At 73.3% G+C, this 46,178-nt stretch carries 36 protein-coding genes and 1 pseudogene; 18 read left to right on the forward strand and 19 right to left on the reverse strand.

The features are described from left to right. Window positions 1-235 precede the first annotated feature (235 nt). Window positions 236-1,309, forward strand: coding sequence for a glycosyltransferase family 4 protein (locus AB0I91_RS38890; protein WP_499641323.1), 1,074 nt, complete (start codon window positions 236-238; stop codon window positions 1,307-1,309). Window positions 1,310-1,354: 45 nt separating this feature from the next. Here the strand turns inward: AB0I91_RS38890 and AB0I91_RS38895 are convergent, their stop codons facing one another. After that, window positions 1,355-2,842, reverse strand: a complete 1,488-nt coding sequence (locus AB0I91_RS38895; RefSeq protein ID WP_499641325.1) for a putative glycoside hydrolase family 15 protein — start codon at window positions 2,840-2,842, stop codon at window positions 1,355-1,357. Beyond that, entirely contained in the window at window positions 2,824-4,239 is a 1,416-nt protein-coding gene (locus tag AB0I91_RS38900; RefSeq protein ID WP_499615821.1) for a sugar transferase, read from the reverse strand. The genes AB0I91_RS38895 and AB0I91_RS38900 overlap by 19 nt, the downstream gene beginning before the upstream one ends. Window positions 4,240-4,595: 356 nt before the next feature. Between AB0I91_RS38900 and AB0I91_RS38905 the strand changes: the two genes are divergently transcribed. Together AB0I91_RS38905 and AB0I91_RS38910 are read left to right on the forward strand one after the other, a co-directional pair. Next, window positions 4,596-5,402: a glycosyltransferase gene (locus tag AB0I91_RS38905; protein WP_498773163.1), complete on the forward strand. Its 807-nt coding sequence runs from the start codon at window positions 4,596-4,598 to the stop codon at window positions 5,400-5,402. Continuing rightward, window positions 5,402-6,712: an FAD-dependent oxidoreductase gene (locus AB0I91_RS38910; protein ID WP_499615824.1), complete on the forward strand. Its 1,311-nt coding sequence runs from the start codon at window positions 5,402-5,404 to the stop codon at window positions 6,710-6,712. Before AB0I91_RS38905 ends, AB0I91_RS38910 begins: the two co-directional genes overlap by 1 nt. Here the strand turns inward: AB0I91_RS38910 and wecB are convergent. Then, a complete protein-coding gene (gene wecB / locus AB0I91_RS38915; RefSeq protein WP_498773460.1) occupies window positions 6,630-7,802 on the reverse strand; it encodes a non-hydrolyzing UDP-N-acetylglucosamine 2-epimerase in 1,173 nt (390 codons plus the stop codon). The genes AB0I91_RS38910 and wecB overlap by 83 nt on opposite strands. Window positions 7,803-8,016: 214 nt before the next feature. On the opposite strand from wecB, the gene AB0I91_RS38920 reads away from it, so the two are divergent. Together AB0I91_RS38920 and AB0I91_RS38925 are read left to right on the forward strand one after the other, a co-directional pair. Further along, window positions 8,017-8,967, forward strand: a complete 951-nt coding sequence (locus AB0I91_RS38920; protein ID WP_499641327.1) for a lysyl oxidase family protein — start codon at window positions 8,017-8,019, stop codon at window positions 8,965-8,967. 419 nt (window positions 8,968-9,386) lie between these two features. Next, on the forward strand, window positions 9,387-10,235 hold the full coding sequence (locus AB0I91_RS38925) for a serine/threonine-protein kinase (protein ID WP_499641329.1): 849 nt from the start codon (window positions 9,387-9,389) through the stop codon (window positions 10,233-10,235). Here AB0I91_RS38925 and AB0I91_RS38930 read toward each other — a convergent pair. Next, a complete protein-coding gene (locus tag AB0I91_RS38930) occupies window positions 10,232-11,014 on the reverse strand; it encodes an alpha/beta fold hydrolase (protein WP_498773171.1) in 783 nt (260 codons plus the stop codon). The genes AB0I91_RS38925 and AB0I91_RS38930 overlap by 4 nt on opposite strands. A 96-nt stretch (window positions 11,015-11,110) precedes the next feature. On the opposite strand from AB0I91_RS38930, the gene AB0I91_RS38935 reads away from it, so the two are divergent. Together AB0I91_RS38935 and AB0I91_RS38940 are read left to right on the forward strand one after the other, a co-directional pair. Next, on the forward strand, window positions 11,111-12,424 hold the full coding sequence (locus AB0I91_RS38935; protein ID WP_498773173.1) for an aminotransferase-like domain-containing protein: 1,314 nt from the start codon (window positions 11,111-11,113) through the stop codon (window positions 12,422-12,424). A gap of 9 nt (window positions 12,425-12,433) precedes the next feature. Continuing rightward, window positions 12,434-13,414 (forward strand): squalene cyclase, encoded by a 981-nt coding sequence (locus AB0I91_RS38940; RefSeq protein ID WP_499615831.1) that lies wholly within the window; start codon window positions 12,434-12,436, stop codon window positions 13,412-13,414. Here AB0I91_RS38940 and AB0I91_RS38945 read toward each other — a convergent pair. Then, entirely contained in the window at window positions 13,411-14,481 is a 1,071-nt protein-coding gene (locus tag AB0I91_RS38945; RefSeq protein ID WP_499641331.1) for a DUF2332 domain-containing protein, read from the reverse strand. The genes AB0I91_RS38940 and AB0I91_RS38945 overlap by 4 nt on opposite strands. 32 nt (window positions 14,482-14,513) lie before the next feature. Between AB0I91_RS38945 and AB0I91_RS38950 the strand changes: the two genes are divergently transcribed. After that, window positions 14,514-15,431: an aminoglycoside phosphotransferase family protein gene (locus AB0I91_RS38950; protein ID WP_499641333.1), complete on the forward strand. Its 918-nt coding sequence runs from the start codon at window positions 14,514-14,516 to the stop codon at window positions 15,429-15,431. Window positions 15,432-15,594: 163 nt separating this feature from the next. On the opposite strand, the gene AB0I91_RS38955 is transcribed toward AB0I91_RS38950, so the two are convergent. Then, complete coding sequence (locus AB0I91_RS38955) at window positions 15,595-15,825, reverse strand: hypothetical protein (RefSeq protein WP_499641335.1); 231 nt, start codon at window positions 15,823-15,825, stop codon at window positions 15,595-15,597. 142 nt (window positions 15,826-15,967) lie between these two features. Here AB0I91_RS38955 and AB0I91_RS38960 point away from each other — a divergent pair, with 142 nt between their 5' ends. Beyond that, a complete protein-coding gene (locus AB0I91_RS38960) occupies window positions 15,968-16,615 on the forward strand; it encodes a dienelactone hydrolase family protein (protein ID WP_499641337.1) in 648 nt (215 codons plus the stop codon). Between the two features lie 568 nt (window positions 16,616-17,183). Here AB0I91_RS38960 and AB0I91_RS38965 read toward each other — a convergent pair. After that, complete coding sequence (locus AB0I91_RS38965; protein WP_499641339.1) at window positions 17,184-18,776, reverse strand: glycoside hydrolase family 64 protein; 1,593 nt, start codon at window positions 18,774-18,776, stop codon at window positions 17,184-17,186. Between the two features lie 197 nt (window positions 18,777-18,973). Between AB0I91_RS38965 and AB0I91_RS38970 the strand changes: the two genes are divergently transcribed. Further along, window positions 18,974-20,179, forward strand: coding sequence for a cysteine desulfurase-like protein (locus AB0I91_RS38970; protein ID WP_499641341.1), 1,206 nt, complete (start codon window positions 18,974-18,976; stop codon window positions 20,177-20,179). Between the two features lie 78 nt (window positions 20,180-20,257). Here the strand turns inward: AB0I91_RS38970 and AB0I91_RS38975 are convergent, their stop codons facing one another. Next, window positions 20,258-20,917 (reverse strand): TetR/AcrR family transcriptional regulator, encoded by a 660-nt coding sequence (locus AB0I91_RS38975; RefSeq protein ID WP_499641343.1) that lies wholly within the window; start codon window positions 20,915-20,917, stop codon window positions 20,258-20,260. Window positions 20,918-20,973: 56 nt separating this feature from the next. Between AB0I91_RS38975 and AB0I91_RS38980 the strand changes: the two genes are divergently transcribed. Next, on the forward strand, window positions 20,974-22,548 hold the full coding sequence (locus AB0I91_RS38980; protein ID WP_499641344.1) for an ABC-F family ATP-binding cassette domain-containing protein: 1,575 nt from the start codon (window positions 20,974-20,976) through the stop codon (window positions 22,546-22,548). Here AB0I91_RS38980 and AB0I91_RS38985 read toward each other — a convergent pair. The 3 genes from AB0I91_RS38985 to AB0I91_RS38995 are packed head-to-tail and all read right to left on the reverse strand — an operon-like array spanning window position 22,545 to window position 26,196. Further along, on the reverse strand, window positions 22,545-23,144 hold the full coding sequence (locus AB0I91_RS38985) for an acetoacetate decarboxylase family protein (RefSeq protein ID WP_498773193.1): 600 nt from the start codon (window positions 23,142-23,144) through the stop codon (window positions 22,545-22,547). The genes AB0I91_RS38980 and AB0I91_RS38985 overlap by 4 nt on opposite strands. Further along, entirely contained in the window at window positions 23,141-24,787 is a 1,647-nt protein-coding gene (locus AB0I91_RS38990; protein WP_499615911.1) for an FAD-dependent oxidoreductase, read from the reverse strand. Before AB0I91_RS38990 ends, AB0I91_RS38985 begins: the two co-directional genes overlap by 4 nt. A 2-nt stretch (window positions 24,788-24,789) precedes the next feature. Continuing rightward, complete coding sequence (locus AB0I91_RS38995; RefSeq protein ID WP_499641346.1) at window positions 24,790-26,196, reverse strand: flavin-containing monooxygenase; 1,407 nt, start codon at window positions 26,194-26,196, stop codon at window positions 24,790-24,792. A gap of 72 nt (window positions 26,197-26,268) precedes the next feature. On the opposite strand from AB0I91_RS38995, the gene AB0I91_RS39000 reads away from it, so the two are divergent. Then, the gene (locus AB0I91_RS39000) at window positions 26,269-27,300 is read left to right on the forward strand and encodes an AraC family transcriptional regulator (RefSeq protein WP_499641348.1); all 1,032 of its coding nucleotides are present in this window, start codon (window positions 26,269-26,271) and stop codon (window positions 27,298-27,300) included. Here the strand turns inward: AB0I91_RS39000 and AB0I91_RS39005 are convergent. Next, window positions 27,273-27,578 carry a substrate-binding domain-containing protein gene (locus AB0I91_RS39005; RefSeq protein ID WP_498773199.1) on the reverse strand — a complete coding sequence of 102 codons (306 nt, stop codon included), beginning with the start codon at window positions 27,576-27,578 and terminating at the stop codon, window positions 27,273-27,275. The two genes, AB0I91_RS39000 and AB0I91_RS39005, sit on opposite strands and share 28 nt — an antisense overlap. Window positions 27,579-27,634: 56 nt before the next feature. Between AB0I91_RS39005 and AB0I91_RS39010 the strand changes: the two genes are divergently transcribed. Together AB0I91_RS39010 and AB0I91_RS39015 are read left to right on the forward strand one after the other, a co-directional pair. Then, entirely contained in the window at window positions 27,635-27,799 is a 165-nt protein-coding gene (locus AB0I91_RS39010; RefSeq protein WP_498773201.1) for a hypothetical protein, read from the forward strand. Between the two features lie 197 nt (window positions 27,800-27,996). Beyond that, entirely contained in the window at window positions 27,997-30,033 is a 2,037-nt protein-coding gene (locus tag AB0I91_RS39015) for an acyltransferase family protein (protein WP_499641350.1), read from the forward strand. On the opposite strand, the gene AB0I91_RS39020 is transcribed toward AB0I91_RS39015, so the two are convergent. Beyond that, the gene (locus AB0I91_RS39020; protein ID WP_499641352.1) at window positions 30,034-33,633 is read right to left on the reverse strand and encodes a DEAD/DEAH box helicase; all 3,600 of its coding nucleotides are present in this window, start codon (window positions 33,631-33,633) and stop codon (window positions 30,034-30,036) included. A gap of 161 nt (window positions 33,634-33,794) precedes the next feature. Continuing rightward, window positions 33,795-34,376 carry a TetR family transcriptional regulator gene (locus tag AB0I91_RS39025; RefSeq protein ID WP_498773206.1) on the reverse strand — a complete coding sequence of 194 codons (582 nt, stop codon included), beginning with the start codon at window positions 34,374-34,376 and terminating at the stop codon, window positions 33,795-33,797. 90 nt (window positions 34,377-34,466) lie between these two features. Here AB0I91_RS39025 and AB0I91_RS39030 point away from each other — a divergent pair, with 90 nt between their 5' ends. Beyond that, window positions 34,467-35,333 carry an SDR family NAD(P)-dependent oxidoreductase gene (locus AB0I91_RS39030; RefSeq protein ID WP_499641354.1) on the forward strand — a complete coding sequence of 289 codons (867 nt, stop codon included), beginning with the start codon at window positions 34,467-34,469 and terminating at the stop codon, window positions 35,331-35,333. Between the two features lie 126 nt (window positions 35,334-35,459). Here AB0I91_RS39030 and AB0I91_RS39035 read toward each other — a convergent pair whose 3' ends face one another. Beyond that, complete coding sequence (locus AB0I91_RS39035; RefSeq protein WP_499641360.1) at window positions 35,460-36,590, reverse strand: alkaline phosphatase family protein; 1,131 nt, start codon at window positions 36,588-36,590, stop codon at window positions 35,460-35,462. A gap of 36 nt (window positions 36,591-36,626) precedes the next feature. On the opposite strand from AB0I91_RS39035, the gene AB0I91_RS39040 reads away from it, so the two are divergent. Further along, window positions 36,627-37,133 carry a DinB family protein gene (locus AB0I91_RS39040; RefSeq protein ID WP_499641362.1) on the forward strand — a complete coding sequence of 169 codons (507 nt, stop codon included), beginning with the start codon at window positions 36,627-36,629 and terminating at the stop codon, window positions 37,131-37,133. Window positions 37,134-37,150: 17 nt separating this feature from the next. Here the strand turns inward: AB0I91_RS39040 and AB0I91_RS39045 are convergent, their stop codons facing one another. Continuing rightward, window positions 37,151-37,693 carry a hypothetical protein gene (locus AB0I91_RS39045; RefSeq protein ID WP_499641364.1) on the reverse strand — a complete coding sequence of 181 codons (543 nt, stop codon included), beginning with the start codon at window positions 37,691-37,693 and terminating at the stop codon, window positions 37,151-37,153. A 109-nt stretch (window positions 37,694-37,802) separates the two neighbouring features. Next, window positions 37,803-39,494, reverse strand: a pseudogene (locus tag AB0I91_RS39050) (HAD-IC family P-type ATPase); the annotation flags it as partial. A gap of 100 nt (window positions 39,495-39,594) precedes the next feature. Here AB0I91_RS39050 and AB0I91_RS39055 point away from each other — a divergent pair. Both AB0I91_RS39055 and AB0I91_RS39060 read left to right on the forward strand, forming a co-directional pair. Beyond that, entirely contained in the window at window positions 39,595-41,928 is a 2,334-nt protein-coding gene (locus AB0I91_RS39055) for a phosphoketolase family protein (protein WP_498773216.1), read from the forward strand. A 1-nt stretch (window position 41,929) separates the two neighbouring features. Beyond that, window positions 41,930-43,000, forward strand: coding sequence for an acetate/propionate family kinase (locus tag AB0I91_RS39060; protein WP_498773218.1), 1,071 nt, complete (start codon window positions 41,930-41,932; stop codon window positions 42,998-43,000). Here AB0I91_RS39060 and AB0I91_RS39065 read toward each other — a convergent pair. Continuing rightward, complete coding sequence (locus AB0I91_RS39065) at window positions 42,990-43,487, reverse strand: hypothetical protein (protein WP_499641357.1); 498 nt, start codon at window positions 43,485-43,487, stop codon at window positions 42,990-42,992. The two genes, AB0I91_RS39060 and AB0I91_RS39065, sit on opposite strands and share 11 nt — an antisense overlap. A 62-nt stretch (window positions 43,488-43,549) precedes the next feature. Then, window positions 43,550-45,832 (reverse strand): ATP-binding protein, encoded by a 2,283-nt coding sequence (locus AB0I91_RS39070; RefSeq protein WP_499641358.1) that lies wholly within the window; start codon window positions 45,830-45,832, stop codon window positions 43,550-43,552. Window positions 45,833-46,178 lie beyond the last annotated feature (346 nt).

Consider the following 46,178-nt stretch of genomic DNA (forward strand, 5'->3'; position numbering starts at 1 on the left):
CGATTTGACATGGGGCCCTTACGGGCACTCCAGGCAGGCCGAAGCCGGCAGGCCCGGCGGGGAAGAGCGTCCCGCCAGGCCTGCCGGCTTCGACCAGCCTAAAGCGCCCGAACCCATGTCAAATCGGGCCACGGTGGGTCGTGTTTCGGGTCCGTTGTGGTTGAGAGGATTGGTGGTGGGTGTGAGCGGTCGGTTGCGGGTTGCGTATCTGTTGACCCAGGACAGTGGGGGGCCGGTGGACGTCACTGTTCGGTTGGCGCGGGCGGTGATCGGGTCCGGGCAGGCGGAGGTGCGCGTGTTCGGGCCCTTGCCCCGGAGGGGTGCGGAGGTGTTGAGCGGGCACCACGAGGTTGTCGAGGTGGGCGACAAGGCTGATGTCCGGGCCGGGCGGCGGGCGCGGGCGGTGGTGCGGGAGTGGCGGCCGGACGTGGTGCACGCGCAGGATCGGCGTGCCGGGTTGGTGAGTGCCGGCTTGCGGTTGCGGCACAAGGTGATCCAGACCTATCACGGTGTGCCGGACGATGTGGGTGAGGAGTGGTTCCGGGGTGTGCCGGGGGCGGTGGGGCCTTCGGCTTACACGCGGGTGGTGTTGGCGGCGGATGCCGTGGTGGCGCGGGTGGTGCATCGGACGGTGGTGCCGGCGCGGGCGATGGGGCGGTTCCTGTCGGCGCGGTTGACGGTGCCCGCGTCGAGGTTGGCGCACATCGACAACTGCGTGGAGCCCGCGCACGTGCAGCCGCCGGCGGGACGGGTGCGGCGGTTGGTGTTCGTCGGGTTGTTGGTGGAGCGCAAGGGGTTGGCCACGCTGTTGGCGGCCTTGGCGTTGCCCGGGGTGATGCCGGCGGACGCCCGGTTGACGGTGGTGGGGGACGGGCCCGAGCGGGGGAAGGCGGAGGCGTTGGCGCGCGAGTTGGGCGGCAGGGTGGAGTTCTTGGGTTTCCGGAGCGATGTGCCCGACTTGCTGCGGCACCACGACGCGCTCGTGCTGCCGTCCACGATGGAGCAGCAGCCGTTGGTGGTGGCCGAGGCGATGGCGGCGGGCAAGCCGGTGGTGGCGACGGACACCGGTGGGGTGGCGGACATGCTGGGGGACCGGGCGGCGGCTGGGGCGTTGGCGGTGCCGGGTGATGTCGAGGGGTTGGCCGCTCGGTTGCGGGAGTTGTTCGCGGAGCCCGATCCCGGGCGGATCGGGTTGGAGCTCGCTGAGCGGGCGCGGGAGCGGTTTGCGCCGGACGTGTGCGCGCGTCGCCACCTCGCCCTCTACCGCGAGGTCATGGGCAGCTCGTGGGTTGAGCCGATGATGAAGTGAGTCGGTGAGGTCGGGTGAGGGGTGATGTCGGTTGTGAGGCGGTGGTTAGGAGGGAGGAGGTGATGGGTCGGGTGGTGAGGTGGTCGGGGCGGTGGTGACGACGGGGTTGGTGGTAGTTGGGTTGGTGGTGGTGGATGGGTTGGTGGTGGGTGGGTTGGTGGTCGACGGGTTGGTGGTGGATGGGGTGGTGGTGCTTGGGTTTGTGGTGGCGGGGTTGGTGGTGGTGGTTGAGCTGGTGGTGGCTGTTGCGGCGGTGGTGGTGATGTGGGTTGGGTTGACGAGGACGATGGCGTCGCCGGCGGCGATCTCGATCGTGGCCGGGGCGGCGGCGCCGCCGTCGATGTTGACCAGGCCCGGTGGGGGTGTGACCCTCGCGGGTTGTCCGGTCGGGTTCACGGCCACGTAGCCGCCGGTGAAGCGTCGGTCCCACACGCCGGAGGGGAGGCGGTTCGCGGTTTCCGTCGCCTCGCCCAAGGGGGCGTCCTGGTAGCGCGACCAGTCGGGGTTGCGGTAGTCCTTGGTGGTCGCGCCGGACCAGCACGTGTGCGGGCTCGCCAGCAGGGCCGCGGTGGCGTAGCCGACTCGTTCCTCCCTGGCGCCCTTGGTGTGGGTGATCAGCAGGAGCCACGTCTCGCCGAGGGCGGCTTGCGACCGCAGCTCCTTCCACTCGTTGCCCTTGAAGGTGAGCAGTTCACCCGTGCCGGTGTCGCGCAGGCCGAAGTTCTCCTCCATCGCGCCGTCGTAGCGCGAGTGCGCCGTCCACCTTCCCGCGGTCAGGTGGGATTCGGACACGTTCGGGATCAGCATCTTCCCGGCCTTGTGCAGGGCGTCACCGGCCGTGGTGAGGAACGTGTCCATGCCCTCGCGGATCATCCGGTCGGACTCGGCCGCGTCCTCCGCGCCCTTGAGCACGGCCGAGGAGTAGTACTTCAGGGAGCTGAAGTCGTTGTCGGCCAGCACGCCGTCCCAGCCCTCGCGCACCACCTCGGCGGTGACCGCCTCGCTCCACGCCTTCTGGTAGGCCGGGTCCCACACGGTCATCTGCCAGTGCTTCGGGTAGGAGTTCCACTCGATCCGGTTGTCCTTGGTGTCCACCGCGAACCAGTTCGGGTTCTCGCGGTGGGCCTTGAAGTAGCCGATGCCGGTCGGCAGGAACGGCGCGTCCACCTCGCCGTTGACCGCGCCGGGGTAGTTGCGCGCGCTGGAGAAGTCCTTGTAGACCAGCACCTTGATCTTCGGGTTGAGCTGCTTGAGCCGGCGCAGCGACGACGTCTCGGTCGCGTTGAGCACGACCAGGCTGTAGTGCTGCGCGGCGAACGTGATGTCCCGGCCGGTCGGCGGCTCGCCGATGCCGTACCACCAGCCGCACGGCGCGAGCGGCTTCGGCACGGGACCGAGCGGGGCGTGCGGTGGCGTCGGTCTGCCCGCGGCGGCGGTCGTCGTGCACGCCGCGCTCGGCACCAGGAGCGCGACCGCGCACACCAGGCCGAGGACGCGGCGGGATCGTCGCCGGTTCAGCGATTCCTTCGGCACAACAGCTCACCCACCGTCTGCAACAGGATTTTCACGTCCAGCCACAACGACCAGTTGGCTATGTAGTAGTTGTCGTATCGAGACCTGTCGACAATCGACGTGTCACCCCGCAGCCCGTGCACTTGCGCGAGCCCGGTCAGCCCCGTCGGAACTCGGTGCCGGGCCCAGTATAGCTCGTGGATGGCCGAGAATTCGCGGACGAAACCGGGTCGCTCCGGGCGTGGTCCGACGATGGACATGTCGCCCTTGATGATGTTCCACAACTGGGGGAGTTCGTCCAGCGAACTGCTACGCAGAAAACGTCCGACTGGCCCGACCCGGCGATCTCCGACCACCGACCAGGTGACTTGGGAATCGTCTTCGCCGTTCATTCTCACGCTGCGCAGCTTGTAGAGCACGAACGGCTGATCATCCATCCCGACCCGGACCTGGCGGAAGATCACCGGCCGGCCGCTCTCCAGCAGCACGGCCAGCGCGCACAGCGCGATCACCGGGGACAGCACGACCAGCGCCACGGCGGCCAGCAGCACGTCCATGGCGCGCTTGACCCACCAGCTCGGCCTGCTGGTCGGCGCGGTGCCCAGCCGCATCAGCGGGTAGCTGCGCAGCCGTTCGATGTCCGGCCCGTCCTGGTACAGCTCGAACATCCGGGGCACGACCAGGGTGGTGCAGCCGAGCCGGTGCGCGGTGATGGCCGAGTCGACCACCGACGACTCGCGGGCGTGCGAGAACGCCAGCACGACCGTGCCGACACCCAACCGGGTGATCGCGTCGGCCAGGGCCTCGTCCATCAGCGCGACCGGCAGGGCCGTGCGGTCCAGCGCCGGCTCCGGGTCGACGAACCCGACGGGGCGCAGGCCGAACTCCGGGTGCGCCAGCATCGCGCCGACCAGGTCGACGCCGACCTTCCCGGCGCCGACCACGATCGTGCGGTCGCAGCGGTCGTACTTCCGCCTGCACCAGCGGCCGAAGGCGAACACGAGCAGCCGCGCCGGTTCGCTCAGCGCGGCGAACGCCAGCACCGCCCACTGCGTGGCCAGGGTGGTGCCCGGCGGCGCGCCGCTGACCAGGCCGGCCAGCGTGACCAGGGCGAACGCCACGGCCGTCGCGCCGACCGAGCGCGGCAGGTCGTGGAACCAGGACAGCCACAGCCGCCGCCGGTACAGCCGGCACGCGGCCCGCACGCCGAGCAGCGCCGCCGCCACCACCGCGGTCCACCCCGCGCCCGGCGAGTACCGGGCCGCCACCGCGGCCACCGCGGTCGCGTCCACCGCGACCAGCAGCACCGCCACCGCGTTCACCCGCCGCAGCAGGTCCGACCCCGCGGCCTCGCGGGGCCTCTGCTGCCGCCACCGCGACACCAGGGTCGGGGTGGTCGCCGAGCCGACCCCGTTCACCTCGGACCGCCCTTGCCAGGGACCGAGCGCGTCCCGTCCACGCCACACCACATTCGGACGACGTCCTTCCCACCATGAACCCGATTATTTGGTCACCCGTTCGAGACCATCCGAACGGGCCTCTCTGCTCACTCGGTGTGTATCAAGCGTGATTTTGAGGACCTAATTCACTCTTTCGGTGATCACCGTTCTCCTTTCTGGTGACGGTCGGGCTCGGCTTCTGCGGTAATTCAGCCAGACGCGCGACGAGATGCCCCCGGGGTGGTCGAATCCCGTCGCGGTCCGGAGGCGAATAATTCTGGACCGTCATCCGCCATCCAGTGAAATGGGGCCCATTGAGCGTCGATGAAGGAGACGTGCGCGCCACGTCGGAACAGGGCGGACGGGCCCTTTCCGACGGCGCGCGCACCCACGCCCGCGCCCACGTCGTGCTGCCCGCCTACAACGAGGCGGCCTCGCTGCCGCCGCTGCTGACCCGGCTCGCCGACGCGACCCTCGCCGGCAAGATCACCGCCTGGGTCGTCGACGACGGCTCGTCCGACGGCACCGCCGAGGTCGTCGCCGAGGGGTGGCCCGGCCTGGACGTGCGGCTGGTCAGCCACCCGGTCAACCTCGGCCTCGGCCAGGCCGTCCGATCGGGGCTGCGCGCCGTGCTGTCCGAGGCGGGCGACGAGGACGTCGTCGTGGTGATGGACGCCGACGACACCCACGACCCGGCCCTCATCGACCGGATGGAGCGGGAGATCGCGGCCGGCGCGGACGTGGTGATCTGCTCCCGGTTCGTCGACGGCGGCGACGACGCGACCGCCCCACCGCTGCGCCGGCTGCTGTCGCGCGGCGCGGCCGTGCTGTTCCGCCGCGTGCTGCGCCTCGACGGCGTCCGCGACTGCACCAGCGGCTTCCGCGCCTACCGGGTCAGCCTGCTGGCCCGCGCCGAGCGGCACTGGGGCGAGCGGCTGATCGAGGAGCGCGGGTTCGCCTGCATGGTCGAGCTGCTGCTCAAGCTGCGGCACTGCCGGCCGGTCGTCACCGAGGTGCCGCTGGCCCTGCGCTACGACCGCAAGCACGGCCCCAGCAAGATCCGGATCGCCCGCACCGTCGGGCAGTACGCGAAGCTGCTGGTCCGCGACCGGCTCACGCCCGCGCCGTACCGGGCGCTGTGATGCGGCGGGCGGAGCGCGGGCACGTCGTGGTGGTCGGCGGCGGCATCTGCGGCCTGGCCACCGCGCACCGGCTGGTGCGCGCCGGCACGCGGGTGACGTTGCTGGAGGGCAGCGACCAGCTCGGCGGGCTCGGCACGTTCTTCGCGTGGCGCGACCGCTGGGTGGAGCGCTTCTACCACTGCGTGATGCCGACCGACGACCACCTGCTCGACCTGCTCGGCGAGCTCGGGCTGCGCGACTCGATCAGCTGGCGGCCGACCCGGATGGGCATGGTCGTGGACGGTCGCGCGTTCCCGTTCAACACGGCGCTGGACCTGCTCAAGTTCACCCCGTTGGGCGTTCCCGACCGGCTGAGGTTCGGCGCGGTCTCGGTGCTGCTGCGGCGGTTGGGCAAGGGCAAGGACCTCGACCGCACGCGCACCGAGGACTGGTTGCGCGGCCTGTACGGCGACCGGGTGTGGGAGCTGCTGCTCGCGCCGCTGTTCGGCGCGAAGTTCGGCGCGCGCTTCGGCGACGTGCCCGCGCTGTACCTGTGGCAGCGCCTGGGGCGTGAAGGCGCCGTGTCGGTGCGCGGGTACCCCGAAGGCGGCTACCGGGCCGTGATCGACGCGCTCAGGGCGTCGATCGAGGCCGGTGGCGGCGTGGTGCGGCTGGACGCGCCGGTGCGGCGGATGGGCGTGACCGGCGGGCGGATGCGGATCACCCTGGACGGCGGCGAGTCGGTGTCGGCGGACCACGTCGTGTCGACGCTGCCCCTGCCGCTGCTGCGGCGGCTCGCCGACGAGGACCTGGCCGCGCGGCTGCCCGACGTGCGGTTGCCGTACCAGGGCGTGGTGAACGCGCTGTTCTTCTTGCGGCGACCGTTGTCCGGGCACTACTGGACGCCGGTGGTGCGGTCCGGCACGGAGTTCGACGGCCTGATCCAGATGACGCCGCTCGCGGGCGTGGAGCGGTACGACGGGAGGCACCTCGTCTACGCGATGCGGTACACCGACCGGGAGTCCGCGCTGTTCCAGGAGGACGACGCGGCGATCGCGGCGCGGTGGACCTCGCAGCTGCTGGCCCTGCACCCCGCGTTGTGCCGCGAGGACGTGGACGACGTGCGGGTGTTCAAGGCGCCGTTCGTGGAACCGGTGTACCCGCTCGGGTACCTGGCGCGCCGGCCGCCCGTGGTGGTCGCCGGCACCCCGCTGCTGCTGGCGACCACCGCGCACGTCTACCCGGACGTCACGAGCTGGAACTCGAGTGCGGGACTCGCGCGACGGGTCGCCGCGAGGCTGGCGGAGGCACCACAACCTGTTCCGGGCTGAGCCGCCGGGCGTGCACCGGTTCGCCGCGGACCAGCTGCCGGAGCGCGTCGGCGATCCGGGCGGACGGCGAGCCGGTGCCGTAGGGCGACGGGATGTGCTCCAGGCGTTCCCGGTGGCCCGCCACGTCGTCCAGCCACCGCAGCACTTCCGCGCACACCCGCGGCCCCGGCGGCACCAGGGTGCCGAACGTGCCCTCGATCTCGGGGCGTTCCGTGCTGCGGCGCACCACGACCACCGGCCGCTTGAGGACGCTGACCTCCTCCTGGATGCCGCCGGAGTCGGACACGACCACGGCGGCGCACCGGGCCAGCGCCAGGAACGCCGGGTACGCCTGGGGCTCGACGACCTTGAGCCGGCGCAGCAGGGCGGTGAGGCCGAACGCCTCGACCCGCTTGGCCGTGCGCGGGTGCAGGGGCAGCACCACCGGCAGCGGCAGGCGGTTCAGCTCGCGCAGGATCGTCTCCAGGTTGGCCGGGTCGTCCACGTTCTCCGGCCGGTGGACCGTGGCCAGCACGTAGCCGTCGCGCTCGAGCTCGTGCGCGGCCAGGACGACGGCCTCCTCGTCATGCCCGGGCAAAGCGGTCTGGAGGGCCTCGACCACGGTGTTGCCGGTGATCGCGATGCGCTCCTCGGGGACGCTCTCGGCCAGCAGGTTGGCGTGGTTGAGCGAGGTCGGCGCGCAGCACAGGTCGGCGAGGTGGTCGATGGCGACCCGGTTGTGCTCCTCGGGCATCGCCCGGTCGTAGCTGCGCAGACCCGCCTCGACGTGCACCAGCGGCACGTCGTTGGCGTTGGCGGCCAACGCGCCCGCGAGCGCGGAGGTCGTGTCGCCCTGCACGATCACCGCCCTGGTCGGGTGCTGCGCCAGCAGCTCGTCCACCGCCGCGATGGCCGCGCCGAGCTGGCCGCCGCGGCTGCCGCCGCCGACGGCCAGCTCGTGGAACCGGCCCGGGCGGCCGATGTCCTGCCGGATCCGGTGGTACATCGCGGTGTCGTAGTGCTGTCCGGTGTAGACGACGGTGGCGTCGGCCCCCATCACGCGGATCAGCGGCGCGAGCTTGATCAGCTCCGGCCTGGTGCCGCACACCATCGTGACGGTGCCGGGAACTCCCTGGTCTATCGGACCCACCTCCAGTCGCGGATGACGCGCGCCCGGGGCGCGATCGCGGTGAAGGTTAGAGTCCCAGGGGCCGATTTCCGTTGTGGCTCAGTCGATCGAGTGAACCTGGCGGTGGTAGGGGCCGAGTTGTCGGTGTGGCTCAGTAGATTGGTGAGTGGATCATTCTGGAGTGGACGGATTTTCGATGTTGCGAAGACACGCGGCCTTGATCACCACGGCGTTGCTCGTCGCGGGGTTGGTGGGCCCTGCGCACGCTCAGGCGTCCCGGACCGTGCTGCTGCCCGACCTCCGGCAGGCGCCGGTGGGGTGCGCCGGCGGGTTCTCCGGCGACCCGTCGCGGTGCGTCGACTGGGACGTGTGCCCGGTGGCCGACCCGGCCGCGCCGAACGGCGAGTGCGTGCAGGTGGGCCCGATCGGGGCAGTCCGGTTGAGGTTCACCACATCGGCGGACAACATCGGCGACGGGCCGCTGCTGATCCACGGCAGCCGGGGTGGGGTCGGGCAGCGGGAGATGGCGGCGCGGCAGGCGTTCCAGTCCGCTGTGGACGGTTCGATCCCGATGGACTACGCGCGGGCGCAGCACCCGATCCCCGCCACCATGTACTACGAGCCGGCGGCGACGCACGAGCACTGGCACCTGCTCGGCTTCGAGCACTTCCAACTCCGCACGCTCTCGGGTGACACGGTGGTGACCGACCGGAAGAACGGCTTCTGCCTCGGCGACCGGTACGGGGTCGACGGCCGCGTGCCGAACCGGCCGGCCCTGGACGACACCCCGCAGGGGAAGTTGGCGGCGTTGTTGCGGAAGAACCGGTGCGGCCACCACGAGCCGGAGGCGTTGAGCGTGGTGCAGGGCATCTCGGTCGGCTCGGGCGACGACTACCCGCACACGGTCGACTTCCAGTGGCTGGACATCAGCAAGGTGCCGTCGGGGGTCTACGACGTGGTGAACATCGTCAACGGCGACCGCACCCTGGTCGAGAAGTCGTACGCGAACAACGCCTCGGCCATGACCGTCTCGATCCGCTGGCCGGGCAACGCCGTCGACCCGCCGGCCACGATCACCCTCCCGCCGCAGGTGCGGCTGCTGCGGAACTGCGTCGGAACGGAACAGTGCGCCACCCTGCGCGACTGAGGTGCCGAGCGGCCGGCTGACCGGTCGGTGGGGTGATCGGCTGAGGGACTTGCCGCGGGGGCTGTTCGGGGGTCGGCTGAGGGACTTGCCGAGAGGGCTGTCGGAGGGCCCGCTGAGGCACGTGCACGGCCGATGCGCCGAGCACCCCCGGGCCATCGAGTTGGTGGGTGGCGTGCGAGCGGCATGGGCGGCTGACCCGGCGAGCGGCTTGTGCGGCCGGCCGCTCCGCCGCCACCGGTCCAGCCGTCGCCCGCCCCGACCCCGCGGCCCGACGTGGCACAAGCCCTCGAACGGGCCGGCGCCGCGCCTCGCCTGGATGTCCTCTGAGGAGAAACCTCTGCCCGGTGACGCCGGCGTTTGGCGTCGTCGCCGTTCGGGAATTCGCCAGACGTCCGGATCGGCGACCGAAGGGTGGGGCCATGTCGTTGGCCACCGAGAACCGAGTGCTCGAAGGTCGCTACCGGTTGGCGGGCAGGCTCGGCGCGGGTGGCGCGGCCGAGGTGCACCGGGGGTGGGACCTGCTGCTCCGGCGGTTCGTGGCGGTCAAGGTGTTCGACGGCGACGACGTGGACGGGCGTCGGTTCGACAACGAGGTCCGCACGCTGGCCGGGCTGTCGCACCCCGGGCTGCTGTCCGTCTACGACGTCGGCACGTGCGAGGGGACGTCGTTCGTGGTCATGCAGCTGGTCGAAGGCATGACGTTGCGCGACCGGCTGCTGGACGGCACGTTCACGCCCGCGCAGGTGCGCGCCCTCGGCCACCAGCTCGCCGACACCCTCGCCCACGTGCACGAACAGCAGGTCGTGCACCGCGACGTGAAGCCGTCGAACGTCCTGCTCGACGGCTCCGACACCGCCTACCTCGCCGACTTCGGCCTGGCCCGCTCGCTCGGCTCGACCCGCATCACCAAGACCAGCGAGGTCGTCGGCACCGCCGCCTACCTGGCGCCGGAGCAGGTGCGCGGCGACGAGGTCGGCCCGCCCGCGGACGTCTACGCGCTCGGCCTGCTCCTGCTGGAGTGCCTGACCGGCTACCGCGAGTACCAGGGCGACCGGGTCGAGGCCGCCATCGCCCGCCTGCACCGCCCGCCCCACGTGCCGCACGACGTGCCCGCCGGCCTGGCCCGCCTGCTCGCGCAGATGACCTCGCTGTCCCCCCGTCGCCGCCCCACGGCCGCCCAGGTCGCCGACAAGCTGCGCCCCGCACCGGCCGCCCTGCCGCGCGACCGGCTCCTCTGCGGTGTCCGGACGCCCGCCCGCCCCGCCTAGAGCGCCGCCAGGAACCGCTCGACCGCGTCGGTGAACTCCGCCGGCCGTTCGAGGTTGGGCAGGTGGCCCGCCCCGGGGATCACCGCGAGCGCCGAACCGGGGATGGTCGCGTGCATCCGCTCGGCCACGGCGACCGGCGTGTACTCGTCCTCCTCGCCGACGACCACGAGCGCGGGCACGGCGACGCGGGCCAGCGACTCGAGGTAGTCGGGCCGTTCCGCACGCCCGCGCCACCCCGCCGCCGCGCCTTCCGGCGACGTGCCGCGCATCATCCCCAGCACGTGCTCGGCGACGGCCGGCAGGGCGACGACGTTGTGCGGCGAGATCATCTTGTCCAGCACCTCGTCGGCGTAGGGGCCCATGCCCTCGCGCAGCACGCGTGACGCCAGCTCGCGCTTCAAGTCAGCGCTCGCCGTCGTGTCCGCCTCGGGGAACGTGTCCGCCAGCACGAGCGCACGGACCCGTGACGGGTGCGATCGGTGCAATTCCATGGCGATCTGGCCGCCCATCGACAGCCCGCACACCACCACCCGGTCCAGGTCGAGGCGGTCGAGCAGGCCGATCAGGTCGTCGGCGAACACGCCCCACGGCGTCGTGCCCGGCACGACCGTCGTCTCGCCATATCCCCGCAGGTCGGGTGCGATGACCCGGTAACGGGAGCGGAGCCGTTCCACCTGCGGCCGCCACATCGTCCGGTTGAACGGGTGGCCGTGCACGAGCAGCACCGGGACGCCGTCGCCCTCGTCGTCGTAAGCGATGTCGATGTCGTTGACCCGCATGACCTCCCCTTGCGCCGGTTGACGGCAGCAGCCTAGGAAGGCCACCATGGCCGGTGCAATGAAAACAATGCTCTCGGTGCAATGTGGGGTGCCCGCGTGGCGGACTACCGCCTGATCGCCGACCGGCTCGCCGCCGAGGTGGCGGCCGGCCGGCTCAAGCCGGGTGACCGCCTGCCCCCGCAACGCGCGTTCGCCCGCAGGCACCGCATCGCGGGCTCCACGGCCGCCCGCGTGTACGGCGAGCTGATCCGACGCGGGCTCGCGGTCGGCGAGGTCGGCCGCGGCACGTTCGTGAGGGCCACCCGACCACCGGTCGAGCCCGCGCTGGCCGAGCCGGGCGGCGCGCGGGTCGACCTGGAGCTGAACTTCTGCGTGCTGCCCGACCAGCCGGCCCTGCTGGCTCCCGGCCTCGACCGGCTCGTCCGGCACGGCCTCGGCGACGCGCTCGGGCCGGTCGGTGTCCGCGGCACGCCCGAAGCACGCGCGGCCGTCGCACGCACGCTGGCACGGGGCGGGTGGGCGCCGGACGAGCGCCGCATCCTGTTCACCGGCAACGGCAGGCAGGCGATCGCGGCCGCGGTGTCGGCGCTGGTGCCGGTCGGCGGGCGGCTCGGGGTGGAGGCCGTCACCTACCCGGTGGTGAAGGCGATCGCGACCAGGCTGGGCGTCACGCTCGTGCCGCTGCCGGTGGACGACGCGGGCGTGCTGCCGAAGGCCGTGCGCGCGGCCGACGTGCGCGCGGTCTACCTCCAGCCGACCCTGCACAACCCGCTCGGCACCACGATGCCCGAACGACGCCGCGCCGAGCTCGCCGACACCGTGCGCGACCTGGACGTCCAGGTGATCGAGGACGCCATCTACGCCTTCCTGGGCCCCGACCTGCCGCCGCTCGCGCCCGAGCGCACCACCGTGGTGGACAGCCTGTCCAAGCGCCTCGCGCCCGGCCTGACGGTCGGGTTCGCCGTGCCGCCCGGACACCTGGTCGACCGGGTCGCCGCCGCCGCGCGCTCCGGCGGCTGGGCCGTCGGCCACTTCGCGCTCGCCGCCGCGACCGAGTGGCTCGTCGACGGCACCGTGGAGTCCGTAGTGGACCGCAAACGCGCCCTCGCGCACGAACGGCAGCAGCTCGTGCGCGCCCGCCTGGCGGGCTTCGACATCAGCGCCGACCCCGGCTCCTACCACTGCTGGTGGCGGCTGCCGGACCGGTGGCGGGCCGAGACGTTCGTCGCCGCCGCGGCACGGCGGGGCATCGCCATCACGCCCGCCGCGGCGTTCGCGGTCGGGCCCGGCCACGCGCCCAACGCCGTCCGCCTCGCCCTCGCCTCCGCGTCGACGCCGACCCTGGCCGCCGCGCTGGACGTGCTCGCCGCGCTCGCCGAAGGCAGCCCCGAGGACGAGCAGGTCGACTAGGGTCACGCCATGACCAGGGTGCCTTGGCTGCTCGACGCCGATCCGGCGCTGCGCTGGCAGGTCGAGCGCGACCTCGTCGGCGAACCGCCCGAGGTCTGGGAGGCGACGCGGGCCAGGATCGCGACCGAGGGCTTCGGCGCACGCCTGCTCGCGCTCCAAGACCCGGACGGCCAGTGGGCGGGCGGCGCGTTCTTCCCCGCCGGCTTCGACTTCCACGGCCCGGAAGCCGCCGAGGGCGCCGGCCAGCCGTGGACCGCGACGACGTGGACGCTGTGCTCGTTGCGGGAGTGGGGCCTGGACGCCGCGGTCCTGCGCGAACGCCGCACGGCCGAGCTGCTGGAGCGCAACTGCCGCTGGGAGTACGACGACCTGCCGTACTGGGGCGGCGAGGTCGACTGCTGCATCAACGCGTGGACGGTCCAGAACGGCCTGTGGCTGGGCGCGGACGTCACCGGCATCGTGGACTGGTTCGTCGAGCACCGCCTGCCCGACGGCGGCTGGAACTGCGAGTGGGTCGAGGGCTCGACGCGGTCGTCGTTCCACTCGACCCTCAACTCCCTCAAGGGACTGCTCGCCTACGACGCCGCGACCGGCGGCACGGAAGCGACGCGTGCCGCCCGCCGTGCCGGGGAGGAGTACCTGCTGGCCCGCGGGCTGTTCCGCCGGCTGTCCACGGGCGAGCCGGTGGCGCCGTGGGTGAACCGCTTCTCCTACCCGTTCCGCTGGTACTACAACGTGCTCAACGCGGCCGAGTACTTCCGCCAGGTCTGGCTGCTCGACGGCACCCCGCCGGACCCGCGCCTGGCCGACGCGATCGAGCTCGTCCGCGCCGAGCGGCAGCCCGACGGCACGTGGCTCCAGGCCCGCAGGCACCCCGGACGCGTGTGGTTCGAGGTCGACGTGCCGGCGGGGGAGCCGTCGAAATGGCTGACCCTGTACGGGACCCGTGTGCTGGACTGGTGGGACGCCCACGGCGGGTCAGCGCACTAGGGCTCCGCCAGCCACGCCAGCAGCCGGCCGCGCGACCAGCAGCGGCCGACGGCCTCGGCGTGCCGGGTCGACCCGTGGGACACCGCCACGCCGATGATGCTGTGGCCGGAGGCGCGCCGATCGCCGAGGGTCGGTACCGACGGTGCGACCCCGACCCCTTCCACCGACACCCACGCCACCGGCCGGTCCGCCGCCGCTTCGTGGAGGCGGTGCAGGAAGCGCGTCCGGCTCTCCGGCGGGAACCGCGACAGCGCCCACGTCGTGGTGACGACCGGCAGCGCGTCCGCCGGTACCAGGGCGACGGCGTCGGGCAGCACGTCGACGGCGTCACCGCGCAGCAGCAGCGGAGGGTCCGTCGCCGCCAACGCGATCTCCGCTTCGAGCCTCGCGAGCCGCGCCGGCTCGTCGGGTGGCAGGCAGGCGCGCAACCAGCGGGCGTCGTCCGGGTCCGTCACGTCGAGCGGATCGAGGTCGACGCCCACCTTGGCGACGACCTCGGGTAGCGCCTGTGTCGGGACGGGCCGGCCGCCCACGGTCGAAGCCGACACCTGAACGGGAGATGACGGGTCGCCCAGCAGGTCCCCGTTGTCGTAGGTGATGCCGACGCGGTCGACGGTGAGGTTGAGGCCGGCCGAGCAGCCCACGTCGATCAGCCCGACCGCGTTCGCGCCCACCCGCCGTGCCGCCTCGGCGATGGCCGGGTACAGCACCGCGCCGCGCCCGGTTTCGTCGGTGCGGGGCCGCCGTCGCACGGCGAGGTCCACGACCGGGCCGGTCAGGCGCAGCAGCGCGTCGATCGCGGCGTCGGCGGCGGCGTCGCCGTCCCCGGCGGCATAGGCGGCGGCGAGCGCCGGGGCGTGGCCGGCGAGGGCGAGGTCGTGCAGCGCGGCGAGGATCACCGCGGGGTGCCGCTTGCCCGCCGGCGCCGACTCGATGGCGCGCAACGCCGCGTCAGACCCGCTCAGGGCGACGGCGACGCGCCCGTGCAACGGCGAAGTCCCGGCGTCGGCGTCGCCGAACCGCCGGTACACCTCGGCGAGCGTGCGGGCCCGCGCTCGACCTGGCATCCCGGCGATCTTACCGGTCGGCCGGTGCTAGCGTGCCCGGCCATGCGGCGATCGGGGCCTCGGTGATGGGGGACGTCACGTTCGACCAGGACCTGGTCCGGGCGCTGCTGCGGGATCAGCACCCGGACCTCGCGGACCTCGAACTCCGGGACGTCGACGGGGGCTGGGGCAACCAGGTGTGGCGGCTCGGGGACGAGCTGGCCGTGCGCTTGCCGCGCACCGATCGCGGGCCCGCCATGCTGCACGCCGAGCAGACGTGGCTGCCGGTGCTGGCCGACCGCCTGCCGCTGCCCACGCCCGTCCCGGTGCGCCTCGGCAGACCTTCGAACCTGTTCGGGGACACCTGGACGGTCGCGCGCTGGGTCGAGGGCGAGCCTGCCGACCACGCGCCGATCACCCGCGTCGAGGCGGCCGACGTCCTCGCGGAGTTCCTCCGCGCGCTGCACGAACCCGCGCCCGCCGACGCGCCGGTCAACCCCACCCGCGGCATCCCCCTGGTCGGGTTGCGCGACGGGATCGACGGCTGGTTCGAGCTGATCGCCGACCACCCGGGCGCCGACCGCGCGCGTGAGGTGTGGGAGAAGGCCGTGGCGGCGCCCGACTGGCCGGGCGCGCCGCGGTGGCTGCACGGTGACCTGCACCCGGCGAACGTCGTCGTCCGCGACGGGACGCTCACCGGGGTGATCGACTTCGGCGAGCTGTGCGCGGGCGACCCCGCCACCGACCTCGCCGCCGCTTGGGTCCTGCTGCCCGCCGGCGCGGCGGGCCGATTCTTCGACGCCTACGGGCAGGCCGACGAAGCGACCGTCACCCGGGCCCGCGGTTGGGCCGTCCTGCGCGCCCTGGTCCTGATCGGGATCGGGCGCAACGGCCGGCTCGGCCTCGCCGGCGGCAAACCGACCTGGGAACCCGCGGGTCACGCCGCGCTGGACCGCGTTCTGGTGGCATGAACCAACCGAGTACGCGCCCACCACCGCGAGCAGGTACACAGGGCGGCGCCGAGCAGTTCGCGCGCGCCGTCGGGTCCGTGGCACGCGAGGGCACGCGGGCGCCCGATGCGTTGAGCGTGCCCGATCGGGGATCACTTGATCGTGGCGCGGTCACCTGATCAGGTCATTCGAGAGGGCGGCCGTCCTCGTCCTCGATGTGCATGGCCGCGTCCTCGGGGCCGCGCAGGTAGTTCGACCCGGCTTCGTCGGCGATCGAGGTCGGTTCCTCGTCGATGAAGTCGCCGTCGTCGTCGGGCGCGGAGAACTGCGGCCCGGGTGTTTCGGAGTCGCGTCGCAGGCCGTAGCCCTCGCCCGTGCCCCATCGCGGCTCGATCGCCTCTTGTTGCTCGGACATCGGTCCTCCTCGGGCGTGCGCTCGTTCGTCGGCCATGGTCGCTCCTCCCGTGCCGGGCAGGGGGCACACAGACGGGTTACCCGTGTGCCCCGATCGGACACTGCCCGTTTGCTCGCGCGTGCGCCGGTGAAACCTGGAGGGCATGACGAGGAGCGGCACGATGGCGGTGTCGGTCGACGCCTGGGGTGTCGACCTGGCCGCTGACCTCGGCGTGCCGTCCGATCCGGCCGGGGTGGTGGTGTTCGCGCACGGTTCGGGCAGCTCGCGGCACAGCGGGCGCAACCAGGCCGTGGCGGAGTCGTTGCGGCGGGACGGCTACGCGACGCTGCTGCTCGACCTGCTGACGCAGCGCGAGGAGCGGGAGGACCGGGTCACCGGGCGGCTGCGGTTCGACATCGGGTTGCTGGCGGAGCGGGTGGCGGCGTCGGTGGAGTGGACTTCGCGGGCGCCGGCGACGCGGGGGTTGCCGATCGGGCTGTTCGGTGCGAGCACGGGCGCGGCGGCGGCGTTGGTCGCGGCGGCCGGGACGTACCTGGTGAGGGCGGTCGTGTCGCGGGGCGGTCGGCCGGACTTGGCTGGGCGGGCGTTGTCGCGGGTGCGCGCGCCGACGTTGCTGGTGGTCGGCGGTCGTGACGAGGAGGTCCTGGAGCTGAACCGTGCGGCGGCGGAGGAGTTGGCGGTGCTGTGGCGGCTCGAGGTGGTGGAGGGCGCGACGCACCTGTTCGAGGAGCCGGGGGCGTTGGACCAGGTCGCGCAGCTGGCGGGTTCGTGGTTCCGGGACTTCCTCTGATCCCGGGTCCGCTGATGTGAGCCTTGCAGGATCAGCGCGGTTCGAGGGTCTGGTCGGCGGTGCGGCGGTTGGTTGCCGGCCTCGTTGTTTCAACCGACGTTCGAGGTTGGCGATAACGGTGTTTTCTTTGAGGGCATTTTCAGGATCACCCCATTGGGGGACCTGGTTCGGGGTGGGAGGTGGAAGATCGCTCGGCCTCCCTTCCAGGCTCGGAGGGGTCGTGGCCAGGTAGGCCAGTCGCCATCCCTGATCATCATGCCACCACACCGGAGAATGCGCCTCGACGTGCGTGCGACCCAAGTGTGAGCCCGGAGCTGGAAGGCCGACCGACGAGCGGCCGGTGGTCGGTCAGCCCCGAGGGCTCGCGGTCAGCTCCTCGACCCCGCCGTCGTCCCACCGGACGCGGCGCAAACGCGGGCACCCGCGTCACGCCGCGTCCGACAGGTAGTGGACGGCCCACCGGCCGGCCGGTGATAGCGCCGGCGAGTGCGGCGCCCGGCCGTCCACCACCAGCACGGCCGTCAAGCCGGTCACACCGGCTCAAGCGGTCACGGCCGCCAGGTCAGTGCTAGCGACGCCACTTCTGGTTCGCCGTGCCGGCGCAGTCCCACATCTGCAGGACCGCGTCGTTGTTCGGGTTCCAGTCGGCGATGTCCACGCACTTGTTCGCCTGCGGGTTGACGAGGTCACCCGCGGCGGTCAGGACGAACTGCTGGGCCGGGTTCCCGCTGCACCTCGCGACCTGGACGGCGGAGCCGTTCGAGGTCGAGCCCCAGGCCACGTCCATGCACATGTTGTTCTGCGTGCGGAACGTGCCGCCGGTCGACTCCCACTGCTGGTTCGTGCCGCCCGTGCAGTCCCACACGATCAGGCGCTGGCCGTCGGTGAAGTTCCAGTTCGGCACGTCGACGCACTTGCCGTGCCACGCGCTGACGATGCCGCCCGCCGGCCCCGGCGGCGGGGTGCCGCCACCACCCGTGAACGACGTCAGGATGATCCCCGCCGAACGCGGGTCGCCGTCGTGCACCAACGACTCCTGCGCCTGCACGTCGTCGAACGCGAAGCCGTAAGCCTTGCCGTCCACCATGTTCTGGTGCACGAGCCGCGAGTAGTGGTTGGTGAGCGCACCCTGGTAGAAGTCGGCCGGCCCGCCGCCGGGCTGCGTGTCGATCCTGCCGAGCGTGGAGCGGTGCAGCGCGGCGCACAGGGTGCGCGCGATCGGCCCGACGACCTGGTCGTTGGGCGCGTGCAGCGCCCCGTCGCACCCCCACACGTTCGACGTGGACGGCTTGGCGAACGACGCCACCTGACGTCCCGACGAGTCGGTGAAGTTCATGGTGGTGCCCGACGTGCGGCCGAAGTAGCGGATGTCCGGCCGGTCGCCGAACGGCACCACGGTCAACGTCTTGGTGGTGTAGGCGTTCCACGCCTGCGTGATGTACGGGTCGAGGTAGGCGCGGTCGAACAGGCCCGCGTCCGCCGCCTTGCCCGGCGCGAGCACGCGCACCACCGTGCCGTCGGCGCGGGTGCGGACCGAGTTCGCCCAGCCGGCCTGGTTGCGCACGCCGTTGATCACGTTGTCGCGGCCGTTCGCGACCAGCTCGCCGGTCTTCTTCGTCACGCCGCTCGCCCCGGTCACGGTGACCGCGTGCGGCACGGCGAACATGTCCACCTGCGAGCTGTTCAACCACAGGCCGGCGTCGTTGTAGGTGAACTCGCTCCAGTCGAACAGGATGTCCCGGTTCGGGTCGCTCGGCGACCACGGCGCGGGCTGCACCAGGCCGTCCGGCGTGAGGAAGAACTTGAGCTTCTCCCCGAACGACATGTAGACGCGGCCGGAGATGAACCGCGGCACGCGCAGGGTGACGGAGCCGCCGTTGGGCGGGCCCGCGATCGACACGTCCGGCGCGGGCGAGGGCGGGTTGGCCCCGGCCGGCCACGGCGTGAACGTGCCCGACTGGTTGACGTACCCGAGCCGGCCGCCGGGCCGGATGTCGGTGCCGAGCACGTACAGGTGGACGGCCTCGGCACGGCCGCTGTTGTTGGTGATCGTGATCGGCAGCAGGTCCGGTCCGACGGCCGCGGCCGGTGTGGCGGCGGCCAGTGACGCCGACGTGGCGAGCGCGGCGAACGCGCTCAACCACTTCGTCAGGGTGCGCATGGTTGCGACTCCTCGGTGCAGGGCAAGGTTGTCCCGACCTCCCGGCCGGTTCCAGGGCGGCCAAGCGGTCGGACGCCGACGCGGACGGGTCCGTGAGAGCGCTTCCATAGCGTTGTGCGATGGTTGGACCAATGTCAAGGGCAGAACGTGACCCGCACCACTGGAGTCCGATGTGGATCGGCGGCCAGAGTGGTGGCATGACCTACGACGTCGACTCCGTCCGCGCCCGCTTCCCCTCCCTCGCCACCGGCACCGCCCACTTCGACGGTCCGGGCGGCTCGCAGGTGCCCGCCGCCGTCGCGGACGCCGTGCGCGACGCGATGACCTCGTCCCTGGCCAACCGCGGCGTGGTGACCGACGCCGAACGGGCGGCCGACGCGATCGTGCTGGACGCCCGGCGCGCCGTGGCCGACCTGCTCGGCGCGCCGCCGGAGGGCGTGGTGTTCGGGCGCAGCATGACGCAGCTGACCTACGACTTCGCCCGCACGCTGGCGCGGACCTGGGCGCCCGGCGACGAGGTGGTGGTGACCAGGCTCGACCACGACGCGAACGTGCGGCCGTGGGTGCAGGCGGCCGAGGCGGTGGGCGCGGTGGTGCGGTGGGTCGGCTTCGACCCGGCGACCGGCGAGCTGGACGACGTCGCCGGCGTGCTGTCGGAGCGGACCCGGCTGGTGGCCGTCACGGCGGCGTCGAACCTGATCGGCACGCGGCCCGCGTTGGCCGGGATCGCCGCTTCGGCGCACGAGGCCGGCGCGCTGTTCTACGTGGACGGAGTGCACTTCGCCGCGCACCACCCGGTGGACGTGGAGGCGATCGGGGCGGACTTCTTCGCGTGCTCGCCGTACAAGTTCTTCGGGCCGCACTGCGGTGTGGTGGCGGGGCGGCCGGAGGTGCTGGCGGACCTGCGGCCGGACAAGCTGCTGCCGTCGACGGACGCGGTGCCGGAGCGGTTCGAGCTGGGCACGCTGCCGTACGAGGTGCTGGCCGGCTGCACGGCCGCGGTGGACTTCATCGCCGACCTGGCGCCGTCGACCGGGACCCGCCGTGAGCGGATCGCGGCGTCGTTGGCGGCGGTGGCCGAGCACGAGGACCGGTTGCGGGAGAAGGTCGAGGCGGGGTTGGCGGCGCTGCCCGGCGTGACGGTGTGGTCGCGGGCCCGGCTGCGCACGCCGACCGTGCTGGCGACGTTCGCCGAGCACGCGGCGGCGGACGTGTACCGGCACCTGGCCGGGTTGGGCGTGAACGCGCCGGCGGGCTCGTTCTACGCGATCGAGGCGTCCCGGTGGCTGGGGCTCGGCGACACCGGCGGGCTGAGGGTCGGCCTCGCGCCGTACTCGACCGAGGCCGAGGTGGACCGGCTGCTCGACGGGGTGGCCGGGTTCGTGCGCTCCGGTCGGGCGTGAGCCGGCGAACCCTGGACGAACGGACGCGCGATCGGTGGAGGCCGGTCCGGGTGTGCGCCCGGACCGGCCTCCGCCGGGTCAGAGGGAGCCAGCCAGGCCGGTCAGGAAGCGGTCGAGGCCCTGGCTGAACAGGGCGTCCCAGTCGGGGTCGTCGAGGTGGTCGTTGGCGGCCAGGGTGGGGTAGGCGTCGGCGTTCGCCCGGACGTGCGCGTTGGCGGCGTCCCGGACGGCCGCGTTGCGCCACGTGGACTGGGTCAGGGCGGAGCCGATGGCGAAGTTGGCCAGGCCGTGCGTCGCGGCGGCCAGGTCGACGCCCCGGAAGCCCGCGCCGGCCAGCGTCGCCTGGAGGAACTCGGTGCGCCGGAGCACGTTCGGGCCCAGCGTCGGCCGACCCAGCAACGGCGGTGACCACGGGTGGCGCAGCATCGTCGCCCGCCACGCCAGCACCAGCGCCCGGACCGCGTCCGCCCACTCGCCGCCGTCCGGCACCCGCACCTCGGCGAAGATCGCGTCCACGGCCAGGTCGAGCACGTCGTCCTTGGTCTTCACGTGCCAGTACAGGGTGGGCGGGGCGACGTCGAGGCGTTCGGCGAGCCTGCGCATGGTGAGCCGGGCCGGGCCCTCGGCGTCCAGCAGCGCCACCGCCGCCACGACGATCCGGTCCACCGTGAGCGGCGCGTCCCGCCGTCCCCTGGCCGGCCTCAACCACACCCCGCCCTTATAACCCGTCGCGTCCACGATCGGGACTCTAGTACGTTGGTCGGGTTCTCGACCAACGTTCGAGAGGGTGGCCGATGGCTCACGTCGAGGTGTCCGACCTGACCTACGCCCTGGCCGACGGGCGCGTGCTGCTGGACCGCGTGTCGTTCCGCGTCGGCGAGGGCGTCACCGCAGGGCTGGTCGGGCCGAACGGCGCGGGCAAGACGACGTTGCTGCGGCTCGTGGCCGGTGAGCTGCGGCCCGCGGCCGGCGAGATCGCCACCAGCGGCGGCGTCGGGGTGATGCGGCAGTTCATCACCGGCGACGCGGTCCGCGACCTGCTGCTCGCCGTCGCGCCGGACCGCGTCCGGGCGAGCGCGAAGGCCCTGGCCGAAGCCGAAGCCGCGGTGGCCGGGCGCGACGAGGAGGACACCCAACTGGCCCTCGCGGACGCCATCGCCGAGCACGTCGACGCGGGCGGCTACGACATCGAGGTCGTCTGGGACACCTGCACGACCGTCGCGCTCGGCCTGCCGTTCGCCCGGGCCGCCGACCGGCCCGTGGCCACGCTGTCCGGCGGCGAGCAGAAGCGCCTGGTCCTGGAATCCCTGCTGCGCGGCCCGGACGACGTGCTGCTGCTGGACGAGCCGGACAACTACCTGGACGTGCCCGGCAAGCAGTGGCTGGCGCGGGAGCTGGCCGCGAGCCGCAAGACGATCCTGCTGGTCTCGCACGACCGGCAGCTGCTCGCCGACGCCGCCGACCGGATCGTCGCCGTCGAGGACCGCGACGTCTGGGTGCACGGCGGCGGCTTCGCCACGTTCGCCCAGGCCAGGCACGACCGGATCGACCGGCTGGACGAGCGGCGCAAGCGGTGGCGCGACGAGCACCGCAGGCTGAAGACCACCGTGCACGCCCTGCGCCAGAACGCCGCCCGCAACGACGCCGTGTCCTCGGCCTACCGCGCCGCGAGCGCCCGGCTGGCCAGGTTCGAGGAGGCCGGCCCGCCGCAACGGCCGCCGAAGCGGCGCACCGTCCGCATGCGCCTGCAGGGTGGTCGCACCGGCAAGCAGGCGTTGAGCTGCAAGGGTTTGGCGGTGTCCGGTCTGATCGAGCCGTTCGACCTCGACGTGTGGTTCGGCGAGCGGATCGCCGTCCTCGGCGCGAACGGCACCGGGAAGTCCTGGCTCCTGCGCGTGCTCGCCGACCCGTCCGCGACCCGGCACTCGGGCCGGATCTCCTTCGGCGCGCGGGTCGTGCCCGGCCACTTCGCCCAGACCCACGCCCGCCCCGACCTGGTCGGACGGGCGGTGGCCGACATCGTCACGCGGGACCACGGGATCGAGCGCGACGACGCGATGGCCGCCCTCGCCCGCTACGAGCTCGCCCCCGCGTGGCGGCAGCCGTTCGAGACGTTGTCGGGCGGCCAGCAGGCGCGGTTGCAGATCCTGCTGCTGGAGCTGGCCGGCGACACGCTGCTGCTGCTGGACGAGCCGACCGACAACCTCGACGTGGCCGCCGCGGACGCCTTGCAGGAGGGCTTGCGCGCGTTCACCGGCACCGTCCTGGCCATCACCCACGACCGCTGGTTCGCCGCCGACTTCGACCGGTTCCTGCACGTCGACCGGGACGGCCGGGTCGAGGAGGTGCCCGAGCCGGTCTGGTCCTAGCGGCGGCGCGGCCCGAACGTCATGCGCAGCCGGCGGACGGCGACGCCGACCAGCGGCCGGTGCGGGAGCAGCCACGCCAGCGGGCCCGCCGGGTCGACGTGCCAGCGGGCGCGGACCGGGGCGACCCGACCGGTGGCGCGCAGGGGTGTGCGGGCCAGGCCGTCGCCGAACGCCTGCCACGTCGACCCCGCCGCCGGCAGCCACACGTCGAACCGGGGCGTCCGCGCGCGGACCGAGGCGAGGGGACCGTGCTCGTCCCGGGCCGACGCGGCGAGGTCCCGACCCCACTCGAACTCCGCCGGCTCCTTCGGGATGCCCCACAGCTCGCGGCCACCCGCCAGCGACGCCGGGCTGTCCACCCAGATGCGCGGGATCGACACCCCGAACCGCAGGCCACGCCGCACCAGCACGGCGGCCAGCACCTCGTGGTAGGCCATGCCCGGCGGCCGGTAGTCCACGAACGCCGTGCCGACCACGGCCCGCCCGAACACGGTCACCGGCCGCACCGGCAGCGGTGGCAGCGCCGTCGCCCGGACCAGCCACACCGACACGCACGCGCGGCCGTGCAGCTGCCACGGTTCCGGCGGATAGCTCATCGATCACCCCTCACGGTCAGGCGCAGCGCCCCGGGAGCGGTCGGCGGCACGACCGGGCTCCGCGGCGCGACCGCGTTCAGCCGGACGTACGCCGCACCGGGCTCCGGACGCGGGTCGCGGTCACCATTGTTGGGCCACAACGACATCGCGCGCTCGGCGAGCGCGGTGATGGTCAGCGCCGGGTTCACGCCGAGGTTCGCCGGGATCGTGGAACCGTCGACCACGTGCAGGCCCGGGTAGCCGTGCACCCGGTGGTACGGGTCGACCACGCCGGTGGCCGGCGAGTCGCCGATCACGCACCCGCCGATCAGGTGACCGGTCAGCGGCACGTCCGCCAGGTCCGGCCACGCCCCGCGCGCGACGCCGCCGACGCGGGCCGCGATCCGCCGCGCCACCTCGTGCCCGAGCGGGATCCACGTCGGGTTCGGCACGTCGCCCTGCCGCGTGGTCATCCGCCTGCCGAGCACGCCCCGGCGCTCGACCGTGGTCAGCGAGTTGTCCAGGCTCTGCATCACCAGCAACGCGATCGTCTCCTCCGACCACCGGCGCGGGTCGTGCAGCCACCCGAAGTCGCGCCACCCGCGCGCCAGCTCGCGCGCGCCGCGTCGCAACCGCCGCGGTCCGCCGTCGACCAGCACGGTCATCAGCAGGCCCATCAGGTTGCTGCCCCGCCCGTACCGCACCGGTTCCACGTGCGTGTGCTCGTCCGGGTGGAACGACGAGGTGATCGCCACGCCCAGCGAGTGGTCCGCGCCACCGTCGCGCACCCGCACGCCCAGCACCGCCTCGGAGTTGGTGCGGCACAACGTGCCCAGCCTCGGCGAGAGGCGCGGCAGGCTGGTGCGCCGCAGCCGGTGCAGCAGTCGTTGCGTGCCCAGCGACGCCGCCGCGAACACGACCTGCCGCGCGGTGAAGTCCCGTCCGCGCCGACCGCCCGTGCGCCGCGTCGCGACCGTGAAACCGCCGGGCGCCGGCCGCACGTCGACCGCCGTGGTCAACGGGTGCACCCGCGCGCCCGCGAGCTCGGCGAGGTGGAGGTAGTTCTTCACCAGGGTGTTCTTGGCGTTGTGCCGACAGCCGGTCATGCACTGCCCGCAGTGCGTGCACGGCGACCGGGTCGGCCCGACACCGCCGAAGAACGGGTCGCCCGGCGCGCCGAAGTGCACGCCGACCCGCGACCGGTGGTAGGTCTCGCCGACGCCCATCTCCTCGGCGACCGCACGCAGGACGCGGTCCGCCGCCGTGGTTCGAGGGTTCCCGGTCACGCCGAGCATCCGCGACGCCTGGTCGTAGTGCGGCGCCAGCTCGGACCGCCAGTCGGTGATGTGCGCCCACTGCCGGTCGCGGTAGAACGCCTCCGGCGGCTCGTACAACGTGTTCGCGTACACCAGCGACCCGCCGCCCACGCCCGCGCCGCTGAGCACCAGCACGTCGCGCAGGAGGTCGACCCGCTGGATGCCCAGGCAGCCCAGCGACGGCGCGAACAGGTAGTCGCGCACCTGCCAGGACGTGCGCGGGAAGTCCTCGTCGGCGAACCGGCGGCCGGCCTCCAGCACCCCGACGCGGTAGCCCTTCTCGCTCAGCCGCAACGCGGTGGCGCCGCCGCCGAACCCGGACCCGATCACCAGCACGTCGTAGTCCACCCTCACCCTCCCACCGCTCGGAAGTCGGCCAGGTCCGCCCGTGCCGTGCGCCGCCGGTACTCCCACACCAGGCCGGGCCAGTTGGTGGTGATCCGGCCGCCGTCCGCGCGGTACCAGCTGGAGCACAGGCTCCACACGCTGTGCCGCAGGCGGCGTTGCACCTCGGCGTCGAACGCCTCCGCCACCTCCGGTCGCACCTCCACCCCGGCCACGCCCGCGCGGACGAGCCGGTCGAGCACGCGCAGCACGTACCGGATCTGCGCCTCGATCATGGTCAGCACCGAGTTGCCGCCCAGGTTCGTGTTGGGGCCGTAGAGCAGGAACAGGTTCGGGAAGCCGGGCACGGTGACGCCCAGGTGCGCGCGGGCGCCGCCGGCCCACGCGTCGGCCAGTTCCCGCCCGTCCCGGCCGCGGACGCGCAGCGGCGCGAGGAAGTCGGCCGCCGCGAAGCCCGTGCCGTAGACCAGCACGTCGGCGGGGTGCTCGACGCCGTCGGCGGTGCGCACGCCGTGCTCGGTGAGCCCGGTGACCGGCGAGGTGACGACGTCGACGTCCGGGCGGGTCAACGCCGGGTACCAGTCGTTGGAGAACAGCAGCCGCTGGCAGCCGGCCGGAGCGCCCGGGGTCAGCTTCGCCCGCAACACCGGGTCGCGCACCCGCCAGAACCGGTGCAGCGCGGTCAACGCCTCCACCGCCTTGCGCGAGCCGGGGCCCGACGTCAGCGCGGCGGTCAGCAGCTCGCCGGTCAGCCACGTCGCCACGCGGCCGACCCGTCCGCCGAGCAACCGCGACGGGCGGGCGCGATCGGGTTTCGGCAGCACGTGCGGCGCGGTGCGCTGGAACACCGTCACGCGTTCCGCGACCTGCCGCACGTGCGGCACGAACTGCACCGCGCTGGCGCCCGTGCCGATCACCGCCACTCGCCGTCCGCGCAGGTCCACGTCGTGCCGCCAGCGCGCGCTGTGGAACGCCGGCCCGCCGAAGCGCCCCGGCAGGTCGGGCACGGCCGGCCGGGACAGCTGCCCGACCGCGCTGATCAGCACGTCGCACTCGACCACCTCGCCGCCCGCCAGCTCGACCCGCCACCGACCGCCCTCGCGCGCGGCGCCGGTCACGTCGCAGCCCAGCCGCACGAGGTCGCGCACCGGGGCCGCGGCGTCGCGCAGGTAGGCGAGGATGTCGGGCTGCGCGGCGTACCGGCGCGGCCAGGAGGCGTTGGGCGCGAACGAGTACGAGTACAACGACGACGGCACGTCGCACGCCGCGCCGGGATAGGTGTTGTCCCGCCACACGCCGCCGACGTCGTCCGCGCGTTCCAGCACGGTGACGTCGGTGAACCCGGCCCGGCGCAGGCCCAGCGCCATGCCGATGCCCGCGAACCCCGCCCCGATCACCACGACCGCCGTCACCCCGGCGACGGTAGGGAGGAACCCCTCGAACGCACCAGGACATCACCGGCCGGGTAATTGACAATGGTGGCCATGGCGACGTTGACCGAGCCGGCGGTGCGGCACTGGGACTTCCGCCGGGGCATCGCGAGCGTGGCGCTGCTGGTGCGCTTCGGGGCCGACCACGGCATCGGCGCGGACCGGCTGCTCGCGGGCAGCGGGCTGGACGCCGCGCACCTGGCCGAGCCGGCCGCGGAGGTCGAGGCGCGCCAGGAGCTGCGGGTCGTGCGCAACCTCGTCGCCGTGCTGCCGGACAACGGGGTGGACGTCGGCCGCCGGTACCACGCGACCACGTTCGGCATCCTCGGCTACGCGTTCCTCAGCTGCGCCACCGTGCGGGACGCCGTCGACACCGCGCTGCGCTACCTGGACCTGAGCTTCGCGTTCACCAACCCGACCGCGTCGGTCGACGGCGACCGGGTGCGGGTGGAGCTGGACGACACCGCGCTGCCCGCCGGGGTGGCCCGGTTCCTGGCCGAACGGGACCTGGCCGCGATCCACACGGTGATCGGCGAGCTGGTGCCCGGCGGTGTGCCCGTGCTGGAGGTGGACTTCCGGTTCCCCGAGCCCGCCGATCACGGTCACGAGGCCGTGTTCGGGGTGCGGCCGACGTTCGGGGCGGCGCGGTGCGGGTCGTCGTTCGACATCTCGTTGCTGGGGCGGGACCTGCCGCTGGCGAGCCCCGAGACCAGCGCGATGTGCGAGGCGCAGCTCCGGGACCTGGTGGCCCGCCGCCGGGACCGGCTCGGGGTGGTGGCGGCGGTGCGGTCGCGGTTGGCCGGGTCGGACGCCTTCGACGTCACGGTGGCGGAGGTGGCGGGGGAGTTGGGGATGAGCGCGCGGACGTTGCGGCGCAGGCTGGCCGCCCGCGGCACCGGCTACCAGGAGCTGTTGGACGAGGCGCGGGCGGCGCGCGCGGAGGAGCTGCTGACCACGACCGACCTGCCGGTGGAACGGATCGCGGCACGCCTGGGCTACGCCGAGGCGGCGGCCTTCATCCACGCCTTCCGCCGCTGGCGCGGCACCACCCCGGGCGACTACGGCCGACGCCGCCGCGCCGGCTGACCGCCCACGGGCGCGGTGGACTCGCGCTCCACCAGCCGGACGCCCATCGTCACCGGCTCCTCGGGCAACTCGCCCGTCTCCACCGAGTCCAGCAGCATCCGCATCGCCGTGATCGCCTTGCCCGCGACGTCCTGCGCGACCGTCGTCAACCCGGGCGTCACGTACTCGCACAGGTCGAGGTCGTCGAACCCCACCACAGACACGTCGTCGGGCACCGCCGCGCCGTCCAGGCTCCACGACCGCAGCGCGGCACCGGCAACCGCGCGGAGGGCGACCACGTCGCGGACACCGTGACCTCGGCGGCGGGTATCGCGGTCGGCACGAGGTCGACCCGGTGCCCCTGGCCGGCACCACCTCGATCCGCCGGAACACGTTGCTGCGCACGGGCAGCCGGGAGCCGAACTGGCAGACTGACCTGGGCGCGCTGTGGATCTACGCGGACAGCGCCGACATCGCCGAGCCGATCACCGTGGAGGATCTGGGCATCACACGACCGTGACCCGTGCCGCGGCGGGAGGCCTGACCAACCCCGGCGGCTACCCGCTCGTCCAAGGGGCCGTGAACTCGGGCTTCCGGAACAAGTGGCTGGTCGGCGCAGCTGATCAGGTACTCTCCTGCGCCAATCAGCCTGTAGTCAGGCGACACGTTCGAGGGACAGGCTGAAGAGTGAGTACAGTCGTCGAGGAACACGCCCCCGTGGAGGCGCGAAGACAGTCGGCGTTCCGCACCGACATCCAGTCGTTGCGCGCCGTCGCGGTGCTCGCCGTGGTGGTGAACCACCTCTGGCCGAGCGGTCTCACCGGCGGCTACGTCGGCGTCGACGTGTTCTTCGTCATCTCCGGCTACCTGATCAGCTCGCACCTCGACCGCGAGATCACCTCGACCGGCCGCGTCCGCCTCGGCCGCTTCTACGCCCGCCGCATCCGCCGGCTGTTGCCCGCCGCGTTGCTGGTGCTCGGCGTGAGCGTCGTCGCCGCGTACCTCCTGTTGCCGTACCCGCGGTGGGAGGCGACCGCGGCCGAGTCGGTCGCAGCGGCCTTGTACTGGGAGAACTGGCTCCTCGCGGCGAAGTCGGTCGACTACTCGGCCGCCAACACGGCGGCCAGCCTCGTGCAGCACTACTGGTCGCTGTCGGTGGAGGAGCAGTTCTACCTGGTCTGGCCGTTGCTCCTGGTGGTGTTGTTCAAGGTCCGGCAACGGCGGGCGCAGGTCGTCGGCATCGCGCTGGTCGGCGCGGCGTCGTTGGCGTTCAGCGTCCACTACACGCAGGTCGAGCCGAACCAGGCGTACTTCGTCACGCAGGGCCGCGTCTGGGAGTTCGCGCTGGGCGCGCTCATCGCGCTGACCGGCGTCGAGTTGTCGAAGCGGCTGGCCGGGGCGGCTTCGGCGGTCGGGTTCGCCATGATCCTCGGGTCCGCGTTCCTCTACGACCACGCGACGCCGTTCCCCGGTTACCTCGCGTTGGTGCCGACCGTCGGCACGGCCCTCGTCATCGCGTCCGGGCAACGTCCGGGGCGGCAGTGGCACGCCGCGGTCACGGCGTCGTCGCCGGTGCAGTTCCTGGGCGGCATCAGCTACTCGCTGTACCTGTGGCACTGGCCGTTGATCATGGTCGCCCCGTTCGTGTTCGCCGACGCGTTGCAGGCGGGCCGGATGACCACGCCACTGCTGCTCGCGGTGCTCGGGGTGTCGCTCGTGCTGGCGTACCTGTCGAAGGTGCTGGTCGAGGACAGGGGCATCGCGGTCCGCCTCGGGACGGGCTGGACGTTCGCCGCGATGGTGGTCGGCCTGCTCGTCGTGTCCGCGGCCGCGGCCGGGTTGAACTGGACCTACGGGCGGCACGTCGCGCAGGCCGAGCGGGAGGCCGAGGAGCGCGGCGTCGGGGTGTGCGTCGGCGGGCAGGCCCTGATCCCGACCAACGGCTGCCCGAACCCGTTGGGCCCGGCGGAGGTCGTGCACATGGGACCCGTCAACGAGTACTTCAAGGCTCCGCCCGGTTGCGTCGATGTCGAGGGTGTGGCCGACGTCTCGCTGTGTGACTACAGCGGTGGATCGGCGTCCGCGCGGGTGGTCTGGCTCGTCGGCGACTCGCACGCCCAGCAGTGGCAGCCACCGGTGGTCGACCTGGCCCGCGAGCACGGCTGGGTGCTCAAGTACGCCTACCTGGGCGGGTGTCCGTTCGCGGAGGTCGACTTCGTCGGCTACCGCGGCGTCGCGACCGACGAGGCCAGGCGCAAGTGCGCCGACTGGACCGCGCGGATGACCGACGTGATCGCGGAGGACTCGCCGTCGCTGGTGCTGACCTCGTTCTACGCCCGCAAGGAGCGCGTGGACGACGGCAGCGGACGTTCGCAGACCGAGCAGTACCGCGACGGGCTCGAACCGCGGTGGAAGCGGTGGACCGACGCGGGTGCGCGCGTGGTGGTGCTGGGCGACCCGCCGTTGAACGGCGAGGTGCGCGACCACCAGTGCGTGGCGCTCAACCCCGGTGATCCGGGGGTGTGCGCGGTGGACCGTGCGACGGCGCAGCCTTCGGACCCGTTGTCGGAGGTCGCGCGGACCAGCGACAACGAGATGGTGTCGTTGGTGGACTTCACCGATTACTTCTGCGACGTGCACAAGTGCCACGGCGTGGTCGGCAACATCACCGTGTACTACGACCCCGACCACCTCAACGCCGCGTTCAGCCGGAGCCTCGCGCCGGTGTTGGCTGAGGCGCTCGACCGCGAGTAGTCATCGGCCCAGCCCTCGGCGGGTGCGCGCCGGTGGCGGTGGGGTGCCTTCGGTGTCGAGGGCGGTGTAGGCGGTGAGCCAGCCGGTGGCGCGGTAGTCGCCGCGGCGGGTGAAGACGGCTACCCCGGTTTCGCTCGGGTCGTCGTCGTCCGCCGGTGGGTAGGGGACGGTCGCGGAGGTCGTCGGTGTGGTCCAGGTCCGGCCGCGCCAGGCGATCGCGGTCGCGCCTGTGCCGCCGGTGACGGTGGCGTGGTCTGCGTGCGCGGTCAGGGTGTGGTTGGTGGTGCGTTCGCGCAGCAGCGCGGTGTAGCCGGCGTGGTCCAGGACGCAGCCCGCCGGCGAACGCCCCGGTGGCCAGTCCGGCGCGCGGAGACCCCGCGCGACCGCCGAGCGCCACAGGCCCGGCACCACCTCCCTGAGGTGGGCACGGGTCGCCATCTCCTCGCACATCCACAGCAGCCGGCCCGCGCCGCGGCCCGGGGCGAGGCTCCGCCAGCGGACGCGGTGGTCGAGGTCGGCGGCCACCACGGCGATCCACGGGTGCACGGTGCCCAGCACGCCCTGCGCGGCCAGCCACGCCAGGAACCTCGGCGCCTGCTCGTACACCGGGTGCAGGGTGGCCAGCGGGATGCCGCCGGCCACCCGCCGTCCGGGCGAGTCGAACAGGTGCGGCGACCGTGCCGCGAGCAGCAGCGCCGCCCACGCCAGGTCGCCCGGCGCGGTGGTCGTCTGCGAGCCGAGGCCCTTGACCGACGTCGTGTTGGTGATCTGCGACGTCTTGCCGCCCGCCTTGATCACCGTGGCCACGGCCGGCCGCACCGGCTCCGGCACCGGGATGCCCGCCAGGTCGCGCACGGCGACCGACAGGACCAGGCTCAGCGCGTTCTCCGCCTCGTCCGGGTCGTGCGGCACGGGCAGCAGGCCGAGCGTGCGGCGCAACCGGTGGCCGGTGTGGGTGGACACCATCATCCGCGCGGTCAGCCGGCCCAGCTCGGTGATGTCGAGCCGGTCGCCGGTCGCCGTCAGGTGGCCCTCGTCCACCAGGAACGCCACGGCCTCCTGCACCGGCTCCAGGTCGTCGTCGCCCTGCGCGTGCGCGAGCGTCTCGACCCACCACGCCTGCGCGTCGTCCGTCGTGCCGATCCGGCCCTGGAGCACCTCGGCCAGCACGTGGTCGGGCAGCGAGTCGCGGATCCGCGAGTACACCGAGTACCCGGCCACCAGCCTGGTCTGCCAGTCGGCGCGCTGCGTCTCGTCGACGACCAGGTACGACCAGCCCTCGGTCTCGCCCGCGCCGATGCGGCCGGCCCGGCCGAACATCTGCAGCACGGTGGACGTGTCGATCGGCTCGCCGCCGATGGAGACGTCGCGCACGATCACCGCCCGTGCGGGCAGGTTCACGCCGGCGGCGACGGTGGACGTGGCGACCAGGACGTCCGCCTCACGTGCGCGGAAGGCACGTTCCGCGGCGTGCTTGTGCTCGTAGTCGGCGTAGTGCAGGCGGACGCCGACCTCCGCGCACGCCTTGGTCAGGCCGTCGACGTCGTCGGGGGCGACGGTGTGCACGGGCGCGCCCCGGTCGGCGGCGATCGCCATCGCGGTGGAGCGGACGTTGCGCTTGGAGCCGCAGAACACCAGCACGCTGCCGCCCTCGGCGGTGTGCCGCCGGGTCAGGTCGAGCACGACCTGTTCGCGCAGGCGGTTGTTCGCGGTGAAGCCGGAGGCCGCCGGGATCGTCGGGAGCTGCCAGGTCACCTTGGACGGCCGCCAGGTCGTGGCCACGAGGTCGGCCTCCAGCCATTCGGCGACCTCGGCGGCGTTGGACACGGTCGCCGAGAGCCCCACGATCCGGACCGGCGAGTCGATGCCGCGGACCCGGGCCAGCAGGGCTTCCAGCAACGCGCCGCGGTTGGGGCTGCCGAGCAGGTGGACCTCGTCCACGACGAGGCAGCCGACCTCGCCGAGCGCGGCCTGCAGGGACGACGCGCGGCAGATCGCCTCGAACTTCTCGGTGGTGGCGACCCAGAGGTCGGCCGCTTTGACGGCCTCGACGTCGACGGCGTACTCGCCGGAGAGGCGTTCGACGCGGAGGCCCTCGTCGCGCCAGGTCTCCAGTTCTCGGTCGAGTTCGTCGGTGAGCGAGCGCTGGGGGACGAGCCAGGCGGCCTTGCGGCCCTCGTGCAGGATCGCCTTCAGCACGGCCAGCATGCCCATCGCGGTCTTGCCCGCGCCGGTCGGTGCGGTGATCAGCAGGTGGGAGTCGCCGTCCACCAGGTGGGGCGCGGCTTGGGCCTGGGCGGGGTTGAGCACGGGGAAGGGCAGGAACCGCGCCCAGTCGGCGGGCACGTGCCGTGCGACGGGAACGGGGTCGGGCACGTCGGCGTCGGTCGGTTCGTGCAGGTCCCACAGCATCTCGAAGGCCAGGCGAGCCGCTCGGGCTCCGTCGCCGACGACCGACTCGCACCGTTCGGGCACGACACCGCCGACATCGGACAGCCAGGCGGTGGCGGCGGTCGCGGACACTTCTTCCTGCTCCAGCCAGTGGCGGATGGCGCGGAACGGCACCCCGGCCGCTTCGAGTCGCTCCTTCACAGGGGTGAATTCGGGCGAATCGGGCAAAACGACCCGAGCGTCCACGCCGGCCGGCACGTCGGTCAGGTCGAACGCCGGGTCGACCGTCTTGCACCACCAGACGGGCCGCGACTCCAACGCCGCCAACGCCGGCGGCAACACGGGCACCGCCGCCGAACGGGCCGCCGGCGCAACCTCCGCCCCGCTGAGGATCGACCGGATCCGAGCCGCCATCGCCACGGTGGACACCCGCCGCCCCACCCGAACCCGCGCCTGGCCCGCGCTGTCGGCCGTGCTGTCCGCGCTCGCCGCCGCCCCGTCCGCCGCCTCCACCTCGGCGTCCGCAACCGCCCCGTCCGCAACCGTCCCGCCTCGCGCACCACCCTCAGTCGCAGGCGACTCGGCCTCCGCCTCACCGTGCGATCCGCCCGCCCGTCGCGGATCCGCGTCGTCCCGCGCCCGCTCCGCCCGCCGCGACTCCGCCCGCCGTCGCCCGGAACCCGCCGCCCCCGGCCGTCGCGAACCGTCCTCCGGCGACCCGGCGCCAGACTCCGGTCGCCGCGAACCCGGCTCCGATGCCGCAGGGCGAGTCGACGGGTTCCGCGGTGGTCCGTCGGGCTCGGCCGGCGCGCTCCGGGGCCGATCGGCGGCCGGTGGGCGGACGGCGCGCGAGTTGCGGGCCAGGGCTTCGAGCTGGGCGTCCTCCGCGAGGCGGCGCGAGACGGCGGCCGGGCGCAGGTCGCCGAGCACCGAGCGTTGCGCGAGCTTCAACTCCCGCAGCGTGAACGACGCGGGGCACGCGGGGCACACGACGGCGGCCTGGAGCTGCTGCCTGCCGCGATCCGGGTGGGCGCGGTAGAGGCCGTGCAGTTCGCCTTCGCACTTCGGGCACCGCCGGTCGATGGGCAGGGGCGAGAGCTGCCAGCCCGGCTCGGCGTACCGCGCGATCGCGGGCTCCGGGCGGACACCCCACCTGGCCTCCACGACCCCGGCGACCGACGTGTCCACCACCGGCGACCCGTGCTCCACTCGTCGCCTCCCGTCCCCGGCCGCGGTCGTGTCGGCGGCCTCCCGGCACGGCCCGGCGCCCCCCTGGAGCGCCCGGCGTCCCCTGGCGGCCGACACGTGATGCTATGCCGAGCCCGCTCCGAGCGGCTGTCGCGGTGACGGGCGGGGTGGCCGGTCGTCGTTCACGGCCGCGTTGGCCGCAGGGTGGCGAAGGCGCGGTCGAGCAGTGCGGCCCGGTCGGCGGCGCCGCCGGTGCGCAGCCATTCCTGCGAGACGGTGTCCAGGACCGCGGTCGCGGCGTTGGTGAGCAGGTCGGCGGTGAAGGGGTCGAGGTCGGCGCCGGGCCGGTCGCGCAGCGCGTCGCTGACCTGTTGGCGCCACTGCGCCCGCTTCTGGTGGAGGCGGGCGCGCAGCGACGGGGTCGACTCGATCAGGCGGAGGCTCGCCAGCGCCTGCTCGGACGCGCGGATCTGCTGTTGCCACTGCCGCAGCACCTGGTGCAGGGACTGCCACGGGTCCTCGTCGGCGGGCCGGGCGCGGATGTCCTGGACGACCTGTTCGCCGGTGACGTCGATGCCGGCGAAGACGACGTCCTCCTTGGCCGGGAAGTACCGGAAGAAGCTCCGTTTGGTCAGCCCCGCGGACTCGGCGATCTCGCCGACGGTGGTCTCGTCGAACCCGCGTTCGGCGAACAGGCCCAACGCGATCTGCGCGAGTTCGGCCCGTACCGCCCGTCGGGCGCGTTCCCGTAGCCCTGCTGCCATGCACCGGAGTTTACTTAGCGACATCGGGTGTCAAACTTGTCACCGGGTGACATATAGTTGGACCGACCTGCACGAGGGGAGAAGGCAGCGATGACCCTGACCGGCAAGACCGTCGTGGTGACCGGCAGCACCGGCGGGATCGGCAAGGAAACCGCCCGCGGGCTGGCCCGGCTGAACGCCCGGGTGATCCTGGTCGGCCGCGACCGGGGCCGAGCCGACGCGGCCGCCGACGAACTTCGCCGCGACACCGGCAACGGCGACGTCGACGCGCTGACCGCCGACCTGACCCGGCAGCGCGACCTGCGCCGACTCGCCGAGCAGGTCACCACCCGGTGCGACCGCGTGGACGTGCTGATCAACAACGCGGGGGTGACCAAGGAGCGGCGGGAGCTGACCGAAGACGGCATCGAGACCGCCTTCGCCGCCAACGTCCTGGCCCCCTACGCGCTCACCCGACTCCTGCTGCCGGCCCTGACCGCCGCATCCGGCCGAATCATCAACATCACCGGTGGTGTCCCACGTGGACGGATCGACCTGGACAACCTGCAGGGCGAGAAGTCATACGTCGGGCTGTCGTTCTACAACCAGACCAAGCTGGCGCTGATGGCGATGAGCCACACCTTCGCCGAACGCCTGGCCGGGACCGCCGTGACCCTCAACGTGGCCTACCCCGGCCACGCCTACACCTCGATGAACAAGAGCCTGACCATCGGCGCCTACCCGCCGCCGGCCCGACCGATCGTGCCGCTGCTGCGGCTGGCCATGCCGGTCCTGTACGGACACCGGGCGGTGGTCAAGGCGTCGAGATCCAGCATCTACCTCGCCTCCAGCCCGCAGGCGCAGGGCGTGCACGGGGCCTACTTCACCAGCCGCTGCCGGCGCGCGTCGTGGCCCGACGCGGTCCTCGACCAACGCAACCGGGACGCCATCTGGGCCCTGTGCGAGGAGCTCACGTGACGGCGCGAGGAGCTCACGTGACGGCGACCTCGCCGGGGCCCTGTGGTGACGGGGCGGGGCTGGTCGGCGCTCGGTCTATCCAACCGATGTACGAGAACACTGTTCCCGTACATTTTCCGGCCATGATCACCCGATCGTGTTCAGGACCGGGATGTGCTGCTCCTCCTCCGTCAGCGAGCCGTGGTGCCCGACGAAGGTAGTGAGTCCCGGCTCCACTGTCGAACGCACCACCGCCAGAGACCCCTTCGCCGCCACCACCAGGTCGCCGATCCGCGGCAGCACGTGGTCCTCCACCCGAGGCCCGAACCACCCCGCCGCCACGGCCTCCGCGCGCGACGCGATCCACGCGCGATCACCCAACCGCTCGGCCCACCGCGCCCGCACCGCCTCCGCCTTGGACGTGTAGACGTGCCGCACCCGGGCCTCGCCGCCGAGCACCCGCACACCGTCCCGCAGCACGTCGTCGGTGTCGAAGTCGACCCGGTCGTCCGCCGCCACCATCCCGTGGTCCGCCGTCACGACCAACGCCCCACCGGCCGGCAACCCGTCGGCCACCGCCGCCGCCAACCGGTCGACGAACCGCAACTGCCACCGCCACGCCTGGCTGCCCGGCCCGTACACGTGCCCGAGCGCGTCCAGGTCGGCGTGGTAGGCGTAGCAGAGCACCCGGTCGTCCGACCGCATCGCCTCCGCCACCCGCGCCACCAGGTCGCCGAACCCCAGCACGCCCTGGAACCGCCCACCCCGCAGCACGGCCCGCGTCAGCCCGCTGCCCTTCTGCTCGCGCGGCAGCACGAGCCGCACCGCCACCCCGGCCTCGGCCGCCGCCTCGAACGCCGTCCGCCGCGGCTGCACCTCCTCCGGCACGAGCACGTCCCGCAAGTCGACGTGCGGGGTAGCCCCGTACCGCGACCACCGCAGCGCGTTGAGCACCTCGCCACCGTCGGCGAACGAGTACCCGACCAGCCCGTGCTCACCGGTCGGCACCCCGGTGCCCAACGCGGCCAGGCTGGTCGCCGTGGTCGACGGGAACCCGGCCGTGATCGGCGGACCCGCCAACGACGACAGGAACGGCGCGTCCGCCTCGTGCTCCCGCAACAACCGCCACCCGAGACCGTCCACGAGCAGCACGCACACCCGGGACGGGCCGGAGATGCCGAGCACGTCCACCATCCCCGGCACACCGAGCCCGGCCAGCAACGACGGCACGACGTCGGCCAGCGATCCGCCCCCGTACCGGGGCACCAGCGGGTCCATGGCAGGCGACCTTAGCCCTGCGGGCACGATGGGCCCATGACCACCGAACGCGTCGGCCCACCCCTGCGCGCCGGCGAACGCGAGACGCTGCGCGCGTTCCTCGACTACCACCGCGCCACCCTGGCCATGAAGTGCGACGGCCTGTCCACCGAGGACCTGCGCCGCCGCTCCATGCCGCCGTCCACGCTCACCCTGCTCGGCCTGGTCCGGCACCTGGCCGAGGTCGAGCGGACCTGGTTCCGGCGCGTGATCGACCACCAGGACGTCCCGCTGGTGTGGTCGCCCGACTGCGACTTCCAGGTGGCCTACGACGCCTCGACCGCGACCAGGTCCGAGGCGTTCGAGGCCTGGCAGGCCGAGGTCGAGCACGCCCGTCGCATCGAGCGGGAGGCCGAGTCGCTCGACGTCACGGGCCACCACGAGCGCTGGGGCGAGGACGTGTCGCTGCGCCTGGTCATGCTCCACGTGATCCACGAGTACGCCCGGCACAACGGCCACGCCGACTTCCTGCGCGAGGGCATCGACGGCACGGTCGGCGCGTAACGGCACCACTGCGCAGGTCAAGATGCGGTGGGGCGGCTGATCCGGCCCACCAGTTCCACCGAGCACGCCGCCACCGCGCCGACGACCACGCCCACGAACAGCCGCTGCGGCGTCACGTGCAGCAGGAACACGTCCGTCGCCAGCACCGGCACGGTGAGGATCACCGCCGCCGCCGTCGTCAAGCCCGCCAGCAGTGCCACCTTCCACCCCGTCAACGGCCGCGCCAGCAGCGACAACGTCCACAACGACGCCACCAGCACCACGACCGTCGCCACCGTCTGACCGGCCACCCGGCCACCGCCCGGGTCGAGCGAGCGGATCGCGAGGTCGCCGCCGAACGCCGCCAGCCCGATCACCACACCGATCGGCACGGCCAGCCGCAGCACGCGCCCCAGGAACCCTGGCACGTAACGACGCCGGTTCGGGGCGAGGGCGAGCACGAAGCCCGGGACGCCGATCGTCAACGTCGAGATCATGGTGAGCTGGATCGGGGCCAACGGGTAGGCGAGCCCGCTCGCCAGCACGACCAGCGCCAGCACCAGCGAGTACACGTTCTTCACCAGGAACAGGTTCGCCGCGCGCTCGATGTTGGCTTTTCCCCCGCCGACGCTCCGCGACCACGTCCGGCAGGTGCGCGAACCGGCTGTCCAGCAGCACGAGCTGCGCCACCGCCCTGGTCGCGGCGGCCCCGTTGCCCATCGCCACGCCGATGTCGGCGTCCTTCAACGCCATCGCGTCGTTGACCCCGTCACCGGTCATCGCGACCACGTGCCCGCGCCGCTGCAACGCGCCCACGACCGCCCGCTTCTGCTGCGGCGTGACCCTCCCGTACACGGCGGAGGTCTCCAGCACGTCGGCGAGCGCGTCGGGGTCGTCGGGCAACGTGCGCGCGTCCACCGCCTCGCCCGCGTCGGAGATGCCGGGCACGCCGACCGACACCGCGACCGCGCCGACCGTGCGCGGGTTGTCGCCGGAGATCACCCGCAGCGTGACGCCCTGCTCGGCGAAGTACCGGACCGCGTCGGCGGCGTCGTCGCGGATCCGCTCGGCGAGCACGACGAGCGCCCGTCCGTCGAGGTCGGCGGGCAGCGCCGAGTCCCGGGCGGGGGAGTGGGCGGAGGCGAGCACCAGCACGCGCCTGCCCTGCGCGGCGATGCCGGCGGCGCGTTCGGACAGCCGACCGCCTCCGGGGAACACCACTTCCGGCGCGCCGAGCACCCACGTGCCGTGCCCGTCGGTGTCCACGGAGGACCACTTCCGGGCCGACGAGAACGGCACGCCGCCCGTGCGCCGCCAGGTGGTGGAGCAGAACGCGTCGGCCAACGCGGCGGAGGTCGCGTTCGCGTCGGGAGCCGTCGCCAGCAACGCCAGCGCCTCCGGCACGTCGTCCTGCGGGCCGTCCGCGATCAGCCGGTCGAAGACGATGTCGCCGTGCGTGAGCGTGCCGGTCTTGTCCAGGCAGACGACGTCGACCCGGGCCAGCACCTCCACGGCGGGCAGCTCCTGCACCAGCGTCCGCTTCCGCGCGAGGGACACCGCGGCCACCATGAACGCCAGGCTGGTCAGCAGCACCAGGCCTTCGGGGACCATGCCGACCAGCGCCGCGACCGCGCCGGTCATCGCCTCCTGCCAGTCGTCGGTGTCCGGGCTGCGCAGCTGGCCCCACAGCAGCAGCGGGCCGACCACCAGCATCATCAGCGAGATCCACCGCAGCAGCTTGTTCGTGCCCGCGACCAGCTCCGACCGCACCACCGTGAACCGGCGCGCGTCGGCGGTGAGGCGGGTCGCGTAGGCGTCCGCGCCGACCGCCGTGGCCTGGAACCGGCCCGATCCGGCGACCACGACCGACCCGGAGCGCACCTCGTCGCCCACGGCCTTGTGCACCGGGTCGGACTCGCCGGTGAGCAGCGACTCGTCCACCTCCAGGCCGTCGGCGTCGGTGACCGCGCCGTCGGCCACGACCTGGTCCCCGGTGCGGAGGACGATCAGGTCGTCGGCCACCACCTCCTCGACCCCGATCTCGGACGTCACACCGTCGCGCGTCACCCGGGCGTGTGGCGCGTTGAGCACGGCGAGGCGGTCGAGGGTGCGCTTGGCCCGCAGCTCCTGGACCACGCCGATCGCCGTGTTGGCCACCACGACGAGCCCGAACAGGCCGTTCTGCCAACGCCCGGTGGTCAGGACGACCAGGAACAACGCGGTCAGCAGCCCGTTGAACGGCGTGATCACGTTCGCCCGCGCGATCTGCCCGGCACCGCGGCTGGTGCGGGACGCGACGGCGTTGGTCCGCCCGTCCGCGACCCGCTCCGCGACCTCCGCCGAGGTCAACCCCGCCTGCCGAGTGCCGGCGACCTCGGACATCCCCACCTCCGGGCCCCATCGTCACCCGAGGCCTTCGTTCCCGCCCGTCCACGCCCCGCGCCGAGTTTCGGACCCCCGTGATCAGAGCTAGCGTCGGAGGATGCCGTCGACCGAGCGGACCGCGGACGACCTGGACCTGCTGGACGCCTACTGGCGTGCGGCCAACTACCTGTCCGTCGGGCAGATCTACCTTCTCGACAACCCGCTGCTGCGCGAACCCCTGCGCCCCGAGCACGTCAAGCCCCGCCTGCTCGGCCACTGGGGCACGACACCCGGCCTCAACCTCCTCTACGCGCACATGAACCGCGCCATCCGGCAACGCGACCTGAACGCCCTCTACGTCGCCGGGCCCGGCCACGGCGGCCCGGGGCTCGTCGCCAACGCCTACCTGGAGGGCACCTACAGCGAGGTCTACTCGGGCGTCGGGGAGGACCTCGACGGCCTGCGCGCGTTGTTCCGCCAGTTCTCCTTCCCCGGCGGCATCCCCAGCCACGTCGCACCGGAGACCCCCGGCTCCATCCACGAAGGCGGCGAGCTCGGGTACGCCCTGCTGCACGCCTACGGCGCGGTGTTCGACAACCCCGACCTGCTGGCGCTGTGCGTGGTCGGCGACGGCGAGGCGGAGACCGGGCCCTTGGCCGCGAGCTGGCACTCGAACAAGTTCCTCGACCCCGCCCGGGACGGCGTCGTGCTGCCCGTGCTGCACCTCAACGGCTACAAGATCGCCAACCCGACCGTGCTGGCGCGCATCCCGGACGACGAACTGGCCTCCCTGCTGCGCGGCTACGGCCACACGCCGCACTTCGTCGTCGGCGACGAGCCCAAGGCCGTGCACGAGCAGCTCGCGTCCACATTGGACACCGTGTTGGACGACATCGCCGAGATGAAGCAGTCGCGACGGCGCCCGCCGTGGCCGATGATCGTGCTGCGCACCCCGAAGGGCTGGACCGGACCGCGCGAAGTGGACGGGCAGCGGGTCGAGGGCACGTTCCACGCCCACCAGGTCCCGCTCGCCGCCACCCGCACCGACGACGGGCACCGCGCGCAACTGGAGGAGTGGCTGCGCGGCTACCGGCCCGAGGAGCTGTTCGACGACGACGGCAGGCTCGTGCCCGAGCTGCGCGCCCTCGCGCCCACCGGCGACCGGCGGATGAGCGCCAACCCGCACACCAACGGCGGTCGGTTGCTGCGCGACCTGCGGATGCCCGACTTCCGCGACCACGCGGTGACCGTCGAACGGCCCGCCGTCGGGAGCAGCGAGGCGACCAGGGTCCTCGGCGGGTTCCTGCGCGACGTGGTGCGCCTCAACCCGGACAACTTCCTCGTCATGGGCCCGGACGAGGTCGCGTCCAACCGGCTGTCGGCCCTGTTCGAGGTGACCGGCCGCAAGTGGCGGGCGGACACCGTGCCCGGCGACGACCACCTCGCGCCGGACGGCCGGGTGCTGGAGGTGCTCTCGGAGCACCTGTGCCAGGGCTGGCTGGAGGGCTACCTGCTCACCGGCAGGCACGGCCTGTTCACCAGCTACGAGGCGTTCATCCACATCGTCGACTCGATGCTCAACCAGCACGCCAAGTGGCTCAAGACGACGCGGGCGATCCCGTGGCGCGCGCCGCTGGCGTCGTTGAACTACCTGCTCTCGTCGCACGTCTGGCGGCAGGACCACAACGGGTTCAGCCACCAGGACCCCGGTTTCCTCGACCACGTGGTGAACAAGAAGGCCGAGATCGTCCGCGTCTACCTGCCGCCCGACACCAACACGCTGCTGTCGGTCGCGGACCACTGCCTGCGCAGCAGGCACTACGTGAACGTGATCGTGGCGGGCAAGCAACCGGCGCTGACGTACCTGGACATGCCGGACGCGGTCGCGCACTGCGCGCGTGGCCTCGGCATCTGGGACTGGGCGGGCACCACCGAGGGCGAGCCGGACGTGGTGCTGGCGTGCGCGGGCGACATCCCGACGCTGGAGACCCTGGCCGCCGCGAAGCTGCTGCGCGAGCACCTGCCCGACCTGAAGGTGCGCGTGGTGAACGTGGTGGACCTCATGCGCCTGCAACCGGACACCGAGCACCCGCACGGCCTGCCGGACCGCGACTTCGACGCGCTGTTCACCGAGGACAAGCCGGTGATCTTCGCGTTCCACGGCTACCCGTGGCTCATCCACCGCCTCACCTACCGGCGCACGAACCACGCCAACCTGCACGTGCGCGGCTACAAGGAGGAAGGCACCACGACCACGCCGTTCGACATGGTGATGCTCAACGACCTGGACCGGTTCCACCTGGTCATGGACGTGATCGACCGGGTGCCGTCGCTCGGCGGCGCGGCGGCGTCGCTGCGGCAGCGGATGGCGGACGCCCGGCTCGCCGCCCGGCAGCACACCCGCGAGCACGGCGAGGACGACCCGGCGATCGCCGACTGGACGTGGGGCTGACGTGCGGGTCCTGGTGGTCAACGCGGGCTCGTCCAGCCTGAAGCTGCGCCTGCTCGCGGCCGACGACGAGGTGGAGCGCACCGCCGACGTCGAGCCGGACCCGGAGCGGCTCGCCGACGTGCTGGAGGACTGGCCCGCACCGGACGCCGTCGGGCACCGCGTGGTGCACGGCGGCACGCGGTTCACCGATCCCGTCGTGCTGGACGACCTGGTGCGGCAGGCGTTGGTCGACCTGACCTCGCTCGCGCCGCTGCACCAGCCGAAGTCGTTGGCGGGCCTGGACGCGGTGCACCGGCTGCTGCCGGAGGTGCCGGCGGTCGCGTGCTTCGACACCGCGTTCCACACCACGATCCCCGCGGCGGCGGCCACGTACGCCGTGCCCCGGGAGTGGCGGGACCGGTACGCGATCCGCCGCTACGGCTTCCACGGCCTGTCCCACGCCCACTGCGCGCGCCGGGTGGCCGAACTCGTGCCGCACGGCCGGCGGCTCGTCAGCTGCCACCTGGGCGCGGGCGCGTCGCTGGCGGCGATCGCCGACGGCCGCTGCTTCGACACCACCATGGGCTTCACCCCGTTGGAGGGCCTGGTGATGGCGACCAGGTCGGGCACGGTCGACCCCGGTCTGGTGCTGTGGCTGGAGGAGCACGAGGAGCTGACCCCGCACGAGGTCGCGACCGCGTTGGAGGAGCAGTCCGGGCTCACCGCGCTGGCCGGCACCGGCGACCTGCGCGAGATCGACGCGGCGGCGGCCGGCGGCGACCCGGACGCCGTGCTGGCGCTGGACGTCTACACCCACCGGCTGGTCGGCGGCATCGCCTCGATGGCCGCGGCGCTCGGCGGTCTGGACGTCCTCGCGTTCACCGGCGGTGTCGGCGAGAACTCGGCCGCGGTGCGCCGCCGTGCCGCCGAGCGGTTGGCGTTCCTCGGGGTGGCGGTCGACCCGGAGCGCAACGAGCGCGCCGACGGCGACACCGACATCACCGGGCCGGACGCGAGGGCCCGGACCCTCGTCGTGACCGCGCGGGAAGACCTGGAGATCGCGCACGGCACCCGAAGCGCGCTCAGCCGCTGACCGCCGTGGAGTCGGACGCCACGATGCGCCGTGCCTCGGCGGTGATCTCGGTGTCCAGCTGCTCGAAGGTCAGGCCCGGGGGATACCCGGACAGGTCGTAGGCGTCGTCCAGTTCCGCCAGGCGCTCCGCCGAGGGCAGCGTCTCGTGACCGAAGGTCGAGTGCGCCCACTCGGCGAGAGCCCGGGGTGCGAGGACCCCCGACAGGACGCGCGACGCCATCGCCTTCAGCACGGCTTCGCCGGCCGCCGCCGAGCCTTTCGGGTGGTGCTCGAGGCCCACGTCCGCCAACGCCGCTTCGAGCAGTCGTGGCACGTCCTCGCCGGCGTGGTGGCTCGACACGGCCGCGAGCGTGCACAGCGCAGGGCCGTCCAGTCCCGCGACCAGCAGGTCGCACGCCGCGCGGACGACGTCGGCGGCGCTGCCCTGGTCGACGTTCCAGAGTGCGACCGCGTCGCGCATGGTGGACAGGTCGATCCCCGGTGCCATGGACACAGGGTGGGGTGTCCGGTCCGGGATGTCAGGCGGATTACCCGGCGGCTCCCCGGTGCTCAGGCGACGGTGTCGATCGCGGCCAGTCGTGAGCGGACCTCCAGGACCTCGGCGGTGCGGTGCTGCGAGTGGTACAGCTCCAGCGCCTGCGACCAGGCCTCGCGGGCCTGGTCGTGCTGCCCCAACGCGGAATGCGCCTGCGCCAGCAGGTCCAGCGTGCTCGCCTCCTCGCCGCGGTCGTTCAGGCTGCGCAGCACGGCGATCGCCTCGCGGAAGTGCTCGACCGCCCGCGCGTGGTCGCCGGTGCGGTGGGCGATGTGGCCCAGGCTGCTCAACGTGTACGCCTCGCCGTCGGCGTAGCCGACCCGCCGGTGCAGCGCCAACGCCGCCGTGCAGTACTCCGCCGCACGGGCCAGGTCGCCGAGCACCGCGTGGTACCAGCCGACCGAGTTGAGCATGTTCGCCTCACGGGTCCGGTCGTCCAGCCCCCGGTAGAGCTCCAACGCCTCGTAGGCGTGCGTCAGCCCGCGTTCGCTGTCGCCCTGCTGGTCCCAGGCGGCGGCGAACGCCTCGTGCGTGCGCGCCTGGCCCGCGACGTCGCCCGCCCGGTGGAACTCCTCCAGCGCCCGGTGCAGGTTCGCCAGCCCGTCGCGGTGCTCGCCGACGTCCAGCAGCGCCACGCCGAGCCGCCGGTGCGCGCGGGCCTGGTCGCCCGGGTCGTCCAGCTGCTCGACGGCGGCGACGGCGGTGCGCCACGTGACGAGGTTGTCCCGGCGGTGCCGCTGCCGGTAGTGGAACGTGTGCATCACCCAGCCGAGCCGCCACGTCGTCGGGTGCCTGCCCTCCCGCGCGGCCAGCTGCTGCGCCTCCATCAGGTTGGCGTGCTCGACCTCGAACCACGTCACCGCGCGGGCCAGGTCCGGCAGCGGGTGCGGCGCCACGCCGGCGACCGGGCGCCCGATCACGATCGGCGGCCGGTGCGGGTCGAGCAGGCGTTCCCCGGAGTACGCGGTGTGCAGGTAGAAGTCGAGCAGCCGGGTCGACGCCTCGTCGCGCACCGGCCCGGCCAGGTCGCGCGCCGCCTGCTCCGCCGCGTACAGCCGCACCAGGTCGTGCATCCGGTACCGGCCCGGCGTGTGCTCCTGCACCAGGCTCTCCGCCTCCAGGTCGCGCAGCCGCACCCGGGCCTCGGCGGTGGACGTGCCGATCAGCGCCGCGGCCGCCGGCAGCCCGATGTCCGGCCCCGGTGCGAGGCCGAGCAGCCCGAACGCGGTCGCCGTCCGCTGCGCCAACGCCCGGTAGGACCAGGAGAACACGGCCCGCAGGTTGGCCTCGGCGTCGTCGATGTTGAGCGCGTCCAACCGGCCCGCGTGGTCGCGCAGCTCGTCGGCCAGGGCGGACAGCGAGAACTCGGGGTGGCTGGTCGCGCGGGCCGCCACGATGCCCAGCGCCAGCGGCAGGCCGGCGCAGAACGCGATCAGGTCGTCCACCGCGCGGGGGTCGGCGGCCAGCCGGTCCGCGCCGAGGTGCCGGGCGAGCAGGTTGCGCGCCTCGTGGACCGGCAGCACGTCCAGGTCGACGTGGCGGGCGCCGTGCGCGGTGACCAGGCGGGTCAGCCGGCGGCGGCTGGTGATCAGCACCGTGCACGTCGGGCTGCCCGGCAGCAGCGGCACCACCTGCGCCGTGTCCCGGGCGTTGTCGAGCACCACGAGCATCCGCCGACCGGCGATCACGCTGCGGTACAGGCCGGCCTGCGCCTGCGGGTCGGTGGGGATGGTCGCGGGCGCGACGCCCATGGCCTCCAGGAAGCCGCGCACGGCCGCCTCCGGTGGCACCGGCGAGCCGGTGGGGTCGAAGCCGCGCAGGTCGACGTGCAGCTGACCGTCCGGGAACAGGTGCAGGTTGCGGTGCGCCCAGTGCAGCGCCAACCAGGTCTTGCCGATGCCCCCGGCGCCGCTGATCGCCGAGATCACCACGGCGGCGGGCTGTGCCGCGAGCGCGGCCGTGACGTGCGCCAACTCCCGTTCCCGCCCGGCGAACCTGGCCGGGGGAGCGGGCAGCTGCCGCGCCACCGGCTCGTCGTGGGCGCCTGCGGTCTCCGACGTCGCCATCGCCCACAGCCGGTGCAGCTCGACCAGTTCGGCCTTGGTCGCGCCGCAGGCCCGCGCGATCCTGGCCACCACCTCGAAGTGCTCCGGCACGGCGAGGCCCTGGCAGAAGCGGTGCAACCCGGAGCTGCTCAGCCCGGTGCGCTCGCCCAACGTCCGGTAGCTGCGCCCGCTGCGCCGCTTCAGCTCGGCGAGAGCGCGCGCGAACGCGCCCACGTGCCCCGATAACGACATTCCCCGCCCCCTCGATCACCCAGCGTCCCACAGGCCGTCCCACCGGTCCACGTCTTTGCAGGTCAACGGATCCGCGGTGTCCCAGCGTCCCGTTCCACTCGCGCCGCCGCCCGCCGCTTCGCCATCGTCGTCGACGACGGACCGGCCGACCCGGTGCTCCAGGGGGACGCGGGGTCGCCGCTCGTCGCCGACACCCTGCGGCGGGTGTCGGAAGGGGGGCGTGGGGGGGGGGGGCGGGGGGGGGCCCGGGGGGGGCGGTCCCCCGGGCGGCGGCCCGCCCCCCCCGGACGATCTCGGTGAAGTGGGCGTCCTCGCCCGCGTTCACGGCGGTGGCGACGGCCCGGGC

The organism is Actinosynnema sp. NPDC049800, from assembly GCF_040656635.1.
In the GTDB taxonomy this organism is placed as follows: domain Bacteria; phylum Actinomycetota; class Actinomycetes; order Mycobacteriales; family Pseudonocardiaceae; genus Actinosynnema.

What these genes read in the sequence shown, in the direction of transcription:
- AB0I91_RS38910 (WP_499615824.1), top strand. Translation starts at nt 5,402, where the DNA reads ATGCGGCGGGCGGAGCGCGGGCACGTCGTGGTGGTCGGCGGCGGCATC.
- AB0I91_RS38955 (WP_499641335.1), bottom strand. Translation starts at nt 15,825, where the DNA reads ATGTCCGAGCAACAAGAGGCGATCGAGCCGCGATGGGGCACGGGCGAG.
- AB0I91_RS39040 (WP_499641362.1), top strand. Translation starts at nt 36,627, where the DNA reads ATGACCACCGAACGCGTCGGCCCACCCCTGCGCGCCGGCGAACGCGAG.
- AB0I91_RS38980 (WP_499641344.1), top strand. Translation starts at nt 20,974, where the DNA reads ATGGCTCACGTCGAGGTGTCCGACCTGACCTACGCCCTGGCCGACGGG.
- AB0I91_RS38920 (WP_499641327.1), top strand. Translation starts at nt 8,017, where the DNA reads ATGTTGCGAAGACACGCGGCCTTGATCACCACGGCGTTGCTCGTCGCG.
- AB0I91_RS39025 (WP_498773206.1), bottom strand. Translation starts at nt 34,376, where the DNA reads ATGGCAGCAGGGCTACGGGAACGCGCCCGACGGGCGGTACGGGCCGAA.
- AB0I91_RS38930 (WP_498773171.1), bottom strand. Translation starts at nt 11,014, where the DNA reads ATGCGGGTCAACGACATCGACATCGCTTACGACGACGAGGGCGACGGC.
- AB0I91_RS38960 (WP_499641337.1), top strand. Translation starts at nt 15,968, where the DNA reads ATGACGAGGAGCGGCACGATGGCGGTGTCGGTCGACGCCTGGGGTGTC.
- AB0I91_RS39000 (WP_499641348.1), top strand. Translation starts at nt 26,269, where the DNA reads ATGGCGACGTTGACCGAGCCGGCGGTGCGGCACTGGGACTTCCGCCGG.
- AB0I91_RS39055 (WP_498773216.1), top strand. Translation starts at nt 39,595, where the DNA reads ATGCCGTCGACCGAGCGGACCGCGGACGACCTGGACCTGCTGGACGCC.
- AB0I91_RS38970 (WP_499641341.1), top strand. Translation starts at nt 18,974, where the DNA reads ATGACCTACGACGTCGACTCCGTCCGCGCCCGCTTCCCCTCCCTCGCC.
- AB0I91_RS39070 (WP_499641358.1), bottom strand. Translation starts at nt 45,832, where the DNA reads ATGTCGTTATCGGGGCACGTGGGCGCGTTCGCGCGCGCTCTCGCCGAG.
- AB0I91_RS38925 (WP_499641329.1), top strand. Translation starts at nt 9,387, where the DNA reads ATGTCGTTGGCCACCGAGAACCGAGTGCTCGAAGGTCGCTACCGGTTG.
- AB0I91_RS38945 (WP_499641331.1), bottom strand. Translation starts at nt 14,481, where the DNA reads ATGCCAGGTCGAGCGCGGGCCCGCACGCTCGCCGAGGTGTACCGGCGG.
- AB0I91_RS38965 (WP_499641339.1), bottom strand. Translation starts at nt 18,776, where the DNA reads ATGCGCACCCTGACGAAGTGGTTGAGCGCGTTCGCCGCGCTCGCCACG.
- AB0I91_RS38940 (WP_499615831.1), top strand. Translation starts at nt 12,434, where the DNA reads ATGACCAGGGTGCCTTGGCTGCTCGACGCCGATCCGGCGCTGCGCTGG.
- wecB (WP_498773460.1), bottom strand. Translation starts at nt 7,802, where the DNA reads ATGGTGTGCGGCACCAGGCCGGAGCTGATCAAGCTCGCGCCGCTGATC.
- AB0I91_RS39065 (WP_499641357.1), bottom strand. Translation starts at nt 43,487, where the DNA reads ATGGCACCGGGGATCGACCTGTCCACCATGCGCGACGCGGTCGCACTC.
- AB0I91_RS38985 (WP_498773193.1), bottom strand. Translation starts at nt 23,144, where the DNA reads ATGAGCTATCCGCCGGAACCGTGGCAGCTGCACGGCCGCGCGTGCGTG.
- AB0I91_RS39035 (WP_499641360.1), bottom strand. Translation starts at nt 36,590, where the DNA reads ATGGACCCGCTGGTGCCCCGGTACGGGGGCGGATCGCTGGCCGACGTC.
- AB0I91_RS39030 (WP_499641354.1), top strand. Translation starts at nt 34,467, where the DNA reads ATGACCCTGACCGGCAAGACCGTCGTGGTGACCGGCAGCACCGGCGGG.